The following is a 56,836-nucleotide window of genomic DNA, read 5'->3' as shown; positions in this document are numbered from 1 at the left end:
CACCGCTATCGGGCTTTTCCTGGCCGGTGATCATGCGAAACAACGTCGTCTTGCCGGCACCGTTCGGACCGATGACACCCACGATGCCACCGGGCGGCAGCTTGAAGGTCAGGTTCTCGATCAGCATGGTATCGCCGTAGCCCTTGGTGAGGTTCTCCGCTTCAATAACCACCTGGCCGAGACGCTCGCCGACGGGGATGACGATCTGCGCATCGCCGGGGCGACGGGCGTCGGCCGCAGCGACCAGTTCGTCGTAAGCGCGGATACGGGCCTTGGACTTCGCCTGACGCGCCTTCGGGCTGGAGGCGATCCACTCCTGCTCGCGGCTGATCGCCTTCTGGCGGGAGGCCTCTTCGCGGCCCTCCTGCTGCATGCGCTTCGCCTTCGCCTGCAGGTAGGCCGAATAATTGCCTTCGTACGGGATACCACGGCCACGGTCGAGCTCGAGGATCCAGCCTGTGACGTTGTCGAGGAAGTAGCGGTCGTGGGTAATCATCAGGACGGCGCCCGGATATTCGCGCAGGTGCTTTTCAAGCCAGGCGATGGTCTCGGCGTCGAGGTGGTTGGTCGGTTCGTCGAGCAGCAGCAGATCAGGCTGCGCAAGCAGCAGGCGGCAGAGCGCGACGCGGCGCTTTTCGCCACCCGAGAGCTTTTCGACCGAGGACTCGCCGGGCGGGCAGCGCAGCGCGTCCATCGCCATTTCCACCTGGCTTTCGAGGTCCCAGAGGTTCTGGCTGTCGATGACGTCCTGGAGCTTAGCGCCCTCTTCCGCCGTCTCGTCGGAGTAGTTCATCATCAGCTCGTTGTAGCGGTCGAGGATCGCCTTTTTCGGGGCAACGCCTTCCATGACGTTCTCAAGGACCGTCTTGGAAGCATCGAGCTGTGGTTCCTGCGCGAGGTAACCGAGCGTTGCGCCGTCGGCCAGCCATGCCTCGCCAGTATATTCCTTATCGAGGCCCGCCATGATGCGCAGCACGGTCGACTTACCAGCACCGTTCGGGCCGAGAATACCGATCTTGGCATCCGGATAGAAAGAAAGGTGGATGTTCTCCAGCACCTTCTTGTTGCCGTAAGCCTTGTTGAGGCCGGCCATATGGTAGATGAACTGACGTGCCATTGATAATTCGCTCCGCGGGGGATTTAAGTTTTGCCGCTATGTAGGCGAATTGAGCCAAAGGAGCAACGCGCGAGGGCCAAAAACCGGAGGCTTTTGCAACCGTCGTCGGGATCGGAACCTGGCACGCTGCTCTGTAGTCGCCTTGTATGGCCTAAAGGTCGACGGACCGGACTTGGTTTTTGGTGAGCGGGATCAAAAGCCGGCGGCGTCCACGACGCCCTCATTGCAGCCGAACGACGTCCGCCCTGCCCCTTGGATAAGGTCGCGCAGGCTCGTTTCGCCATTCGATGTCGCGGCTTCCGAAAGACCGATCGTGAGTTCGCTGATGACGCGGTTTCCACCGGCACGCCGGCAGCTCATCTTGACGCGATCTCCGGCGCCAGCGCCAAAGCTTTTGTCAAACACGGCCTTGATCGCCTCCGCCGTCAGCGGCTTGCCGATATTGGTCGCGAACAGATCGCGGACCGCCGAAGCATTGAGCTCGTCGATCAGCCGGACAGACGTGGCGAAATAGTCGTCAGCACTCAGCTTGGTGCAGGTACCGTGTTTGATCCACTCATGCCGCTCCAGGCCGGATTGCGTTCCAGGCATCGCCTTTGCGAGTGCGGTCTTGGTCGCAGCAGACAGCTCCACCGCCGGCAGCTTGTTCCAGTCTCCGTCCTTGTCCGCGGCGCGCAGGTCGCCGGAGACGTCGCAATAATCCTTGCGCATCGGCCATAGCCCGTGCAGCGAGAAATTGGTCGCATCGAACCTGTCCTTGGTCTGGCTGCCGCATTCCGGTTTGCGCTGGTTGGTTTCGCAAAAGGCAGGCTGCCAGCTGGCCGCCAGAACGAAGCGCGTTCTTCCGGCGGCATCCTGGGCTCCCGCAACGCCGGCAGCCGCGATCGCCATCAGGAGTGCAGCCATACGCAGAAATGCATTGTTCATTTTCATCCCCACAAGGAACAATTCATGAACAAGAAATCACGCCGGCTTTATTTTCACAACCCTCAATCCGTAGGATGCGAAAAATCCGGTCGCATAAATATTTGGATGTGTTGCATTTCCCGGGCGATCTGATCTTCTCCCGCCAATGGGAGGATATGATGTTTGCAGATACGCAACGCCTTGAAACGGCGAACGCCTCGCTTGGATTTCATCACGAACCGGCGCAATCCGAGGCACGCGGAATTATCCTTGTCTCCCATGGACTGGCCGAGCATTCCAAGCGTTACGCCCGCTTTGCGGTGGCGATAGCGGCGCGTGGCTACCATGTCTTCGCCTTCGATCACCGTGGGCATGGCGAGACGACCGCGGCCGACGCACCGATCGGGCGTTTTGCGCGCAGGGAAGGCATAAGGCAGGTGATCGATGATGTCGGTTCGGTCCGCGACCACGCCGTGACACAGTATCCCGGTCTACCAGTCATTCTTTTCGGACATTCGATGGGAGGCCTCATTGCGCTTAACGCGGCAGTCACGCATCCGGAGAAATATGACGCCCTCGCCGTCTGGAACTCCAATTTCAACCCCGGCTTATCAGGACGGGCCGCGCAGGCGATCCTGCTCGCCGAACGTGCACTGAAGGGCTCTGATGTTCCGAGCGGCATCCTGCCGAAGCTTACCTTCAGCACCTGGGGCAAATCCATCGCCGGCCGTCGAACCGACTTCGATTGGCTAAGCCGCGATCCTGCCGAAGTCGACAAGTATATCGCGGACCCGCTGTGCGGCTTCGATGCCTCGGTGTCACTCTGGCTCGATATTTTCGAACTCACATTTCGCGCCCCGCAAATGACGCATCTGGAACAACTGCCGAAGCAGACGCCAATCCATCTTGTCGGCGGCGGGCAGGATCCGGCAACAGATGGCGGAAAAGCGGTGATCTGGTTGTCAAACCATTTGAAAGCCCATGGCTTCTCCCGTATCACGACGCAGATATATCAGGACATGCGCCACGAAACGCTGAATGAAATTGGAGCGGACGCGGCCATCGCTGCATTCGCCGATTGGTGCGACGAAGCGATCGCAAGATTCTGAACTGAAGGATTTTGCGATGAGCAATGGTATTTCTTTCCGCCCCGCAGCCGCTTCGGAGGTCTCGACCGGCATTCTGCTGATGTTCCTGTCGGTGCTCGTCTCGCCAATCATCGACATCTTTTCCAAGCTCGCAATAGCTACGATTCCCGCGGCAGAAATCACGGCCGCGCGCTTCGTCGTGCAGGCCCTCTGCATGCTGCCGATCGTCATCTGGCGCGGAAGCTGGAAGACCTTCGCCTGGCGCGCCAACATCTTTCATGCCATACGAGGCGCCATCATAACCATCTCCATGGTCTCCTTTGTTACGACGCTGAGGTACATGCCGGTTGCCGATGCCATCGCGATTTTCTTCGTCGAACCCATCATATTGACGATCCTGAGCAGCATCTTCCTCAAGGAGACAATCGGTTGGCGCCGCTACGCCGCCTGCGGCGTCGGCTTTTTCGGCGCGATGCTGATCATCCAGCCAAGCTTCCAAGAGGTCGGCTACGTCGCGCTTCTGCCTGTCGTCAGCGCCTTCTGCATCGCCATCTTCGCCTTGATGACCCGCGTGCTTTCGCATCGGGAAGATCCGTGGGCGATGCAGCTTCAGATGGGCATCTGGGGCCTGCTGTTCTGCGCCATCCTGCTGGCTTTCGGCAGCGCGACGGGTTCCGACGTCTTTGACGCGGTGATGCCGGATGGCCGTGGCTACCTCTACCTGCTCGGCGTCGGTGTCACGGCGGCCATCGCCGGCATCTTCGGCGTCTATGCCTACCGTGCAGCGCCCGCCTCGACATTGGCGCCACTGCAGTATTTCGAGATCGTGTCGGCCACCGTCTTCGCCTGGCTCGTCTTCGGCGACTTTCCGGATGCGCTCAAGTGGCTCGGCATCTTCATCATCATCGCATCGGGCTTGTACATCATCTGGCGCGAGCGACGCTTTGCATCGAAGCCGGTATCCGATACACCTCAATCGGCCCTGGCGCCCTGATCTGCTCGTGAGAGGAACATGACAGACAATCAGCCCCAAAAGCCGCCGCTGTCCGGCATCCGCGTCATCGAGCTTGCACGCGTGCTTGCAGGTCCATGGGCGGGCCAGATGCTGGCCGATCTCGGCGCCGACGTGATCAAGGTCGAAAACCCAGATGGCGGCGATGACACCCGGCACTGGGGACCACCCTTTGTCGAGGGTGCCGACGGCGAAAACCTCTCCGCCGCCTATTACCACGCTGCCAACCGCGGAAAGCGTTCGATCACCGCCGACCTGAAGCGTGAAGAGGATCAAGAACTGGTCCGCCGCCTTATCGCCACGGCCGATGTCGTCATCGAGAACTTCAAGCTCGGCGGGCTCGTGAAATACGGTCTCGATTACGAAAGCCTGAAGGAAATCAACCCGAGGCTTGTCTATTGCTCGATCACCGGCTTCGGCCAGAACGGTCCCTATGCCAGCCGGGCAGGCTATGACTATATCGTTCAGGGCATGTCCGGCTTCATGTCGATCACCGGCGAGCCGGACGGACAGCCGATGAAAGCAGGCGTTGCGACCGCCGACATCTTTACCGGCATCTACGCGGTCGCAGCCATCGAGGCAGCGCTCATCCACGCGCAGAGGACCGGCGAAGGGCAGCTGGTCGACATGGCGCTGCTCGACGTCCAGTCGGCCGTGCTCGCTAACCAGAACATGAATTATCTCGTGTCCGGCCGTGCCCCGACGCGACTTGGAAACGCGCATCCGAATATTTCGCCCTATGAAGTCGTGCCGGCCGCCGATGGCTATCTGATCCTCGCGGTCGGCAATGACGGCCAGTTCCGACGCCTGTGCGCGATCCTCGGCCTTGAGGGCATTGCCGACGATCCGAGCTTTTCGACGAACCAGGCGCGCGTAGCGAACCGTGACGAGGTTCGCAGGCTGATTTCGACCGAAACGTTGAGATGGCAGAAGGCCGACCTGCTGCGGGCCTGCGAGACGGACGCCGTTCCGGCCGGCGCGATCAATACCATCGAGGAAATGTTTGCGGATCCACAAATCCAGGCGCGTGGGTTGCGGGTAGATCTCGCCGACGCAACGGGTACCGTCATTCCCGGCGTCAGGACGCCGGTCGTGCTCTCGCAGACGCCCTTGCGTTATGAGCGGCCGAGCCCGCGGCTGGGAGAGCATCAGGAGGAGGTTCTGGCGGAGCTCGCCGAACTGGAGGAGAAAAGATCATCATGAGAAGAACCGGCGGGGAACTGATCGTCGAGGCCTTGAAAGCGAATGGGGTGAAACGCCTCTCCTGCGTGCCCGGCGAGAGTTTCCTTGCCGTTCTCGATGCGCTTTATGACAGCGACATCTGCGTGGTGGTCTGCCGTCAGGAGGGTGGCGCGGCCATGATGGCCGATGCCTGGGGCAGGCTCACCGGCGAGCCCGGCATCTGCATGGTAACGCGCGGGCCTGGCGCCACGAACGCCACGGCCGGGCTGCATATCGCCAGGCAGGATTCCATTCCGATGATCCTCTTCATCGGGCAGGTCCAGCGCGACGCCCGCGAGCGAGAGGCTTTTCAGGAGGTCGAGTTCCGCCGCGCCCTCACCGAATTCAGCAAGTGGGTGGGCGAGATCGACGATGCTGCTCGCATTCCCGAGTTCGTCACCCGCGCATTTGCGATCGCCACGTCAGGCCGTCCCGGCCCCGTCGTCTTATCACTGCCCGAGGACATGCTGCGCGACGAAGTGGAGGCGCCCCGCGCCAAGCGCTATTCGCGCGTCGAAGCGCATCCCGGTCGTCGTCAGATTGACGACCTTTACCTGCGACTGCTCAAGGCGGAGCGACCGATGGTCATCGTCGGCGGCACACGCTGGGATGCGGATGCCGTCGCCGATATGAAAACCTTCTCGGAACGCTTCGCCCTGCCCGTCGGATGCTCGTTCCGTCGGCAGATGCTGTTTGATCATCGACACCCCAACTATGCCGGTGATGTCGGCATCGGCATCAACCCTGCACTGGCGAAGGAAATCAAGGAAAGCGACCTGCTGATCCTGCTTGGCGGGCGCATGTCGGAAATGCCCTCCTCCGGCTATACGCTCATCGACATCCCCTATCCGCAACAATCGCTCGTCCACATTCATCCGGATCCCTCAGAACTTGGCCGTGTCTACAGGCCCGACCTCGCAATCTGCGCGAGCCCGAGTGATTTCGTTGCGGATCTTGCTGATCTCGAGGCACCAACCGAACTCAGATGGGCAGAGCGCACCGAACGGATGCACCAGGCCTACATTGCGTGGTCGACACCGCCGCAGAGCGGTCCCGGCCCAGTCCATATGGGGCCGATCATGGAGTGGATCGAGGCAAATACGCGCCCCGATGCAATCTTCACCAATGGCGCCGGAAACTATGCCACCTGGCTGCATCGGTTCCATCGTTTCCGTCAGTTCAACACCCAGGCGGCACCGACATCAGGCTCCATGGGTTACGGCCTGCCGGCCGCGGTTGCTGCCAAGCAGCTCTTTCCCGAACGCGAGGTCATCTGTTTCGCCGGGGACGGCTGCTTCCTGATGCACGGCCAGGAATTTGCGACCGCCATTCGCTATAACCTGCCCATCATCGCCATTGTCATCAACAACGGCATATACGGCACCATCCGCATGCATCAGGAGCGCGAGTATCCCGGTCGCGTCAGCTGCACCGACCTCACGAACCCGGACTTTGCCTCGCTTGCGCGCGCTTACGGTGGCCATGGGGAAACGGTCGAGACGACGGAAAGCTTCGCGGCCGCCTTTGAGCGCGCACGAGCGAGCGGCAAGCCCTCGATCATCGAGGTAAAGCTCGATCCGGAAGCCATTACCCCGACGCGCACGCTTTCCGAAATCGCCCAAACAAAAAGCCGGTGAGCGAACCCACCGGCCTTCGAATTCGCAATGCCGCCGACTTAGTCGAGGGCGGCCGTAACCGTGAACTCGACCTTGTACTTCGGCGCAGCAAGCTTGGCTTCGCTGGTCGCGCGAGCCGGCGTGTTGGCCGGATCGACCCAGGCTTCCCAGGCAGCGTTCATTTCGGCGAAGTAGGACATGTCGGAGAGATAGATCAAGGTCTGCAGGATCTTCGACTTGTTCGAGCCGGCTGCAGCGAGCAGGCGATCGACTTCTGCTAACGCTGACTTGCACTGCTCGGTGACGCTTTCGCCTTCGCCGACCTGGCCAGCGAGGTAAACGGTGTTGCCGTGGACAACTGCACCGCTCATGCGGGCGCCGGCGTCGATACGCTTGATGCTCATGATGTTCTCCTGTTTGCGAAACGAACGACGCCGCTGGAATCGAGCAGCGCCGGATTTGGTTTGCCGATCGGCACTAGGCGCGAATGTGGTGCGTCTTCTGATAGATCGCGGTCGAGCGGGCGCCCGAGCGGCAGTAGCCGAGCATCGGGCGCGGGAATTCATCGAGCGCATCAACCATCCCCGTGATCGCCTCTTCGGTAACACCCATCGGGCCGACCGGCACATGTGCGATATCGAGGCCGAGTTCCTTGGCGCGCGCTGCTACCGGTGCATACGGCGTCTGGTCCGGGCTTTCGTCGTCCGGGCGATGGCAGACGATCGATTTGAAGCCCATGGCCTTGATCTGATCGAGATCCTCGACCGAAATCTGACCGGAAACCGAATACTCGTCGTCGATCTGGCGAATGTCCATCGCTAATCCTCCTGAAATCGTGGGCTGAATGACTACGCCGCCCCATGCCCAGCGTCAACCGCAGATCACTCAAACGAAGGCGAAGCTGAGTGCATAATGTCGGCTCTCTCCGGGCTTCAGCATGACGAACTCGCCCGATGCCTCCAACTGTGAACGCGACACCCAGCGATGGGATACCGGCTCGATTCCAAGGACGTCGGCGGGCGCTTTCTGATTGCGCCAGACCTGCAGGTGCGGCAACGTCTCGGCAAGAACGCGCACCCGGAGAACCTTGCCGCCGATTGCGGCGATCGGGCCAAGGCGCACCTCGGCAAAGCCGCCTTCCGTTGCCGGCGCCTCGAGGCAGAAGATACCACCCGGCTCCTCGCCGAAATTCCACGGAAAGCCACCACCCTCGAGCATCTTGCCTTCGAGGCGCGTGCCGGCATCAAACCATTTGCCGCCGATATTCATGTGGTACATCAGGAAGGTCGGAACGATCTTGTCGCTCGTATTGACGACCTTGTCCGTGAGGCGCGCCTCCCCCGTGTTGCCGTCGATGAACCAGTGGCGTTCGATCCGGACCGACAAGCCCTCGACCGTTACGATATCTATATCCGCCCGGCACTCGGCATTGCCATTGTCGAACTTCGTCCACAGAACCTTGGCTGCGTGCCCGGGCCCGGACCCGTGCAAGGGATAGACCTTTCCGTCCGCCCGCCCCGGAATCGGTTCGCGGTGACGGATATGGTCCGGCCCGCAGGTAAAGAGAAAGCCTTCGACCGAATGCGATATGCGCGCATCGCCGTCGTCGGGGACCGCCTTCTTGGGAGCGATGTCGACGCCATCGACGACACAACCGCCGATATCCATCAGCGACGTTTCATCCAGCATCAGTGTCGGCCCTTTGGCGGCGGCAAATTCGATCATCGTTCAACGTCCTCCCGGTCGCGGCTTGCGCACCGTTATGTCTCGGCAGGGATTTCGTCAATCACGACGGCGCGCCTTGCCGCGTGGAACCGACTAGTCGCTCCAAATGTTTATGACTAAAGGAGAAATCACGGGATTTTTATCTTTTGTTCAGCACGATTTCATAAATTCCACACTAGCGTCAAAATTCGCAGGTGTGTGTCGGCCAAGTCACTGAAGGGTATGAAGACGTGAATCGCTTTGTAATAACGGGATTGTTTGCCGCAACTGCCCTGCTCGCCATCGCGATCGCAGCGCCATCTGCCGATGCCCAGCAGTTTTACAACGGACGCCAAGGCGACGTTGTCTTCGTGGCGCCGAACGGTGACATCCTTGACTATGTCCCGTCGGGCGCGGCTTACGCGCGTGATCGACGCGGCAACCGCGTGCTCGTCGATCCCTATGGCAATGTAATCGCGACCGAGATGCGGGCCCGCGGCTACTACCCGCGCCCGCCGGTGCGCGACGCGTACAACAACGATGTCTATTATGGCGACGATCCCTACGGCGATGGTCGTTACGCTGAGCGGGGCGCGGTGACCGGCTCGATCCCGCGCAACACTCCGGTCGACCGCCAGCCGCTCGAGGACCAACCCTATCCGCAAAGCGGCGACGACTATGCGTCCATCGAGCAGGATCAGCAAACGCCGGAAATGTTGCAGCCGAAGCCGTCTCAGGAGCCGGTGATCACGCTCAAGAACAAGTCGAAGTCCGAGATCGTCGCATTGCAGGTATTCCTCGACCGCGCTGGAGTGTCCCCTGGCGCGATCGATGGCCGCATGGGCGCGAACGTCACCAAGGCGATCTACGCCTATCAGCAGATGACGGGCGAGACGCTCGACCCAAACAACACCGACGCAATTCTCGAGCAGTTGCGCATGAGTGGCGGCCTGCCGCTCGTCAGCTACACCATTACGCCTGCGGATGCCGCGGGGCCGTACGTTGCGGAAATTCCGGAGGACTACGCGCATAAGGCTGCGATGTCATCGCTCGGCTACACCTCCACGACGGAAATGCTCGCCGAGCGCTTCCATATGGACGAAGGCTTCCTGAAGCAAATCAATCCGGGCGTCGATTTCACGGTCCCCGGCACGATCGTAAAGGTCGTCAATCCCGGTGAAGTGAAGACCGGATCGGTCGCACGCATCATCGCCGACAAGGGCCGCAAGCAGGTCTTTGCCTATGACAATGCCGGCAATCTCGTCGCCGCCTACCCCGCCTCGATTGGCTCCACAGATACGCCTTCGCCCTCCGGTACGGTGACCGTCGAGCGCGTCGCCTTCAATCCGGGCTATACCTACAATCCGAAGATCAATTTCCAGCAGGGCGCCAACGACAGGATATTGAACATTCCGCCAGGTCCGAACGGCCCGGTCGGCACGGTGTGGATGGCGCTTTCCAAGCCGACCTACGGTATCCACGGGACGCCGGAACCATCGAAGATTGGCCGCACCCAGAGCCACGGCTGCATCCGCCTGACGAACTGGGATGCAACCGAACTGGCGAAGATGGTCAAGCCAGGCGTGACAGTCGAATTCACCGACTGATCTCTGCTGCCCGTTTCACCCAAAAAAATGCGCCGCAAAGGGCGCATTTTTGTTTTGCAGACAGTTTTTCCGCTAGGCGGCCGAGCGGATCAGCGGGCCAGTGCTGCGCGCAGGCTCCGGAAGCTTCACCGGAACCTTGCCGATGATTTCCTCAGCGAAACAGCGGGCATTCTCCCGTGCCTTGTCGAGGTTGCTCACGCGAGCCGGATCAAGGGAATGCAGCGTGCCGCCGCAGTCAAAGATATCGCGGAAGGCGGAGCGCTCGATGATCGCGGTATCGAGTACCGGCACCTGACGCTCGCTCAGCAGCGACTTGACGATCGAGAGCGCTCGCGTCGTCACCATCGAATTGACGCGCGTCAGCACGACCGAGTGTCCGATACGGATACCCGCCTTCTCATCCAGATATTGCAGCAACTCGAGGACCTGCGCGCCACCACGCGCGTCCATCGCGCATCCCTGGATGGGAATAAGGACATGATCGGAAAGGCCGATCGCCGTCGCAAGCAGCGGGTTGCGCGCACCCGGAAGATCGATGATGAAATAGTCCGTGTTCTGCTTGTTTTCCGATATGTGCAGCGGCAAGGACGCCGACGTGACGAAATCGATCACCGAGATATTCGCCACATGCCCGGATACCTCATGCCACCGCGTGATCCAGTGCTGCGGATCGGCATCGAGGATTGTCACCCGATAGCCCTTCTGGGCAAGCTCGGTGGCGAGAAGAAGTACGGCTGTGGTCTTGCCAGCGCCGCCCTTGGTGTTTGCGAAAGTGATGACTGGCATGTTCGGTCCTCGAAGGGAAGATGTGAGCCTTTCTATGGCTCTGCCGCGCACTCTCGGAAGCATCGTGCGGTTAATGCATCCTTTCTAATTATGGTTAACAACTCCTAAACGTGACACCTGAAATTGCGGCCAGCATTTCTTGCACTCCGGCGAAATCGGACGCCCCTGAACAAAAAAGCCCGGAAAGCCTAGGCTTTCCGGGCCAGTTCAGGTCCGCCGTCTTCTTTAAGTTCAGAAGCAATCCTTAAAGAGTGCCTTGGTATTTTCGAGTGTCATCTTGACCGGATTGCCGCCAGCACTCGGGTCCTCGATCGCCATTGCCGAAAGTTCATCGATTCGATCCGGCTTGATTCCCATCGCAGACAGGCTGTCGGGAACACCGAGCTCGGAGCGAAGCTGCAGGACGTAATTATAGAAGCCGTCGAAGCCGCCCGAGATGCCGAGATAGGCCGCGGCGCGCGCAATCTTCTCCTCAATCGTAGAACGATTGAAACGCAATACCGCTGGCATCACGACGGCATTCGTCATCCCGTGATGGGTGTTGTAGACCGCGCCGATCGGGTGCGACAGCGCGTGAATGGCGCCGAGACCCTTCTGGAAGGCAACCGCGCCCATGGCGGCGGCCGACATCATGTTGGCGCGGGCTTCGAGGTCCGTGCCCTCCTTGTAGGCGCGCGGCAGGAATTCTTTGACAAGGCGCATGCCCTCCAGCGCGATACCGGCAGACATCGGATGATAAAAGGGCGAGGAATAAGCTTCCAGGCAGTGCGCAAAGGCGTCCATGCCGGTGCCAGCGGTGATGATCTTCGGCATACCGACGGTCAGTTCCGGATCGGCGATGACGACGCCCGGCAGGAACTTCGGATGGAAGATGATCTTCTTCACATGCGTTTCGGAATTGGTGATGACGCTGGCACGACCAACTTCCGAGCCTGTGCCGGCCGTCGTCGGGACGGCCACGATCGGAGCTATGCCTTCAACGCTCGCGCGCGTCCACCAGTCACCGATATCCTCGAAGTCCCAGACCGGCCGTGTCTGGCCGGCCATGAACGCGACGCACTTGCCGAGATCGAGGCCCGAGCCGCCACCGAAGGCAACGACGCCGTCATGGCCACCGTCCTTGAACGCCTTAACGCCAGCCTCGAGGTTCTTGTCGTTCGGGTTCGGATCCACATCGGCGAAGATCGCGCGGCCAAGGCCGGCATCTTCGAGAATGTCGAGCGCGGTCTTGGTGATCGCCATGGAAGCCAGGCCGCGATCGGTGATCAGCAGCGGCTTCTTCATCCCGAGGCTCTTGCAGGCGTCCGCCAGTTCCTTGATCCGGCCCCGGCCAAGCTTGAAGGCGGTCGGGTAGCTCCAGTTGGCTGTGATGTTGCTGCTCATGCTGTGACTTTCTTCAGATGGTAGGATTTCGGACGCGTCAGGTTGTGGAAGCCAATGATCGACAGCGAACCCCCTCGACCGGTTTCCTTGACGCCGGTCCAGCATAGAGCCGGATCGAGATAGTCGGCGCGGTTCATGAAGACGGTGCCGGTCTCGATCTCGCGGCCGAGCCGCCCTGCCCGTTCCGGATCCTTCGTCCAGAGCGAAGCCGTTAGGCCGTACTGGCTGTCGTTCATCAGCGTGACGGCTTCGTCATCGCTCTTCACCTTCATGATGCCGACGGCAGGACCAAAGGTCTCCTCGCGCATGAAGGCCATGGAATGATCGACGTTGACGAGGATCTGCGGTGCGAGATAGGCGCCGCCATCGTCCTGTGGGAAGAGCTTGGGGTCAACGAGTGCCTTGGCGCCCTTGGAAACGGCATCGGCGATCTGCTCGCGCACGACCTTGGCGAAGCGCTTGTTGGCCATCGGGCCAAGCGAAGTCTCAGGATCGAGCGGATTGCCGAGCTTGTAGTTCGACACCCAAGCGACCGACTTCTCGACAAAGCTGTCATAAAGCGATTCATGCACATAGATGCGCTCGATACCGCAGCAGCACTGGCCGGAATTATAGGTCGCGCCATCCATCAGCGTATCGACCGCCGCGTCGAGGTCGGCATCTTCCATGACATAGCCCGGATCCTTGCCGCCGAGCTCGAGCCCGAGCCCTGTGAACGTTCCGGCTGCCGCCCGCTCCATCGAGCGGCCGCCGTCGACCGAACCGGTGAAGTTGACGAAGTTGAAGCTGCCCGCAGCAATCAGCGCCGAGGTCGTTTCGTGGTCAAGGAACACGTTCTGGAAGACGTCCTCGGGAACGCCGGCCTCGACGAAAGCCTGCACCAGCCGCTCGCCGACGAGCAACGTCTGCGACGCATGCTTCAGAACAACCGTATTGCCAGCCATCAGCGCCGGCGCGATCGTGTTGATCGCCGTCATGTAGGGATAATTCCAGGGGGCCACGACGAACACAACGCCATGCGCTTCACGTTCGATGCGACGCTCGAACTTGTCGCTTTCCTCGACAACCAGCGGCGCGAGCGCATCGGCGGCGATCGAAGCGACATAGTTGGAGCGCTCGTTGAAGCCCTTGTACTCGCCGCCGTAGCGGATCGGGCGGCCCATCTGCCAGGCAAGTTCCGGCACGACGACGTCGGACATTTCGTTAAGGCGCGCGACGCCCTTCAGCACCAGCTGAACGCGTTCTTCCAACGGCCGCTTCGCCCAGGCCTTCTGTGCCTTGCGCGCCCGCGCCACCGCCTCCTTCGCCGCCTCCAGCGAAAGCGCCGGACGCTCGGCGAAAATCGATCCGTCGATCGGTGAAATGCATTGGATCATTCCCATGATCTTCATCCTATGTTTTCGCGTGCCGAAACCGGCAGCCCCCAACAATCTCCTCAGATATGGAGATCATATGACAGGGCGCCATCCGGCTTTGGCTACGCCTATTATGCTCTTTCGAAACCGCGCGCCACTTCCCAGTCGGTGATGCGACGATCGTATTCTTCCTGCTCCCACTCGGCAGCACGGGTATAGTGGTCGATGACGTCGTCGCCAAAGGCGTTGCGAAGCATCTTCGATTCCGTCATGGCGACTGTTGCCGCGCGCAGCGTACGCGGGATCTCGCGGACGCTGCGCGCTCCATAGGCGTCGCCGACGAACGGCGCCTCGAGCTCCATCTTGTTCTCTATACCATCGATGCCGGCGGCAAGCAGCGCGGCAAAGGCGAGATAGGGATTAAGGTCGGAGCCGCCGACACGGCACTCGATGCGGATCGCTTTGGTGTCGTCGCCGCAGAGGCGATAGCCAGCCGTGCGGTTGTCCTTACTCCAGATTGCCTTCGTCGGCGCAAAGGTGCCCGCCATGAAGCGCTTGTATGAGTTGATGTAAGGCGCGAGGAAGTAGGTGATCTCGCTCGCGTGGGCGAGAAGACCGGCCACGTAGTTGTTCATCAGCGGCGACATGCCGTACTTGCCCCCCTCTTCGTGGAAGAGCGGCGTCTTGCCGTCAGCGCTCCAGAGCGACTGATGGATATGCGACGAACTGCCGGCAGAGGTGTAGCTCCATTTGGCAAGAAAAGTGATCGCCTTGCCCTTCGACCAAGCGATTTCCTTGCAACCGTTCTTAATGATCGAGTGGCGATCGGCCATCGTCAGTGCGTCGGCATAGCGGACATTGATTTCTTCCTGGCCCGCGGACGCCTCGCCCTTGGAGTTTTCGACCGGAATGCCGGCGCCCTGAAGGCCGGTGCGGATTGCCCGCATGACCTCTTCTTCCTTGGTCGTCTGGAAGATGTGGTAGTCCTCGTTATAGGCGCTGGCGAGCTTCAGGTTGCGATAGCCTGACGCGTGAGCGGACTCGTAGGTCTGGTCGAACAGGAAGAATTCGAGCTCCGAGGCCATGAACGCCTTCATGCCCATGTCTTCCAACCGCTTGACCTGTTTCTTCAGGATCGCGCGCGGCGAGTGCGGCACCTCTTCATGCGTGTGGTGGTCGAGGAGATCGCAAAGCACGAGCGCTGTGCCTTCGAGCCACGGAATGCGGCGCAGCGTCGAAAGATCGGGCTTCATCGTGTAGTCGCCATACCCCTTTTCCCAGCTCGTCGCCTTGTAGCCGGAGACGGTTTCCATCTCCATGTCGGTGGCAACGAGATAGTTGCAGCTATGGGTTTCCTTCCATGCGCTTTCGAGGAAGTATTCAGCCTGAAAACGCTTGCCCATCAAGCGGCCCTGCATGTCCACCTGGCACGCCAGAACTGTATCGATGCGCCCGTCGGCAACATCCTGCTTTAGATCGTCGAGGGTATAGATGCTCATATTGAATCCGCCTGACCTTGAACTGAAATCGGGGCAACGAAAGAGCATACCGTGAAACGGGCCTGCCGCCTCTGATGCGTTTTCGTTGAGCCGGGAAGCGGGGCCGCCATCGCGGCCCCGCGGTTGGAGAGGGAAGTCGAAAGCTCAGGCTTCGCCAACGGCCTTCTCGGCAGCCGCGATCTCTGCCTGACGACGCGCAACCTCGTCACCGATCGGCGGGCCCTTGAAGCGGCGGCTTTCGAAGCCGAACCAGACGATACCGGTGAGGACTAGGAAGCCGACAGTGATGTAAAGCGCCCATTGGTTCGGCGGCTGAATGCCGAGGACGAAGATCAGCATCATCGCCAGGATCGACAGAACTGCAAACAGCTTGAACATGCCTTCGCCGAGGTTCCATGGTCCCATCTTGTCCCACTTCGACGTGCCCCACGCGAAGAGACCGAGGGTGATCGGGATCGCGAAGGAGAAGAACAGGAAGATGACCGTGCACGAGACGACGATCGTATAGACCGGGGTCTCGCCGATCGAAACAAGCGACGAGCCCCAGACGAACAGAACAGAGAGGATCGAACCCGTCCAGATGGCGGCAACCGGCGTGCGGTGCTTCGGGCTGACCTTGGCAAGAGCCTTGGATGCCGGCAGACCGCCGTCACGCGAGAAGGCGAAGATCATGCGGGAGACCGAGGTCACTGTCGCCAGACCGCACAGCCACTGGCTGACGAAGATGGCGAGGTAGAGCAGATCCTTGACGGCAGGATTGACCTGACTGTCCATGGCCCAGAAGAACACGTTCCAGCCCTGTTTGGCCGCATCGTCCATGTTCGGGAGCATCAGCACGAATGCGCAAAGCATGATGTAGCCGAAGAGCGCCGACCAAAGAACGGAGGCGACCATGCCGCGCGGAACGGAATGGGCGGCCTTGACCGTTTCTTCCGAGGTATGCGCCGAAGCGTCATAGCCGGTGATCGTGTAGATCGGCAGGAGGAGGCCGAGCAGAAACACCCAGACGCCCGAGGTCGACGGCCAGACGTTGCCGCCGGCTTCGCCGGAATAGTTGGCGAAAGTGAAGAGACGGGCAATGTCGTAGGACGGCGCTGCCAGCAGGCAAACTGCAGCAAGGGCGATTGCCGTTGCGAAGATCAGATAGCCCGAGAAATCCGTGAGCTTCGCCGTCAGCCCGATCCCCATGTGGTTCACCAGCGCCTGGGCACCGGTAATGATCACCAGGAACAGGATGCGAACGGCGGTGGTATCGGTCAGCCCGAAATAGCTGGTGCCGAACGAGCCCATAAAGAAGTAGTAGGTACCGACGTTGATTGCGCCGAGAACCGTGACAAGACCGAGCAGGTTGAACCAGGCGGTCAGCCAGCCGGTGAAACGGTTGCCGAGGATCGAGCCCCAGTGATAGAGGCCGCCTGCAGTCGGATAGGCCGAGCTGATCTGCGCCATCGCGACGGCGAACACCAACGAAACGAAGCACCCGAGCGGCCAACCGATGCCGATAGCCGCGCCGCCAGCACCCGCCGTGGCTTGAGCCAGCGAGTTGATGCCGCCGGAAAGAATGCAGATGATAGAGAATGAGACCGCAAAGTTCGAAAACGAGCTCATCCGCCGTTCCAGCTCCTGGGCGTAGCCCATGGAGTGCAGGATGTGCATATCCTGCTTTTTGTCGTGATCCGTGTAGTCGGACATGACTTCCCCCTGTTTAGCGATCAGCCGCGGGATTGCGGGTGATCATCCAGTGCCAAAGTGCCCGCGACGTTTTCGCCTTCGGGCTGATCGCAGTTAGACTGCTCCCTGGGGTCTTTTTCTTCGTTGTCAGGCGTCCAGGCTTTGCTGGAGAAGCCCCGTCAGATAGTCGGCCACGACCCCTTGACCGTCTTCGTCTGAGATGAGGTCGTTGCGGACCTCGATCATTACATTGCGGAGCCCGTTGGACAGCCCATGCAGGATCAGCGTGTGGGTCACGCCATCCGCAGGGCCATAGGGCTCGTTGCGTTCGATTTTGTAGAGAGGCGAGCCGGTCGATGCGGCGTTCAAAACGCTGTCGGCAAAGCGGCTGTCTTCGTCGTGTAGGATACCAATTTCCACGGTGCGCGTCTTCCCGTGGTACACCGGAGTGAAGCTATGGACTGTCGCAATCACCGTCTCCTGCCCCCTCGCCTTGCGATCGCGAATCAGTGCGCGAATGGCGTCGTGGAAAGGAATATACAATGCTTCGGTGCGCATGAGGCGTTCTTCCGCGCTGAGATTGGCATTGCCCGGAATATCGTAGATTTCGCTTCTCGAGGGCATCGCCCCCGGAGACTCCGGCGGCCTGTTGCAATCATAGATCAATCGCGAAAATCGCTGGTGAATGAGCGTGGCATCGAGCCCTTGTGAAATCCCGCGGGCAACTGCCAATGCGCCTGGATCCCATGCGATATGACTTTCCAAGGCCTCGCCGGAGAGACCGAGCGTTCCGTAGCGTTCAGGCAGGAGGCGGGATGCATGTTCGCAGATCACCAGCAACGGGCTCTTGCCGTTCGGCCGCTCGACCGAAACGCACCCCCCTTCCGTTTCGCTTAGGACCTTGAACTGAGCAGGCACCACAGCCGCATCCCGATCATTAATAAAGAATGTATAAGAAAAGAATTCTTCAGGTTCCAACGACTGTCAAGCGCATCCTGAAAATTTCTTTTCATGACAGTGGTTGACATGGATTGTGACAGCGTTGTTAACTTTCGGTGGGAAAGTGGCACAAGACCAATCCCGGGGAGCATGATCGCGTGACCGCTGCGTCGAAGACAGTTTCGGACGTAATCCATTCGCATTTTGGCATGCTTACGCGGGCCGAAAAGCAATTGGCTGAGAGCCTGTTGGACAACTACCCCGTCTCCGGACTGGGGAGCATCACGACGATTGCAGAGAATGCCGGCGTATCGACGCCGACAGTCGTGCGCATGGTCCAGAAGCTGGGCTTCAAGGGCTATCCCGACTTCCAAGCGCACCTTCATCAAGAGGTCGAGGCGACGATCTCGAACCCTATCACCAAGCATGACCGGTGGGCCTCCAATGCGCCGGGAACGCACATTCTCAACCGCTTTGCCGACGCAATCATGGGCAACCTGCGGCAGACGCTGAGCGGCCTGGATACCGCCACCTTCGACAGCGTTGCCTCCCTGCTGTCCGATCGCAAGCGCAGCCTCTACTTCGTCGGCGGACGCATTACCGGCGCGCTGGCCGAGTACTTCTTCACCCACATGCAGGTCATTCGACCGAACACCGCGCTGCTGTCATCGAACTCCAGCAGCTGGCCGCAATACGTGCTCAATATGAGTCCCGGCGACCTTTTGGTCATCTTCGACATCCGCCGCTACGAGCAGGAGATGGTCAGCCTCGCGACCGCCGCTCGCAAAAGCGGCGCCGAGATCGTCGTCTTTACCGACCAATGGGGCTCTCCGGCTGCCAAACTCGCGCGCCACAGCTTCCGCGTGCAGATCGAGGCCCCATCGGCCTGGGACTCGTCTGTCGTCACTCTCTTCATCGTCGAAGCTCTCATCGAAGCCGTTCAGAGCTCGACTTGGGACCAAACGAAAGAACGCATGAAAACCCTGGAGGGTCTGTTCGAGCAAACCAGACTTTTCCGCAAACTCAGCTAGGAGGGACAATAAGACAGATAGATGACGTGAGACGATCGAGCCAACAGCGCGTCGCAAGTGAAACATCGCCGCCAACTGCCTGCTATACAAAGAAAAAAGAACGTCACCAAACTGTCACGAAAGCTTCACGTAACGTCAGTAACAGCATCGTCGGACACTGAAAACCCGAAGGAGAACAACAGTGATCTCTAATATTTCAAAAATGCTTTCGCTTTCTACTGCGATTGTCGTTGCTTCTACTGCAATCGCAGCTGCTGAGCCTAGCGCTGAACTCATCGCTGCCGCCAAGAAGGAAGGCACGCTGACGACGATCGCGCTTCCGCACGACTGGTGCGGCTACGGCGACGTCATTGCCGGCTTCAAGGCCAAGTATGGCCTCGAGGTCAACGAACTGAACCCGGACGCAGGCTCGGGCGATGAAATCGAAGCAGTCAAGGCCAACAAGGGCAACACAGGCCCGCAGGCTCCTGACGTCATCGACGTCGGCCTCTCCTTCGGCCCCTCGGCAAAGGCAGAAGGCCTGATCCAGCCCTACAAGGTTTCGACCTGGGATTCCATTCCGGACAGCGCCAAAGATGCCGATGGCTTCTGGTATGGCGACTACTACGGCGTTCTCTCCTTCCTCGTGAACAAGGACCTCGTCAAGGAGTCTCCGGCCGACTGGGCTGATCTGAAGAAGAGCGACTACGCCAACGCTGTTGCTCTCGCCGGCGATCCGCGCAGCGCAAACCAAGCCGTACAGGGCGTATTTGCTTCCGGTCTTTCGGCTGCAGGCGGTGATGCAGCAAAAGCAGGCGACGAAGGCCTGAAGTTCTTTGCCGAACTCAACAAGAGTGGCAACTTCGTTCCGGTCGTCGGCAAGGCCGCGCCGTTCGCTCAGGGCTCGACCCCGATCATCGTTGCCTGGGACTACAATGCCCTTTCGTGGGGTGAAAGCCTGAAGGGCAACCCTCCGTTTGAAGTCGTCGTTCCGAAGACGGGCGTTGTTGCCGGCGTTTACGTTCAGGCCATCTCGGCCTTCGCTCCGCATCCGAACGCTGCAAAGCTCTGGATGGAATACCTTTACTCCGACGAAGGTCAGCTCGGATGGCTGAAGGGCTATTGCCACCCGATACGCTTCAACGATCTGGCAAAGAACAACAAGATCCCGAAGGACCTTCTTGACAAGCTCCCGCCAGCCGCTGCGTATGAGAAGGCAATCTTCCCGACGCTCGAACAGCAGGCAGCAGCCAAGGAAACCATCACTAAGAACTGGGATTCGGTGGTCGGCGCCAACGTCAAGTAACGCATGAAACTGCCTCTCCGCTGTCGGGCGGAGAGGCGCCCCAGTCAGTTGCCCAATAAGGCTGTAACGTCTATGAGCAGTGTTTCAACCTCCGTCGCCAGCACCACGCCCCTGATAAACCGCGACAGGGTGATAGACTGGCTCGGCATCGCGCCGTTCATGATCTTCGCGCTGATGTTCTTGATCATCCCGACGGTTTATCTCGTAGCGGGCGCTTTCCTTACACCCGAGGGCGACCTGACCCTCAAGAATATTGTCGACCTGTTCACGCCGTCGATCCTCAGCGCTTACTGGATCAGTATCAAAGTGTCCGTAGCATCGGCCCTCGGTGGCGCAGTGATCGGCTTCTTTCTCGCCTGGGCTGTCGTGCTCGGCGGCCTGCCGAACTGGGTTCGTTCGGGCCTCCTGACCTTCTCCGGCGTTGCCTCCAATTTCGCGGGCGTGCCGCTTGCCTTCGCCTTCCTCGCCACGCTCGGGCGCACCGGTCTTGTAACCGTTTTGATGCGCGACTGGTTTGGCTTCAATCTCTATTCCACCGGCTTTAACCTGCTGAGCTTCTTCGGGCTGACGATCACCTATATGTACTTCCAGATCCCGCTGATGGTGCTGATCCTGACGCCGGCGCTCGACGGCATGAAGAAGGAGTGGAAGGAAGCAGCATTGATCCTTGGCGCGACCAATGGCCAGTACTGGCGCATGGTCGCCTTCCCGATCCTCTGGCCGAGCCTGATGGGCACGACACTGCTTCTCTTTGCGAACGCCTTCGGCGCCATCGCCACGGCCTACGCCCTGACCGGCAGCTCGCTTAACATCGTGCCGATCTTGCTCTACGCACAGATCCGCGGCGACGTGCTTCACAACGCCAACCTCGGCTACGCCCTTGCCCTCGGCATGATCGTCATTACCGGTCTGTCCAACCTCCTCTACATCCTGCTGCGCATGCGCGCCGAACGGTGGCAAAAATGAAGACTTCACGCCTAGGAGCCTGGATCGCCATTGCGATCGGTGCGGTCTACTTTGTCCTGCCGCTCATCGCCACCATTGAATTCTCGCTGCGTATGCGCCGCGGCGCCTACAGTTTCGACGCCTATGCTTCGGTTTTTTCCGATGCGCAGTTCCGCGAAACTTTCGGTTATTCGATGCTGATGGCGCTGTTGACGATCGTCTTCGGCATGCTGCTCGTGGTGCCGACGGCCTATTGGGTGCGCCTGCGCTTGCCGCAGATCCGCCCAATCGTCGAGTTCATCACGCTGCTGCCGCTGGTTATCCCGGCAATCGTGATCGTCTTTGGCTATCTTAGAATGTACAACTCTTCCTCGATCCTGCCGCTGACGGGCTCGACGACGGGCACGAACATCCTGCTTGTCCTCTCCTACATGACGCTATCGCTGCCCTACATGTACCGCGCCGTTGACACCGCCATGCGCGCCATCGACGTCCGCACGCTGACGGAAGCGGCCGAAAGCCTCGGCGCCAGCTGGACGACAATCATGTTCAAATGCATTTTCCCGAACGTCATGAGCGGGGTGCTCTCGGGCGCATTCATCACGCTTGCGATCGTCATGGGCGAATTCACCATGGCCGCGCTCCTCAATCGTCCGGCTTTCGGCCCATACCTGCAGCTGGTCGGCGCCAATCGCGCCTACGAGCCGTCGGCGTTGGCCGTCATCGCCTTCTCGATCACCTGGCTCAGCATGGGCCTGCTGCAACTCGTCTCCCGCTTCCACAAAGCCGCCCCGGCTAAGTCGTAAGGTACCTGGTTTTCATGGCTTTTCTCGAACTCGCAAACCTTAAGAAATCCTTCGGCAACACGCAGGTCGTGCATGACTTCAACATGCGGATCGAGAAGGGGGAATTCATCTCTTTCCTTGGCCCGTCGGGTTGCGGCAAGACGACCGTTCTGCGCATGATCGCAGGCTTCGAAACGCCCTCCGCCGGTCGCATCGCCATCGGCGGCAAGGAACAAAACAATCTGAAGCCCAACAAGCGCAACATCGGCATGGTCTTCCAGGCCTATGCGCTGTTTCCCAACATGACCGTTCACGACAACGTCGCCTTCGGCCTAAAGGTCTCCGGCGCGCAGCCCGCCGAGATTGATGCTCGCGTCAAGGAAATGCTCGGGCTCATCAAGCTCGACCATCTTGCCGACCGCTATCCCTATCAGCTCTCCGGCGGCCAGCAGCAGCGCGTGGCGCTTGCCCGCGCGCTTGCGGTCCGCCCACAGGTTCTATTGCTCGATGAGCCGCTGTCAGCCCTCGACGCCAAGATCCGCGTGTCGTTGCGCGAGGAAATCCGCGCCATCCAGCAGAAGCTCGGCATCACCACCGTCTTCGTGACGCATGACCAGGAGGAAGCCCTGTCGATCTCCGACCGCATCGTCGTCATGAACGCCGGCCGCGCCGACCAGATCGGAACGCCGTTTGAGATCTACAACACGCCGGCAACGCGCTTCGTCGCCTCCTTCGTCGGTACGCTCAACATAATCGAAGCGAAGGTCGTCGACCCGGCCGCCAACCGTATCCAGATCGGCGACCAGGGCGTGACCTTGAAGCAATCGGTCGCCGCCTTCAAAGCCGGTGACACCGTCTCGCTTGCGCTGCGCCCAGAGGCCGGCTCACTGGCTGAGGGAACGCCGTGCGATACGAAGCTGACCGGCCAGGTCGTGTCCGCCCACTTCCTCGGCTCGGTCATCCGCACGCGCATGAACGTCGGCGGCAACGTCATTTCCTTCGACATGTTCAACAGCCCAGGCGTTGCTCCTCCGGCAGCCGGCGAAACGGTGACGCTTCGCTTCATGGCGGCCGACCTCCTCGTCATCCGCGACTGACCGCCGGGCAGCGCCGCCCTCATGTTTTGCGGCTTTGCCACACTCGCTTCCGCATTTCCGGCGCTGCATTTTGCAGCACCGGAAACTGCTTGAAATAGCGACCTTGATGCGCAACGTCAGCTGGAACGTTTTCGTTCAGCAAAGTCGGCATCATATCCTCTGCCATGACCGCACCGGCATGGCCTCAAACCGGATGTTTCAATGATTACCTGCTATCTGCGTTACACGATCGACCCGTACAAGATCGCCGAATTCGAGGAATATGCTCGACTCTGGATCCCGATCGTCAATCGAATGGGCGGCACGCATCACGGTTATTTCCTGCCGTCCGAGGGCGCCAACAACATTGCTATCGCGCTGTTTTCGTTCCCGAGCTTCGCGGCCTACGAAGATTACCGTACCCGCATGGCAGCCGACCCGGAATGCCAGGCCGCCTTCGATCTCGATAAAAGTAACCGAAGCATCATCAGCTACGAGCGCAGTTTCATGCGGCCCGTCCTTGACTGATCGGTAGAAACGAAAGACCCCGCTCAATTGACGGGGCCTTTGGTTCGTGGCGGGTCTAGCGGATCGCCTTGTCATTTGCATCGAAGCGATGCATGTGGGCCGTATCCGGCGTCGCATAGACGATCTCATCGGGCTCGTACTTGTGCTCGCCAAAGAGCCGCGCGGTGATGAGACCGCATTGCTCGGATTCCAGATAGATGATCGTGTCCGCCCCGAGATGCTCGACATGGACGACCTTCGCCCGCCAGGTGCCCTGCTCGCGCGAAAGGCTCAGATGCTCCGGGCGGACGCCAACGGTCTTTGCATCGGCATCGGCGACCTTGTCGCCCGCAATGAAGTTCATCATCGGCGAACCGATGAAGCCCGCGACGAAGACGTTTGCGGGGCGGTTGTAGAGCTCCATCGGCGAGCCGACCTGCTCGACCGCACCGGCATTCAACACCACGATCTTGTCGGCAAGTGTCATCGCCTCGACCTGGTCGTGGGTCACGTAGATCATCGTTGCCTTGAGGCTGCGGTGCAGGCGCGCGATCTCGAGACGCGTCTGGACACGCAAGGCGGCATCGAGGTTCGACAGCGGCTCGTCGAAAAGGAAGAGCGCCGGCTCTCGGACGATCGCGCGGCCAATGGCGACACGCTGGCGCTGACCACCGGAAAGCTCCGCCGGGCGCCGGGCGAGATACGGTTCGAGCGACAGCATCGACGATGCCTTGCTCACCCGCTTGTCGACCTCGTCCTTCGGCGTGCCGGCCTGCTTGAGACCGAGGCCCATGTTGTCCTTGACCGTCAGGTGCGGATAGAGCGCATAGGACTGGAACACCATCGCGATGCCGCGCTTGGCGGGAGGCGTCAGCGTCTCATCCTTGCCATTGATGAGAACGGCGCCCGAGGTGACGTCCTCCAATCCGGCAATGCTGCGCAGAAGCGTCGATTTTCCGCAACCCGAAGGTCCAACGAAAATAACGAACTCGCCGTCCTTGACCTCCAGGTCGATGCCCTTCAGCACTTCGTGCGTGCCGTAAGTCTTGCGGATGGATTTGAGTTGAAGCGATCCCACTCGTCGTATTCCTTATCGTTTGGCCGGCTCTTGGAGCTTGACGGCTTGGCCGGTACGCACGCTTTCGTCGGCGGCGAGGCAGATGCGCAACGAAGCGACGGCGTCTGCCATGTGGCGGTTGAGGTCGATGTCCGCGCGAATAGCCTTCAGCATAAAGGCCTGCTCGCGGTCGCAGAGTTCCTGATGGCCAGGTTCTCCCGCCATCTTCATATCCTCGTCCGGCCTGAGGAACTTGCCATCAGGTCCGGTCCCCGCCGTGTGCAGACGAATGACCGAGGTCTTGGTGTGAGCGTCGATGTCGTCAGACTTGGCGTTCGGGTCCATCACGATCGACACAGATCCCTTCGGCGACATGATGTCCTTCACGAAGAACGCCGTTTCCGAGATCATCGGGCCCCAGCCGGCTTCATACCAGCCGACTGAACCATCCTCGAACAGCACCTGCAGCTGGCCGTAGTTGTACATATCGGGCGCGATTTCGTCCGAAAGGCGCAGTCCCATGCCGCGCACCTCGACCGGCTTGGCGTCGGTGATCTGGCACATGACATCGACATAATGCACGCCGCAATCGACGATTGGCGACGTCGTCTGCATCAGCGATTTGTGGGTTTCCCAAGTGGGGCCGCTGGACTGCTGGTTGAGATTCATGCGGAAGACATACGGCCCGCCGAGCTTGCGCGCTTCCTCGATCAGCCGCATCCAGGACGGGTGGTGACGGAGGATGTAGCCGATCACCAGCTTGCGCCCAGCCTTCTTTGCCGCCGCGACCACACGTTCCGCATCGGCGACCGTTGTCGCCAGCGGCTTCTCGACGAAGACGTCGCAACCCGCCTCAAAGGCAGCGACCGAATAATCGGCATGCGTGTCGGAGTAAGTGCACACGGCGCAAAGATCAGGCTTCAACTCGGTGAGCGCCATCTTGAAATCCGAATGGATCTTGTAGCCCCTCAGTTCCTCCGGCAGATCAGGCGTCGAGCGGTTGACCAGCCCCGCAATCTCGAAGCCGGGATTGCTGTGATAGGCCAGCGCATGGCTGCGTCCCATGTTGCCGAGGCCGGCGACCAGAACGCGGATTGGCGTGTCGGATGCACTCACTTGACCGCTCCCGATGTAATGCCGCGGATCAACTGCCGCGAGAAGATGACATAGAGGACGAGGATCGGCAGGATCGCCAGCGACAGCGCGGCAAGCACGGCGTTCCAATTGGTCACGAACTGCCCGATAAAGATCTGCGAGCCGAGAGTAACGGTCTTGGTTGCTTCGGATGGCGCCAGGATAAGCGGGAACCAGAGGTCGTTCCAGATCGGGATCATCGTGAAGACGGCAACCGTTGCCATGGCCGGGCGTACCAACGGCAGCACCAGCCGGAAGAAAATCGAATATTCCGAGAGCCCGTCGATGCGACCGGCATTCTTCAGGTCATCGGAAACCGTCCGCATGAATTCCGACAGGATGAAGATCGCCAGCGGAATGCCCTGAGCCGTGTAGACGAGGATCAGCGCCGTCAGCGTGTTGACGAGGCCAGCGGCGACCATGCCTTGGAGAATGGCGACTGTGCCGAGGCGAATCGGGATCATGATGCCGATCGCCATGTAGAGACCAGTCAGCGTGTTGCCCCTGAACTTGTATTCCGAGAGCGCGAAGGCCGCCATTGCACCGAACAACAGCACGAAGAAGATCGAAACGACGGTGACGATGAAGCTGTTCTGGAAGTAGGTGGCGAAGTCACCCTGCCCCAGCACGGTCTGATAACCGACAAGGCTGAAGGTCGAGGGCGTAGGCACCTGCATCGGCGAACGGAAGATCGCGTTGCGGTCCTTGAACGAGTTGATGATCGTTAAGAACACCGGGAAGATGGCAACAAGCGTATAGCCGATGAGCGCCAGGTGGACGAGGCCGGTGCGGATGGGGGATGTGCGTGCTCTATTGGACATGACACACTCCTCAGAACTGGTACCGGCGCATGCGCCGCTGGATAGCAAAGAGATAGAACGACACGCCGGCGAGGATGATCAGGAACATGACCGTCGCGATCGTGGCGCCCATTGAGCGGTCGCCGAGCTGGAGCTGGAAACCGAAGAAGGTGCGGTAGAGCAGCGTGCCGAGAATATCGGTCGACATGTCGGGGCCAGCAAGTGCGCCTTGTACCGTGTAGATCAGGTCAAAGGCATTGAAGTTGCCGACGAAAGTCAGGATCGAAATGATGCCGATGGCCGGCAGGATGAGCGGCAGCTTGATCTTCCAGAACTGTGCCCAGCCGGTGATGCCGTCGCACTCGGCGGCCTCGATCACCTCTTCCGGGATGCTGAGCAGCGCAGCGTAGATCAGCATCATCGGAATGCCGATATATTGCCAATTGGATATCAGCGACACAGCGATCAGCGCCGGTCCGGACTGCCCGAGCCATGGGGCGAAAAGCGACTTCATGCCAACGAGGCTCATCAGCCACGGAGCAACGCCCCAGATCGGCGACAGGATGAGTTTCCAGATGAAACCGACGATCACAAAGGAAAGCAACGTCGGCAGGAACATCGCCGTGCGGTAGAACGCCACGAAGCGAAGCCGCGGCGTCGACAGCAGCGCGGCCAGCGCGATGCCGATCGGGTTCTGCACACACATGTGAATGAGGAAGAAGATGAAGTTGTTGACCAGCGCATTCCAGAAGTCGTGTGCCCAGCGCGCATCGCCGAGCAACACCTTGTAGTTCGCGAGCCCGACGAAGGCAGGCGCGCCGTCGACGGTGTTGTAGAACGAAAGCCTCAGCGTTTCGATCAGCGGCAGGATCATGATCGCCGAATAGACGGCGAATGCCGGGAAAAGAAAGACGCCGATGTGCCAGCGCACCGGGCGACTGATGGGAACGACATCGATAGCGGATTCGGCTTCGCTCATGGCTTTTGCCTGTTCTTCTTGGCTGCACCTGTGGTGCAGCGCGTCTGACACGGCGGGCAGAACGCCCGTCCTCTAGTCGTCTCCCCGTCGCTTCCGGTTTCGAAGGCGGCGGGGAGAGGAACAGCGGATACGAAATTGGCTTGGAGCCGGAGTGAGGGACAACCGAGGCCGTCCCTCGTATTCAATCACTTGCCTGGCTTGTACCAGTCGTCGAGGCCCTTCTGGAGCTTCTCGGCTGCCACCTGCGGCGTATCCGTGCCGTTGACGACGTTCGCCGACTCAATCCAGGTCTCGTTTTCCAGATTCGGCGTGCCGCGCCCCAGGATCTGATAGGTCGAGCGGATTGTTGACTTGTACGGGCCGCGCCAGGAAACGAACTCCTGAGCCAGCGGATCGCTCATCTTGACCGGGTTCGAATTCAGGCTGAAGAACCCCGGCAGCGAGTTCGCGTAGATGTCGGCGAATTCGCTGGAAGCAACCCAGCTCAGGAACTTCTTGGCTTCTTCGGCATGCGTGCTCTTGGCATTCAGGGCGACGCCGATATCCGGATGATCGGAGATATAGCCCTGGTCGCCGGCCTTCGGAACCGGCGGCGGGAAGGCACCCATCTTGAACTGCGCCTGGCTGTTGAACAGCGCGATTTCCCAGGAACCGGCCGGGTAGATAGCGGCACGACCCAGCGTGAAGAGGTTCTGGCTGTCAGAGTAGGTCTGCGCTTCGAAGCCGTCGCCGAGGTAAGGCTTCCATTTGGCGAGCTCCTCGTAGGGCTTGACCCAGCCGGCATCCGTCAGCTTCTGCTTGCCCTCGATCAACGCCAAACGACCTTCTTCACCCTTCCAGTAGTTCGGGCCGATGTTCTGGTAGCCCATGGTTGCGGCTTCCCAGAGGTCCTTCGTGCCCATGGCGAGCGGGATGTAGGTGCCGTCTGCCTTGATCTTCTCAAGCGCGGCAAAGAATTCGTCTTCCGTCTTCGGAACGGAGATGCCGAGCTTGTCGAACGCATCCTTGTTGTAGATGAAGCCGTGGATGACCGAGGCCATCGGCACGCAGAAAGTGGACTTGCCGTCGTCGGTCGACCAGGCAGCCTTTGCGACCGGCGTGAAGTTCTCCATGCCAGCCAGGCTGGTCAGATCGACGAGTTGCTTCTTCTTGAACAGTTCGAGCGATGTATCGAACGGACGGCAGGTGATGATGTCACCGGCCGAGCCGGCGTCGAGCTTGGCATTCAGCGAAGCGTTGTACTCGGTCGGCGCGGTCGGCGAGAAGACGATCTTGATACCCGGGTTCTTGGCTTCGAATGCCGGGATGATCTTTTCCTGCCAGATCTGCAGGTCGTCGTTACGCCAGCTTTCGACCGTCAGCGTGACGTCGGCGGCATGAGCAAAGCCCATGGATGTCAGCAGGCTCGAGGCCAGCAGGAAGCCTTTCAGTGCGGTGTTCTTCATTTCCCTCTCCTGTTTTGAGCGCCGATGAGGCGCTGTTTTTGACCTGAAACGAGCGATTGCGTGCATGAGATGGCACCCACCGCCCCCCTGAGGGCCGTCAGTAACTGCCGGCCCGAAAGCTCAAATCGGCTCGGCGGGCAAAGCACCCGTCGACCAGATAGCGCACCCGACCGAAAAAGGCCCGGCACAGCGACGAAAGGGAAAACTGATGGCGAAAAGCGACTTGAGAGCGACTGAGCCGCTACAGCCGGATCCACATTCCATCGAGTTGCCCGGCTTATCTTTATCCTGCCGGTTTATCGCTGCCCGATGCGCTGTTCCCTTTGATGGAATTAAGTCCAAAAAAATACCAATTGTCCAGCCAATTTTAACGTTTCAACGACAGAAAAACGCCATTAAAAATTTTATTATTTAAAATCAACATGATAACAAGGTGAATTTTTACGTCGCTTTGGGCTTGGTAAATGGTATTTTTTTGGTATTGTAATAAAAACAAGGGGAATGAGCGGATTTTTGGTGGTTCAATGACAGAACTTACGATCGGCATTGATGGCGGCGGCTCCAGCTGCCGAGCCGCAGTCACGGATGCGACAGGACGTATCCTAGGCCGTGGCACGGCCGGCCCATCGAACATTCTGTCCGACCTCGATAACTCGCTGCTCAACATCGTTGCGTCGGCGAGAAACGCATTGAGCGACGCCGGCCTCTCGCCTGAAACCGTTTCCAGCGTCGCGGCTGTCATTGGCGTGGCCGGCGCAAATGTGGGCGACTATGCCGCGCGCATCGAGCGTGCCTTGCCCTTTGCCAGACGTCGTGTCGTCACCGATGCGACGACGGCACTCCAAGGAGCGCTCGGCGATTGCGACGGCGTGATTGGCGCCTTCGGCACTGGCTCTGTCTACAATGCCCGCCGCGACGGAAAGCTTTACGGCATCGGCGGATGGGGATTCGTTGTCGGTGACCAGGCAAGCGGCGCCCGCCTCGGTCGCGACCTGCTGGAACAGTCTCTGCTTGCCCATGACGGTGTGCGCCCCTCCTCGCCGGTCACCCAGACGGTCATGGCCGAGTATGGCGACGATCCCGAGCGCGTCGTCGAGTTTGCCCATGCCTCCCGTCCCAATGACTTCGCCCGCTATGCGCCCGTCGTCTTCGAGGCTGCCGCGAAAGGCGATCCGGTTGCGATGTCGATCGTGCAGAACGCGGCCGCCTCGATCGGCGAGAGCCTGGATGCCCTGCTTTGGCCGGAATGCCACGCCATCTGCCTGCTCGGCGGCCTGGCCAAGGCTTATCGTCCGTGGATTGCAGAGCGCCACACCGCCCTGCTGCAAGAGCCGAAGGGCGATGTCCTGCAGGGCGCCATCGAGCTCGCAGTGAAGTTCCTGCGCGAGGAAGGAAGAGGCGCGGCATGACGGATGATTTTGCAAGCCTGCTTTCCCCCGAGCGCCTTCAGGCCGGCGGCACTGGCCCGCTTTACGTCAAACTGCGGCGCACGCTGGAAGATGCCATCCGCACGGGCACGCTCAGCCACGGCGATGCCCTGCCGCCCGAGCGCGACATCGCCGAATTTGCGACGGTCAGCCGGGTCACGGTGCGCAAGGCGATCGATGAACTCGTCGCCGACGGCCTGCTTGTCCGCCGTCACGGCTCCGGCACCTTCGTGACCAAGCCGGTATCGAAGGTCGAACAGCGCCTCTCGCAACTTACCTCCTTTACCGAGGATATGGCTCGGCGTGGAATGACCTCGCGCTCCGAATGGCTGCACAAGGGCATTCATACGCCCTCGCCGGATGAAATGATGATTCTCGGCCTCGCGACCGATGTCAGGGTCTCGCGCCTCAGCCGTCTGCGCATCGCCGACGACCAGCCGCTGGCAATTGAAAACGCCAGCGTTTCCGGCGAATTCCTGCCGGATCCTTTCGTTGTGACAACGTCGCTTTATGCAGAACTCGAGCGTCGCCAGGTCCGCCCTGTGCGTGCCGTTCAGAGGATTTCGGCGACCAACATGAAAGAGGCCGACGCGCACCTGCTCGGCGTCCCCGTCGGCGCAGCAGGACTTTCGATCGAACGCATCTCCTATCTGGGCTCCGGGCGCGCAGTCGAATTCACCCGCTCGCTCTACCGCGGTGATGCCTATGATTTCGTCGCCGAACTCACAATCGGTGCGCCGTGAGGCCTGGTCGCATTGAATGGACGGCGATGCGCCTTTATTGATTGCACTCATGACATCTCGCATCAGGATCCTCGACACCATCTCCGACCCCGGAAATCCGGCAAAGCCGAACGACGACAGCTTCGGGCACAACGAGGCTTGCGCCTTCGTCATCGACGGTGCGACGGGCCTCGGCGATCGCCAATATATGGATGAGGCAGGCAGCGACGCCGCGTGGATCGCCCGGCATTTCGCCCGCGGTTTTCAAGATCAGATCACCCGCGACACCGACATCTCGGAGGTTACCCGCAGCCTGTCGCAGGCAGCCCGTACGGCATTTCTCCGCCACAACGAGAATGCGCCGCGCTACGCCTGGCCGTTGACCGCCTTTGCGATGCTGCATCAAACACGCGACGGCTTCCATTTCGTCGGCCTCGGCGACTCCTGTCTCTTTCTGCTGCGGGAAGATGGCTCAGCCACGATGTGCATGGCGATCCCGGGCGCCTATGAATATGAGCAGAACCAAGCGCGAAAGCACATTGCGCGAACGGGCGGCATCACGAAGGAAGGTGGCGCGCTCGGCAACTCCGAGACCCTCACCTTGTTGCGCCAGTACCGCGAGCGGCAGAATACGCCGGAGAGCGGCGTCTGGACCCTCGGCCTCGTACCGGAGGCAGCTGACCACCTGGTCTTAGAGCCGCTTGATATTAAAGGCAGGGCGCACGCTATCGTCTGCAGCGACGGTTTTTCGGACCTCGCGGTCCTTTACGCGGCCTATGATTCGGCAACCTTAGTGCGCACCGCACGCGAGAAGGGTCTGCGGCCGATGCTTGATGAGTTGAGGCGCTTCGAACGCGAGATTGATCCCGAGGGGTTGCGTTATCCACGCTACAAACAAAGTGACGACACGACGGCGCTGCTTGTCGAGTTAACGCCCGACACGTAAGGCGATTTTCGATTCAGATTCAGTTCGTTGCGACCAGAACCTAATCAATCTATCCGACACTTGAATCAAATGCTGAAGACGCAGCCGATCAGGCCGCGTCTTCGATTTCTTCGTCACGCTTGCGCGGCACATAGTTGAGAACCGGGCCGAGCCAACGCTCGACCTCAGCAACGTCCATGCCCTTGCGGGTGGCGTAGTCCTCGACCTGATCCCGCTCCACCTTGGCAACGCCGAAGTAGTAGGCGTCGGGGTGACCGATGTAGATGCCGGAAACGGAAGAGCCCGGCCACATTGCGTAGCTTTCAGTCAGCGTCACCCCAGCCGCCTTCTCGGCATCGAGCAAGCCGAACAGCGTCTTCTTCTCGGTATGGTCAGGCTGCGCCGGATAGCCCGGCGCCGGACGGATACCGGCGTATTCCTCGGTAATGAGCTGCTCGTTACTCAGATGCTCGTCCTTGGCGTAGCCCCAGTATTCGCGGCGAACCTGCTCGTGCATGCGCTCGGCAAAGGCTTCTGCAAAGCGATCGGCCAGCGCCTTTACGAGGATCGACGAATAATCGTCGTTGGCCCGTTCAAAGCGTTCCGCAATCGCGACCTCCTCGATACCAGCCGTGACGACGAAGCCGCCGACATAGTCCTGAACGCCGCTTTCAACAGGCGCAACGAAGTCCGACAGTGCGACGTTCGGCCGGCCATCACGCTTCGACAGTTGCTGGCGCAGCGTGAAAAAGGTGGCAAGCTCATCCTTGCGGCTATCGTCCTTGAACAGACGGATATCATCGCCGACCGCGTTCGCCGGCCAGAAGCCGATGACCGCACGCGGATGGAACCACTTCTCGTCGATGATTTTCGCCAGCATCGCCTGCGCATCGGTCCACAGCTGGCGAGCCGCCTCGCCCTGCTTCTCGTCTTCCAGAATTGCCGGGAAGCGGCCACGCAGTTCCCAGGTCTGAAAGAATGGCGTCCAGTCGATGTACTTGGCGATCTCCGCGAGATCGTAGCCGTCGAACACCTTGGTGCCGAGGAAGCTCGGCTTGGTCGGCTTGTAAGCCGTCCAATCGACCTGCTGCACGTTTTCGCGGGCTCGTGCCAGCGGCAGACGCACCTTCTCGGCCTCGCTGCGCGCATGCGCAGCGGCCACCTTCGCATATTCGGCGCGAATATTGGCCACGTAGCCGTCCCGGCCCTCGGGCGACAGCAGCGAGGAGACGACGCCGACCGCACGGCTGGCATCCGTCACGTAGACCGCCTGGCCCTTGTTGTAGCCAGGATGGATCTTGACCGCCGTGTGGACGCGGCTCGTCGTTGCACCGCCGATCAATAGCGGCAGGTCCAGTCCCTGACGCTCCATTTCAGCGGCGACATGCACCATCTCGTCGAGCGACGGCGTGATCAGGCCGGAGAGACCGATGACGTCGACCTTCTCGGCAACGGCCGTTTCGAGGATCTTCGTTGCCGGTACCATGACGCCGAGATCGATGATCTCGTAATTGTTGCAGGCGAGCACGACACCGACGATGTTCTTGCCGATATCGTGGACGTCACCCTTCACGGTCGCCATGAGAATCTTGCCGGCAGCCTTACGGTCGTCGCCGCCGTTCCGGCGCTTCTCTTCCTCCATGTAGGGAAGAAGCACGGCAACCGCCTGCTTCATCACGCGGGCAGATTTGACGACCTGCGGCAGGAACATCTTGCCAGAGCCAAAGAGATCGCCGACCACGTTCATGCCGGCCATAAGCGGGCCTTCGATGACGTGCAGCGGCCGCTCGGCCTGCTGGCGGGCTTCCTCGGTGTCGGCCTCGATATATTCGGTGATGCCGTTGACCAGCGCATGCTCCAGCCGCTTCGCGACGGGCCATTCGCGCCAGGAAAGATCCTGTGCCTTTGCTTCTCTCGTGCCAGCGCCACGGAAGCGTTCGGCCACTTCCAACAGCCGCTCGGTCGCGTCGGCGCGGCGGTTCAGCACCACGTCTTCGCAGGCTTCGCGCAGTTCCGGATCGATCTGGTCGTAAACGGCAAGCTGCCCGGCGTTGACGATCCCCATGTCCATGCCCGCCTGGATGGCGTGGTATAGGAACACCGCATGCATCGCCTCGCGCACCGGCTCGTTGCCGCGAAACGAGAAGGACAGGTTCGAGACACCGCCTGAGATGTGCACCAGCGGCATCGTCTTGCGGATCGTCCGGGTCGCCTCGATAAAGTCGACGCCGTAGTTGTTGTGCTCTTCGATACCCGTCGCGACCGCAAAGACGTTCGGGTCGAAAATGATGTCTTCAGGCGGGAAGCCTGCCTTTTCGGTCAAGAGCTTGTAGGCGCGAGCGCAGATCTCGACCTTGCGCTCGTAGCTGTCTGCCTGCCCCGTCTCATCGAAGGCCATGACCACGACGGCCGCGCCATAAGCGTGCAGCAACTTTGCCTGGGCGAGGAAGTTCTCTTCGCCTTCCTTGAGCGAGATCGAGTTGACGATCGGCTTGCCCTGAACGCGCTTCAAACCGGATTCGATGATCGAAAACTTCGACGAGTCGATCATGACAGGCACGCGAGCAATATCGGGCTCAGCCGCGATCAAGTTCAGGAACTCGACCATCGCCCTTTCGGAATCGATCAGCCCCTCGTCCATGTTGATGTCGATGATCTGCGCGCCGTTTTCCACCTGGTCGCGCGCCACATCGAGTGCTGCCGTGTAGTCGGCATTGGTGATCAGCTTGCGGAACCTCGCGGAACCCGTGACGTTGGTGCGCTCGCCGACGTTGACGAAGGGAATGTCCTTGGTCAACTCGAAGGGCTCGAGGCCCGACAGCGACATAAAGGGGCGATGCTCGGGGATCGGACGCGGCTTGTACTTGGCGACGACTTCGGCAATCGCCTGGATATGTTCCGGCGTCGAACCGCAGCAGCCGCCAACGATGTTGACGAGGCCTTCGCGCGCAAAGCTCTCGATCTGCGCCGCCATCAATTCCGGCGTCTCGTCATACTGGCCGAACTCGTTCGGCAGGCCGGCATTCGGATAGGCGCAGATGAAGGTGTCGGCAACGCCTGACAGCTCCTGCAGGTGCGGACGCATGGCGTTGGCGCCGAGCGCGCAGTTGAGGCCGATCGTGAAGGGATTGGCGTGACGCACCGAATTCCAGAAGGCGGACGGCGTCTGGCCGGACAGGGTCCGGCCGGAAAGATCGGTGATGGTGCCCGAGATCATCACCGGCAGGCGGATGCCCTTCGCCTCGAAGCGCTCCTCGCAGGCAAAGATTGCGGCCTTGGCGTTCAGCGTGTCGAAAATAGTCTCGATCAGGATGATGTCGGCGCCGCCGTCGATCAGGCCGTCGATCTGCTCGCCATAGGCGATGCGCAGATCGTCGAAGCTGACGGCGCGGAAGCCAGGATTGTTGACGTCGGGCGAAATCGAGGCGGTGCGGTTCGTCGGGCCGATGGCACCGGCGACGAAGCGGCGGCGGCCATCCTCGCGTGCGGCGCGGACCGCCGCACGGCGCACGATCTCGGCGCCTTCCTTGTTGAGGGCGTAAACCTCGCCTTCCATCGCATAATCGGCCTGTGCAATGCGTGTCGACGAGAACGTATTGGTCTCGAGAATATCGGCGCCAGCCTTGGCGTACTTGTAATGGATCTCTTCGATCGCATCCGGCTGCGTCAGGATCAGAAGATCGTTGTTGCCCTTCTGGTGGCAGACACAGCCAATGAAGCGGTCGCCGCGGAAATGGTCTTCATCGAAGCCCAGCCCCTGGATCTGCGTGCCCATGGCACCGTCAAGAACAAGGATGCGTTCGCTGGCGGCTTTCCTAAGCGCTGCGAACACTTCACTACCGTCGCGCTTTGCCCCTTCGGAACCAAACAGAGTATCAAACACGGGCGGACTCCTTGACGTCGTTACAGGCCAATTGACCAAATCACATAAAGATATCTTTATGTCAATATATGCCTCTCATGTGGCGCCTTTGCGGCGCTGGGCAGATGACAGACTCGGGCGGCCCCTATATAGGCGGTTGCGAAGGCTTTGTGCACGAAATCGGAGGAGTATCATGGCACCTGCAATCGGAGACGCCGCGCTCGGAAACTGGACCACCCGCGCATACCACCGCAACTGGCTTCTTGCACAGGCAAACGGCCTCTTCGATTTCTTCCAGCACAACTCCGTCAACCCGAAGGGCGGCTTTTTCGATCTCGACGACACCGGCAAGCCGCTCAATGCCGTCGGCCAGGTCCGCCCGATCCATATAGCCTCCCGGGCCGTTCACTGCTTTGCGATCGGCACCCTCCTCGGTCGTCCCGGTGCCGCCGACGTCGTGGATCACGGTGTGCAGTACCTCTGGAAGCATCACCGCGACACCAAGAACGGTGGCTACTTCTGGTCACTCGACGACAACGGCCCCGTTGATTCAAACAAGCAGGGCTACGGCCATGCCTTCGTCCTGCTCGCAGCCTCCTCTGCCAAGACGGTTGGCCATCCACTTGCCGACGGCATGCTTGCCGACATCACTGACGTCCTGAACACCAAGTTCTGGGAAGCCAAGCACGGCGCCATTGCCGAGGAGTTCACTGCCGACTGGCAACCGCTCGACGGCGGCAACTACCGCGGCCAGAACTCCAACATGCACCTCACCGAAGCGCTGATGGCTGCTTTCGAGGCAACTGGCAACCGCGATTATCTGGCCAAGGCCGAAAGCATTGCCGACCTCGTCATCCGTCGCGCTGCCGGTTCTGTCGGCTGGCGCGTCGCCGAGCACTTCAGCACCGATTGGGGCCTCGACAAGGATTACTATCATCCGAACGAAATGTTCCGCCCTGCAGGTACCACGCCTGGCCATTGGCTGGAATGGGCCCGTCTCATTCTTCAGCTCTGGGTGCTCGGCGACAAGAAGCATGACTGGATGCCGGATGCGGCCAAGAGCCTGTTCTCGCAGTCGATCGCCCTCGGTTGGGACGACAATAAGGGCGGCTTCTTCTATACGCTCGACTGGCAAGACAAGCCCGCCAAACGCAACAAACTGTGGTGGCCTGCTTGCGAAGGTGCCGGCGCTGCGCATTTCCTGAACGAACATCTGCCGAGTGACTATCACGAGGAGCACTACCGCAGGATCTGGAACGTGATTGAGCGCTCCTTCATCGATCACAAGAATGGCGGCTGGCATGAGGAGCTAACGGAAGACCTAGTGCCTGCCCATGCGATCTTCCCTGGCAAGGGCGACATCTACCACGCTCTGCAGGCCTGCCTGATCCCCCTCTTCCCGGCAACCGGCAGCCTGACCAAGGTCATCCCCGAAGCGGGCGGCAAGATCTGATTTGAAGCGAGCGCCACCTCATGGCGCTCGACTATCATTTCAAGTGATATCGCGTCGTGCCGTGACTTGAGCGGAGGGTTCGACGCGACGCACCGGCGCAAACGACGACGCGCGTGGAATGGCTGTGCGATAGACAAACAAATCGGTAGGAGGTTTGGTTTATGAGGCGGATTCCAACGACCAATTGGGCGGCAAGCCTTCCCTATGGCTTTCGAGACTGCCTCTACCCGTCTTCTATGGATGCGGTTTGCGAAATCGTGGCGCGAGCGCCAAAGATAAAGGCCGTGGGCTCAGGCCATTCGTTCAATGCAATCGCCGATGGCGAAGTTGCCCTGTCGCTTGCAGAGCTACCGATCAACCCTGTCATCGAAGGCGATGGAACACAGGTTTCCATAGGCGGCCATTGCACCTACGGAGAGCTTGCGCTTTTCCTCCATCGCCATCATCTCGCCGTTCATAATCTAGCCTCGTTGCCGCATATTTCGATTGCCGGAGCAATTGCCACGGCAACGCATGGGTCAGGCAACCGGAACGGCAATCTGGCAACTGCGGTGTCCGGGCTCGAAATTGTTTCAGGCGACGGCCGCCTCGTAAAGGTGGCACGCGGGGATGCCGATTTCCCGGGAATGGTGGTGCATCTGGGCGCGCTTGGCGTCGTTACGCGCGTAACGCTTGACGTCCAGCCGGAGTTTCAGGTCGCGCAGTGCGTCTACGAAGGATTGGCCTGGGACAAGCTGTTGGCCAACCTCGATGAGATCATGGCCGCAGGCTACAGCGTGAGCGTGTTCACGCAATGGGGTCAACAAACGGGATCGATTTGGGTCAAGAGAACAGCATCCGCCAATGAATGGCCCGCCGCCATTCATGGCGCAGCACGAGCGATGGTCAACAGGCATCCCATAAGCGGATTGGATGCGCAAAATTCAACGGAACAGTTGGGGCAGTATGGCCGATGGTCCGACAGGCTCCCGCACTTCAAGATGGGGTTCACGCCCAGCAGTGGTGAGGAGATACAGTCCGAGTTCCACCTTCCACGGGTATACGGAACGGCCGCCATCGACGCGTTGCTGTCAATCCGTGAGAGGTTTGCGCATCTGGTGCAAGCAGCGGAATTGCGAACAGTCGCAGCGGATGAGTTGTGGCTCAGTCCTCAGTATCGCCGCGACACCCTGTCGATCCACTTTACCTGGGTTCGGGACCAGGAGGCCGTGAACGCTGCTGTGGAGCACATTGAGCAGACCCTGTCGCGTTTCATGGCCCTGCCGCACTGGGGTAAGGTCTTCACCCGGCGTCACATCGGGGCCAAATATGAAAAGCTTCCCGAGTTTGTCCGCCTTCGAGACAGGATGGATCCGGAACGGACGTTGTCTAACCTATGGTTGGAAGATGCTATATTCGGCTCGAGTGGAAACTGAGCTCCTGCCGCGAACGAGGTTGTCTACGTCGGCTCGCTCGAAACTGCCGTCCTCCCCATCCAAGAAAATCGCTCGTAGCGTAAACCTGGTGTGTCAAAACACACCAGGCGAAATCGCAGTCATGCCAGGCGAAGTGCTTCGATGTCCTTCGCCAGCATCAGTGCCAGCGCCTCGACGGCAAGATTGTGGTCGTCCCGTTGCGGCAGGCCAGATACGGTGACAGCGCCGATACAACCAGTACCCTTCACATTGATCGGGAAGCTGCCGCCGTGCGGCGCATAATCGGCATCGGCGAGACCATTGTCGGCAACCGTCTTGCCCTTCTGCTTGAGATCGAGACCGATCGCATAGCTGCTCCTGAAATAGCGCAGCACCAGATTGCGTTTGCGCCGCACCCATTGAACGTTGTCAGGCGTGACGCCGGGGAGAGCGGCATAGAAGACCGGCATTGAATGCAGCGTGACATCGATCGCGATACCGAGACCACGCTCGGTTCCAAGCTCCTGCAGGAGCTTACCGAGCTGCCATGCGGTCGTGAGATCGAAGGTGTCGAAACTCAACACCTCTTCCTGTTTTGCGATTCGGTTGAGGTCTTCGTCGGGCATGGTCACGGGTGCTTCCTCTCCTGCAATGCTTTTTCCTGAACAAATGCAAGCGGAATGGAAAAGTAAAGCGGAATCGTGGCGATGCCCGAGCGCTTATAGCTTCGGCGTCAGCATCTCGAAGCGGTCGCGGATCGTCGCGCAGGTATCACCGCCAAGACGCGCAATGGCATCGACTTCGGCAGGATCGACGCGCAGCCGGTCGGGGTCAACGACGCCGTCGCGATAGTGCGCATTGACGATTTCACCCATGATGATCTGCCGCGACTTCCCGAGCTCCAGCGTGACGTGGCGCCTGCATTCGAAGGCTGCCGGGGCTTCCGCGATCCATGGCGAGGCTACCTTCTGGCCAGGCATCGCCGTCAGTCCCGCCTCCTTCAATTCGTCGACACCACGCGGATATTTCGACCCGCAGACATGCATCGCTTCGGCGATGGCAAACGACACGATGTTGACCGTGAAGACCTCGGTCATGCGGATGTTGTGGCCGGTGTCCTTGAAGGACATATCCGGATTGTTCTCGACACCGAGCGCCAGGATCGGCGGATCGGCGGACAGGCAGTTGAAGAAGCTGAAGGGTGCCGCATTGATGCGGCCATGCTCGTCCACTGTCGTCACCAGCGCGATCGGCCGTGGAATGATCGTACCGATCATCAGCTTGTAGCGCTCGCGCTCGGTGAGCATCTCGAAATCGAAAGAGACCGACATGGATCAGCCTGCCGCCCTTATCGGCGCAAAAGCGCCCATCGCGCCTGTATAGGGTTTGGCCAAAGGAGATGCATACGAACCGCGCTTGCTGGTCGACAAGCCGAGCGACACCAGCGCTTCCGCCTGCTTGACCGCCGCGGCGACCCCGTCGACAACAGGCACGCCGTAAATGTCCTGCAGCTCGCGCGCCAGATCGGTCATGCCTGCGCAGCCGAGCACAATCGCTTCCGCGCCATCTTCGGAAAGCGCTCGTTCGATCTCCGCCCGCAGCTTGCCGATAGCACCCGACGCAGGGTCATCGAGCTCGAGGACGGGGATATCCGAGGCCCGCACCTTCGCACGTCCGCCCATGCCGTAGCGCCGCACCAGATTGTCGATCAGGACCCGCGAGCGCTCCAGCGTCGTCACCACAGTAAACCGCTGCGCCAGGAATCCGGCCGTGGCGACCGCGGATTCGCAAAGCCCGAGAACCGGCACATCGGCAAAGGTCCGGGCAGCATCCAAGCCCGTATCGTCGAAACAGGCGACGACGGCGGCATCATAGCCGTCGGCCCTCCGCTCCTTCAGTTCAGCGAGAAGCCCGGGGATTGCCAGCGCACCGTCATAATGCCCCTCGATCGAGACCGGCCCCATGCGAGAGGTCGCGACGATGATATCGGTGCCGGCGGCCGCGACCGCGCGGGCGGCAACGGCCGCCTTCTCGGTCATGGATGTCGTCGTATTGGGATTGACCAAAAGAATGCGCATAGGGTCAGCTTGTCTTTGCCTGGCGCCGGCGCAGCATGAGCATGATGCCGAGCGCGACGAGAATGATGGTAAAGGAAAACAGCGTCGTCACAGTGCCCAGCGCATAGAGCACCGGCGTCGTGACGTTGGTGGTCATGCCGTAGATTTCGAGCGGCAGCGTGTTGTAGCTGCCCGATGTCATGAGCGTACGAGCGAATTCGTCATAAGAGAGCGTGAAGCCGAAAAGGCCGACGCCGATCAGGCTCGGCGCAATCATCGGCAGCACGACATGACGGAAGGTCTGCCAGGAAGTCGCCCCGAGATCGCGCGCCGCCTCTTCATAGGCTGGCGAGAAGCGGTTGAAGACGGCAAACATGATGAGCACGCCAAACGGCAGCGTCCATGTCAGATGCGCGCCGAAGGCGGAGGAGTACCAGGCCGGCTTCAGCCCGCCCTGCTGAAAGACCACGCCGATCCCAAGCGAAATGATGATCGATGGCACCACGAGACTTGCGACAGTCGCATAGAAAAGCACGGTCGATCCGCGGAAGCGGCGGCGAAACGCCAGCCCCGCCAGCAGCGAGACGACGACGGTGACGACCATCACCATCAGACCCAGCGTGAACGATCGGCGGAACGAGGCTCCGAAATCGCCCACCGCCTGCTTCTCGAAAAGGTTGTAGAACCAGTGAACGGAAATGCCGTTCAGCGGGAACGTCAGGCCGCCGTCTGGCCCCTGGAAGGAAAGGATCAGGATCGCCGACAGTGGCCCATACAGGAACAGCACGAAAACGAGGAAAAAGGCCGCGAGCACATAGAATTCGAAGGTCCGCTTCTCGTGGTTCATCTCACAGCTCCTTGCGGATATCGACGACGCGCAGGATCGCGGCGACCATCAGGAGGACGACGACCAGCAGCACGACGGCATTTGCGGCAGCCGCCGGGTACTGCAGCAACGACATCTGGTTCTTCATCATCAGCGCCACCGAAGCGCTCTGCCCGCCGGACATGACCTGCACGGTCGAGAAATCGGCCATCACGAGGGTCACGACGAAGATCGAGCCGATCGCCATGCCGGGCTTTGCCAATGGAACGACCACATTCCAGAGGATTTGCCAGCCGCTGGCGCCAGCATCGCGCGCCGCCTCGAACAGCGAACGGTCGATGCGCATCAGCGTGTTGAAGATCGGTGTTACCATAAACAGCGTGTAGAGGTGCACCATCGCAAGCACGACGGCGAAATCGGAATAGAGCAGCCATTCGATCGGCTGCGGCACGATGCCCATTTGCACCAGCGCCGAGTTGACCAGCCCGTTGCGACCGAGCACCGGAATCCAGGAGATCATACGAATGATGTTCGACGTCATGAACGGCACGGTGCAGACGAGAAACAGGATCATCTGCGTGGTCGTCCGGCGGACATGGAAGGCGAGGAAATAGGCGACCCAGAAGCCGATGAAGAGCGTCAAGCCCCAGACGGTCACCGTGAATTTCAGGGTGTTGAGATAGGTTTTCCAAGTGACCCATGAACCGAGCGTGTCGGTGTAGTTCATGGTCAGAAAGGCCGGATAGAGCCCCGCAAAATCGTAATCCCAGAAACTGACAACCGCGATCATGGCGATCGGCAGGATGAAGAAGAAGCCGAGAATGAGGATCAGCGGCGTCGCCTGCAGATAAGAAGCTGCCCATGCCGGACGTCCGATTCTTCGACGGCTTATCTGTTCCGATTGTTGCTCGGCCTGCGAAGACGCGATCGTCGCCATGTTCCGGTCTCTCCGTTATTGACGCCCTCCCCCCAAAGGAACTGGGGAGAGGGCCTTGCAGAAGCGGTTGGCCTTAGGCGGCGATGAACTCGTTCCAGCGGCGAACCATGTAGCGGTCTTCGTCCATGACGGAGTTCCAGCACGCGACGTGACCCATGCGCTCTTCGAACGAACCACCGTCGCGAACGGCGCCGGCCTTCTCCATGACCTTGCCTTCCGGCGAGAGAATATCGCCTTGCGCCGGCTTGCCTTCGATCCAGTAACCCCATTCATCGGCGGTCATGAACTTCTTGGCCGTCTCCATGCAGGCCGAGTAGTAGCCCTGGCGGTTGAGATAACCACCGACCCAGCCGGAGGTGTACCAGTTGATGTACTCGTAAGCGGCGTCGAGCTGCGCGCCCTTGAGGTGCGAAGCGAGGCCGAGACCGCCACCCCACGAACGATAGCCTTCCTTGAGCGGCTGATACTTGCAGGCGATGCCCTTGGAGCGGACGGCGGCAACAGCCGGCGACCACATGGACTGGATGACGACTTCGCCTGATGCCATCAGGTTGACCGACTCGTCGAAGCTCTTCCAGAAGGCACGGAACTGGCCGTCCTGCTTGGCCTTGATCAGGAACTCGATCGTCTTGTCGATCTCTTCCTTGGTCATGTTGCCCTTGTCGGCATACTTGATGTTGCCGAGCGCTTCCATGATCATCGCGGCATCCATGATGCCGATCGACGGGATGTTGAGGATGGAGGTCTTGCCCTTGAACTTCGGATCCATGATATCGGCCCAGGTGGTGATATCGCGGCCGACGAGGTCAGGGCGAATGCCAAGCGTATCGGCATTGTAGATCGTCGGCATCATCGTGAAGAGTTCGGTCTCGCCCTTGGCGAAGGTCTTGGCATCCGCGCTCTCGACGTAGCCGACCGTGTGCGGCGCCGTGCCCTGAGCGATGACGCTGTCCGGCTTCAGCTTGCCGGTCTTAAACAGCGGAACGACCTTGTCGTAGTACTTCAGCTTCTTGACGTCCATCGGCTGGATGACGCCAGTCGGATAGACCTTCTTCAGGATCCAGTATTCGATGTCGGCGATGTCGTAGCTGTCGGGCTGGGTCACGGCGCGCTGGGCAGCAGCATCGGAGTCGGTCGCGGTCATCTCGAGCGTGATGCCGAGGTCCTTCTTGCACTGCTCGGCAATGGCGTTGATGTTCGAAACGCCGGTGCCGAACTGGCGAAGCGTGATGTTCGACTGCGCCCAGATGGTCGGAAAGCCTGTGATCAGGCCGGAGCCCGCGGCCGCACCGATGGCGGCGGCGCCGGTCTTCAATAGGCTGCGGCGGGAAATCCCCGCGGCCGCCCTGGTCGTCTTCTTTTCGGTTGTCATGTCAGTTCCCCTTCTTTTTGCTGGTGAGGTTCATGCACGGCCAAGGAGGACCGCGTCCTCCAGAGCCCAACTCAGAGACACGGCATCGCCGACCGATACGGGTTTGGCGAAATAATCGCCGTCATTCGCGATGACCGTGAAGTCGTCACTGCCCGCGCCGACGACGGTGATCTTCACCGACGCGCCGCGATACTCGATATTGGAGACGAGGCCGTTGAAGCCGAGCGTCTTGTCGGCGGCCGTGTCGAGGCGCACGCGATCGGTGCGGATGCCGATGTCGACACCCTCGCCGATCTGCCTACCGTTGCCACGCACCGCAAAGGTCTGCCCCTCCCGCACCTCAAGCGTCGTGACGCCATCCTGCGAGGAGACGACGCGACCGGACAGGACGTTATGATCGCCCATGAAGCGTGCGACGAAAGCTGTGGCAGGCTCCTCAAACACCTTGCGCGGGGTTGCCGCCTGCTCGATCTTGCCGTCGTTCATGATGACGATGATATCGGCTAGCGCCATCGCCTCTTCCTGGCTGTGCGTGACGTGGACGAAGGTAATGCCGAGCGTCTTTTGCAGCTTCTTCAGTTCTGCCCGCATACGGATCTTCAGAAACGGATCGAGCGCCGACAGCGGCTCGTCGAGAAGCAGCGCTTCGGGATCGGTGATCAGCGCACGCGCCAGCGCCACACGCTGCTGCTGGCCACCGGATAGCTGCGCAGGCCTCCGCGTCGCATAGGCGTCCATCTGCATTAGCTTCAGCATCTCGAGCGCCTTGGCGCGACGCTCTTCCTTCTCGACGCCCTTCATCTTCAGGCTGAAAGCGACGTTGTCGACGAGGTCTAGATGCGGAAACAGCGCATAGGACTGGAACATCATCGCCGTGCCACGCCTGGCTGGCGGGAAATCCGTGACGACCGTGTTGCCAAGCCTGACATCGCCGGAGGAAATGCTTTCGTGCCCGGCAATCATACGCAGCGTCGACGTCTTGCCGCAGCCGGAAGGCCCGAGAAAGCAGCAGTAGGAACCGGCCGGAATCTTCAGGCTAATGGAATGGACTGCCGTGGTGGCGCCATACACCTTGGAAACGGATACGATATCGATCTCTGCGGCTTTCGACATTGGTCGTCCTCTGTTTGAGAAAGACAATGCATCCGCCGTGCCAGTTTCTATTGCAGCCCATCCAGCGTCGGCAAATCAAGGACTTGCTACCAAGATTGCGGCGCATTTCAAAATTCAGGCAATGCACCGATATGCACACAAAATAGGCTATCGTTCGCAATTCGTGCAAATGATCGTATACAATTTAGCCGTCACTTTGCGCGCAAATTCCATTTAACTTTTATGGGAAACGCAGATATCATTTCCCGGTCAAAAGGTATCCGAGTTCATGAAGCCCACCGCGACCGCCCTGCAGACCGCAGAGGATTCAGCCGATACAGGCGCACAACAGATCCGCGACGCGATCCGCGACGCGATCGTGGAGCGGCGCCTGTCGCCGGGCACCAAATTGTCGGAGAGCGATGTCGGCAATCTGTTCAACGTCAGCCGGACGCTTGCTCGCGCCGCCTTGCAGGCGCTTTCCTATGAAGGCCTGGTCAGCGTTGAAAAGAATCGTGGGGCGTTCGTCGCCTACCCCTCGCCTCATGAAGCACGCCAGATCTTTGCCGCCCGCCGCCTGGTCGAGCCCGGGATCTTGCGCGAGGCGGCCGCCAGAATTACGCCTTCGCAGATCCAGCACCTGAAGCAATTGCTGCTCGAGGAAGGCCGACTGATCAGCGAGCGGGGCCAGACAGCACGGCGGGCCGAGATCAAAGCTTCCGGCGACTTTCACCTGACGCTTGCCTCAATATCCGGCAACGCCATCATGCAGCGTTTTATGGATGAACTGGTTGCCCGCTCGTCGCTGGTGATCGCCCTTTACGGCCAGTCGACGATATCGAGCTGCGGCCATTCCGAGCATGGCGACATCGTCGCCGCGATTGAGCGAAACGATCTCGACGAGGCGTGCAGTCTGATGCTGCACCACATCGCGCACATCGAAGCAGACCTCGATCTGCGCGAACGCAAGAGCGTCGGCCTCAGGGAAGCTTTCGAACTATAGCAATTTTCGTTTGGGAAGTGGGATTGCGGCCTATGACCGCAATCCACCAATTCAACTGCCGGAACGGCGCTCGGCGGTCTGTTCCGCAACGGCGACGATATCAGGCGTGCCGTTTGCAAGCAGGCGCTTGCGGACGAGTACGCCCATGACGCGGGCGGCGGTGGAAAAGCTCATCTGGTCGAGCGGTCCTTCGCCCTCCCATGGCTTGGTAAGCCGTTCAGTGACGGCTCCGACGACGTTCATCGGAACGATATCGTCGCACAGACGCATCGCTTCGAAGACCCGGCTGATGGGTACAACGCGTCCTTCGAAAGTGACGATTGGTTCTGTAAGTTCCGTATCCCACTCTTCGAAGGCATAGAGGGCTTCGCGGAAGAGTTCCTGAAGGGTGAACGGGGCGTGTCCATTATGAAGCGGCGGCAAGGCATTCGTCATGTCTGTCTCCTCTTTAGGGCTAGTGCCATTCCTCCTCTTCGGCCGGCAGCAACGCGGGAACAGAACTCAGAATTCCCCCTGCGAACCGAAAACACGATCAATGTTATAGTGTAATATATGCGTGATAAAGCGTTTTATCGGCTTGAAGGTTCCACCGCGCCCGGCAAAAACAAACAGGCCATTGATATTGCAGAGAATATCAATGGCCTATTCGCTATCAAATTAACGGCAGTCACGCTGCCTTGCGATCACTGCGCGATCGAAAACGTCACGTTGACGGTAATGTTGTAGCTGGTTTCACCGCCCTGGATGGGCACCGCCGAGTCGGCCGACTCCTTCATCATCGCAGCCCGTGCGACGGGAACCGGCTGTGGACGCGGCGACGTTTCACTGATCTCGATCACCCGCCCGAGCTTGACATCGGCCGCCGCGGCCAGCGTCTTCGCCTTCTCGATGGCGTTGGCGACCGCATCCTTGCGCGCCTCCTCCATCGCCGTCTCCGGCTTGTCGTTCGTGAACTGAATGTCGCCCCCCTGATTGACGCCGAGCGTGACGGCTTCGTCAAGAATTGCGCCGAGCTTGGACAGGTCGCGGACGCGCACGCTCAACGAGTTGGACACCTGGTAGCCCACCAACTGCGGGGTCTGAGGTTGACCGTCGTTGGACTGTGGATAGCTGAATTGCGGCTGCACCGAAAAGCCTGAAGTCTGCAGGTCCCGCTCCGCGATGCCGGCCTTCTTCAGAGCGGCAAGGACGTCGCTCATCGACTTGTTGTTTTCGTTGAGCGCTTCACGTGCGGTCTTTGCCTGTTTCACGACGGAAAGGCTGAGGACCGCCATATCGGGCGCGACGCTTGCCTGCCCCTCACCGCTAACGGAAATCACGGCCTCGCGCGGCTGCGAATCAGCGGCCAGCGCCGGCAGCGCCATGGCAGCTGCGGCCGGAAGGCCAAGCAGAAGGCTGAAGGCGATTGTTCTGGTGTTCGGCAACACGGTGTTTCACTCCCTGATTGTGAAGTCTCGATTGACGTCTTGCCGATTGATTGTGAAGCTATTGCGGCAGTCCCTTGTGAGCGCTGAAGAATTGCGTTAGAGCGAAAAACGTTCCGGGGAACCATTGCGCCGGACACGGCAGCCATACTGTCTCCGGGCCTGTAGCTCAATGGTTAGAGCCGGCGGCTCATAACCGCTTGGTTGGGGGTTCGAGTCCCTCCGGGCCCACCAATCGCCGTAAGTTATTGATTTTAAACGAGAATTTTCAGGGCGCTTTTCCACCGTACTCGGCGAAATACTCCGCTACGTACACATTTCGAGCCGGATTGAGAGGCGCGGAATGTATCTATGGAAACGAGAAAACGGATTCACATATCAGCAAAGAATTCCCGTTAGCGTCGAATCTCAATTTGGGAAATCACCCATCCGCGTGAATTTGGGGCCACTTCCTGTCGCTGCGGCACGGAAACGGGCGATTATTTTGTCGGGTGCGGCCATGAGAATGATGGACGATCCGACCATGACCAGAGAAACCCTTTCTCATAGCCTCAAAGCTTTGAATGCTGAGCTCGACGAGCTGCACCGACGCCATTTTCCGCTTGGTCTAAGGGTTAGCAGCCGACTTCAACAGGCCAAAGAATTCGAATCTGAAGGCGACCATGAAGCCGCCCAGATATACCGCCGTCAAGCGAAGGAACTGGCAACACAAAAGGCTTCGCTGCAAGATTTCAAACAAAGACTTCAGACAATTGCGGATGCGCTTTCAAAAGATTCCGTGGCATGGGAGGCGGAGCGCGACACTTTCCAGTCTGTCGTTCGGACCCTCGGTTCTTTGGGCGCACAGGTTCAATCGCCCCAAATTCAACCTATCCAGCAGCCCCAAGCGCAACCACTCGAACATCGGGATGAAAGAACTGTAACTGCTTCCACCAAACTGAGCGTAGCAGGTCGCGTCATCCTCGATGCTCGAAAAGATGCGCTGGACAAGGGAAACAAGGACAAGGTGCACTATGAGGAGCGGCTTGAAAACACGTTCTCGGCATTCCTGAATGTGGTCGGCGATCATCCTCTCAGCTACTATTTGCCTGTACATTTGCAAGATTTTGCGACGGCTATGGCAAAGGTTCCCACAAATCGGACGAAGTACCCCATTTTCGCCGGGCTGAATCTCAAGCAGATGGGCGCAAAGAATGACAAATTGCCTGACGAAAAGCGGATAAAAAGCCTGTCTCAGACGACGGTCAAAGAGCACGTGGCCCAAATCAAACTTATTTGGGAAAAAGCGACGGCTGGTGTCTCAGGAATTCGTGACATCCGGTCATTCAAGGTGACAATGCCTGCCGCTGCAACGCCTGCAATTGATCGGGAAGGTCTGCCTCCGACGTCCCTAAATATATGGCTAGCAGATAGCGCCACTTCTAAGATGATGCGAAAGCCGCACAAAGCTTGGTTGCCTCTTGTTGGTTTTCTGACAGGGATGCGGCTTTCTGAAATCGTCTATTTGCAATCATCTGACATTGTAACCATTGAAGGGAACGAGGTTTTTGACTTACGGCTTCCACTGATCTTCAATGGAAAGCCGGTCGACCGGCCCCTCAAGACGAAAACGTCTGTCCGCATTGTTGCAATCCATCCATTGCTTCGTGATTGCGGTTTCATTGATTTCGCAAAGAAACAGCGTGGCCGGGGAGGGTTTGTTTTCCCGCATTATCATGGAGCTAAAGACCCTGCTGATGCTGCCCAGAAACAGATGGGGAATTGGATGGTGGCGCTCGGGATTCACGAGACCCAGCGGCAAGTGTTCCATTCACTGCGCCACAACGCGAAAAGCTGGTTTCAAATTAACGTTGGTGACCGCATCGCCGACCGGCAATGCGGTCACGCTGCATCGTCCGTGGGAGCGAAGTACGGATTCAAAGCGTTGGAGCCGGAAGAGGTCCAGATGATAATGTCTATCCCGGCCCCGCGTGGCGTCGATTTTTCGCCATTCATCAAATGGCGAACTCAAGCTGAATAACCGCTATTCCAGCTTCTCACGCTCCACCAGTGCAACGTATCCAACAAATTCACCAGCCTCTGAAAGCTTGTCGGCGTCATCGGCGGCGAATTCGCCGTTGGCCTCGTAGATGTCGAAATACCAGCGGCGGTTAGCTTCAACGGCGTTGCGCCGGTCGTATTCGGACACGTCAAAATAGTCGTATTTGCGCCCGCCTATCTCACCGACCTTTTCGACTGAGGCTTGAACGGTTTCGGCAGAAACCCACACGTTTCCGCTGTGCTGGCAAATAAAATGAATCATAGTTTTCCTCTGCTTTCGCGTTGAGTTTAGATAACGGCACGCAATCGACAATCGACTGCGCTGGTATGAGCCGCATCACTGCGTTTGCAGAGAAAGCGTCGGTCCGTGGCTCCCCGGGCCGACAAAACATATTTAAGAGCCGTCCAAAGCACGTCAAGGCAGCATCCTGTCAAATGCTCGGATACCGTCTCGCTGGATTTCCTTTTTCAGTTCCGCCGCCGCTCCGGGCAGTCGCGACCGACGTACAAGGCGCTTTTCGGCGCATCCGTGGCGCTGGATGTAAATCGATGCGAAATAGCAAATTAAACCGCCTGTCGCATGCTGATGGTGGACTTCTTCAATGATGATATTAACCGTCAGCCCTTGGATTTTCGTGATCGTCTGGCGCATTGAAGTGTCTGCTTTCCATCTGAATTCATTGATAAATTTATAGCAGAAATCAACATTCTTGAGAATCCTCAGGGCGGATTTGATGTCGCTGATGGGATAGCGTTCGTTAATCAGAATGATTGGATTCTAATGATTTTTTGAAGGGAGTTTTTACCTATTGCGGCGGCAGGCAGGGGTTGACGGAGGAAGGGGCGGCATAGGCTCTTGTCCCGCCTTGGCCAGAATGGGCATGGCGGTGCCCGCAGGGCATAAAGAGCCGCCCCTGCTTCCGTCACCGAGCGAAAAGGTTCCATGTCTATTTTTTCCCGGTCCGCAACGCGGATCGGATCGAGACACGCGGCTCGATCCGAAGGACAAGAAAAAATCGACATGGAAAAGAGCGAGGCTACCCCTGCCGGTTTTTTGACGATCTGGCGCTATTTCTCGCTCTGAGATGAGCCGTTTTTGCAGAGTAGGAATATTATTTTCGCTGGCACTTGTAGAAATATCATTTCCTTCTATGTGGTCTCCGGATTCCGAAACGTGCTTTTCTGTTGGAGGCATCATTCCGAGCGATATGAGGTAATATTTTCCTCTTTGGAACAAAATACAAAGTGCATCTTGTATTTTACACTTCCTATATGAAAAAATATTCCGACTGTATCTTGTGCCTTCTCTTCAAGTGCGCCATCTTGTTTGCAGGATGGCCGATCAGCTTTCGTTTTTGTTGCCCTGAAGGGGATTGGAATTAAGTTTTCGGACTTTTTTCGTTGGAATTTGATCGGCCTTTCTGCGGCGAACATGACGTTCATAAGTCCGCACCGGCCATTACCTGCCTCGGCAACTAATGGCCGGAACAAGGATTACCCAGCCTCACCGGGTTGAGGTTTCCTCTCGAAGATTGTCCGGGCCTTTGGCCCCGATGCCACGCTCAATCATCACGAGATGATTTCGCTCCCTTGCATTTCTGCAAGCTTTTGGAGGGCGCTTTCCTGCGCCCTTCGACCACCCCCCGAAAACTACCGGTTTGCGAAGCTTCCGCTTGCGGAAGGCTGCGGAGCTTTGCCTGTTAAAAAGGACATGAAAATGCATCATCAGATCGCCACGAAGGTCGAAGAAATCTCAACCGGTACACCGCCAAACGAGATTAAGGGCTCAACGACGGTGCGCGCCGCAGTCGCTCTTATCACCGGCCGGAAGCTCCATCGGGATGACTTCGACGAGGATCAGTTGTGGGACATGCTTGACGACGTTCAGAAGAGGGTTGTCGTTCATTACCGGCCGCTGTCGAAATTTGCGCAATGGTTCGATGAAGAACAGGAGCGTCAGGTCGAGAGATACGCCCAGGCCTCCCCGGCCGCGAGAAAGCTCTTTCAGCGTATCCAAGAAGCGAAGATCGTCACACAGGTGATCGAATTGGAACTTAAACAGCCGTTGGCGGAGGCCTTGGCACTATTTTGCAAGCGTGCCTTCATCGAACGCGTCAAGCCTTTTGCCGAAGAGAAAGAGGGGGACTCGGAGGCGTGGATGATGCTTCACGCGCTCGAAGAATTGCGTCTCGCTCTAAAGGTTGCGGGGTTTTCGCCGCGATGAACTACCATTCTAAAGTTGGCCAGTGGGAAGCCGGTCAGGGAGCACGTATTGATTGTGTGCTGGCTGTAGTTGAATACGATCAAAAAACAACTGCTTACATCATCGACTGCGGTGACGAAGAGCAATTCATCTCGTGGGTTTCGGAAAACCACGATGATGTGCGGTCCGAGGACGAGGACGGGAAATGGACCGAAACAGAAGATGAGCATTTGCTACGGATCGGATGCAGCATCGTCTTTCGCGATTTTGCGGCCTTGGTCGGTTGACGCCGACCGTTTTTCCTCTGACCATTAAAAACACCGCGTCATAGGGCTGGAACCCTCAGCGGTGTTTTTGATCACTGTTTAATAAAGATGAACGATTTCATGTTTGTTGTAAAGCTCCCATTGACAATTAAGTGAGCGCCGGGCTGGCACATAGCCCAGCCCAAAACACACAGACAGACGATTTTCCAAAAAGAAATGTTGACATTAATCCGGAGTCACAAGGTTCCGGTCGTGGCAGGTCAAAAGACCTCGCCGTCTTTAAACTTTTTGACGATCCTGCGAGCGCGCCCGTCATCGATCCTTTTGAGGATGGCGAACGGGCCGTTCGCGTCGCCGTTTCGAAGGCTCTCGATGCCGCCAAGGCAAGGCCGCAGGCCGCGCAGCAGCCCGCCGGAGGGGCGGGCCTTGGGAGTGGAGGAGCTACGGTTCCGCAGAGCGAAGCGAACGGGAACGAAGGGCCTCCACTCCCTCTTTTTCCTGTATCTGAAGCCCCCTCATTTAAGGGGTCGTCATCGGTCAGCCGTTATGCTCTTCTCTCCAAAATCCAGAAGCTTTGCAGACCAAAAGACCGAGATGAGCGCGGGCCTTCCGTCTGCGGTTGCGGCAGACCTGGAGAAGGTGCGACACACGTCAACATTCATCTGCGCTATGGCGAGCAGACCGGCGAAGTCCGCGCTGGAGTCAGTGGAGTCTACCGTTGCAAAAGTGCTTGGCTCTGCCCTACCTGCGCACCAGCCAAGGCTTTGGAACGGGCTGAGAAGGTTCAGGAAGCGGCTGAGGCTACTTTCCGGCGCGGCGGAACGTCTGCGCTGGTTGTGCTGACAGCTTCGCACAGTAAGGACCAGTCGCTGAAACACGTTAAGAACCTTGTTCACACGGCATCCAGCAAAGCGCGTAAGACTCGCGCTTGGTGCAAGGCTGTTGAGAAATTCGCCATCCTCGGCGTCATCTGCGGTCAAGAAGTCACGTATAGCCTCGAAAACGGCTGGCACTACCATCAGCATCTTTCCGTGCTGGTGGACGGCCCGACGCATGAGGAAAAGGCGCTCGTGACGCCGCCCACGGACCCCGTTTCATCTGATCGGATTGGACCGCTCAGCTATGATGAATTGCTCTTTCCTTTCCTCTCCGCTGTACCTGCCGCTGAAATATCATCGCGTTTCATCGGTCCTGTGAGACCCGGGACGCCGTATCTTCGATTGGTCCGAAGAGCCATTGGCAAAGCATCCGGTGATCGGATCGGACCTCCGACAAAGAAACAGGTTTTCATCGAGCTTGCGCGTATCCGTGCGCAGGCGGCTGGCGATTTTTTGGCCGAGGCGTACAAAGAGAAAATTCGTGGCGCTGGCGGCAAGGTCAGTGACCAGCATGGCTGCAAGGTTCGTGTCGCTCATGATGCGGAGGACGCCAGTAACTACACCGCCAAGGGGTCGATGGCGTGGGAAGTCTCTGGCGCATGTAAGGACGAAACCAAGGCCGAAACATCGTTGACGCCTTGGGACATTGCCCGCGCCGCATCCGATGGCGACAAGTTTATGTATGCGCGCTGGAAAGAGTACGAGAAGGTTATGCCAAAAACGCGCTCTTGCGTGCGTAGCGCTGCACTTTGTGAAAAGCTCGGCATTGAGCCGGATGTCGAGGAAGACGAAGACGGCGAACAGGTTTTCCATGAAAACGACGATGTTGTCGGTCGTGTTGAAGCGCCGGTTTGGTCGCGCTGGATGAGCCAAGGCCTTGCCTCGACGTTCCTCGCACGTGTCGAATACGGCGGCGAAGAAGGTTTTGACGACGCGGTAACAGCCACGGAAGCCGATTCGGTGAAAGTCGAACGGTGGTGGGAGGCCAAAAAGGCGGAAAAGGACGAAAAGCAGGCTGATCGTAAAGGTGAGCGCCTGCTGCGGGAAGCGGCGAACGACGTGCGGAAGCATCTGAACGAGGCTGGGGCGCGAAGACAAATCGCGGATGTCGTGGAACGGGTGGCTCGTGACAATCCAGACGGTCCGCGACTGTCAGAGGCCGACGTGCTGGCGAGGAGCCGCTGCACGGTCGAACCGGACGAAAATGATCGCATCTTTGCTGAGCTTTTCGGGATGTCCGAAACCGATTGGCTCGCCGCAGCGTGATGGCCTCCCCGACCATGAAGGGGGCAGTCGGCAGACCCTCAACGGCGTTGTCGCCATGAAGTGGTCCGGCTGACAGCCTCCTCGAAGAGCCGACGTGCACCTTGGTGTTAGTAGTCGGTCACTACCAATTTGATTCCGGTACCAAAAATCGCTTTGCGCCCATTGTTTTCGCACTCAGAATCTCAGGAGTAATTTCCTATTTGAGAGCGAAGCGATGAAGAAATTTCAGACACACCAAATAATTGATCGGATCATTGAACTGGACAGTCGGCACGTCGGAGTCGCCAGTTCTCTGCTCGCAACCATGATTGATGATGACCCTGAACTTGCTCGGACTTGGCTTGATCTGGCCGCCGACGCGTCGAAAGACGGTATCGATCCGCGAGGTTTGCTCATATTGCCGGAGGATGTGTTTCATGCCCTGCACTCGCACATCCGATATGGTTATGTGATCGAATGGCTCGCTAAATGGTCAGTCGAGTCTTTTCATCTCAAAAACGAGCTTGCGGAACGTCTGCCAGGCAGATGGGGTGAGGCGGATACTGTTCTGGCAACAGAGCATAGTCGCCGCATAGGCTGAGGTAGCTAATGGGCTACCAGTTCGTGCATCTTGAGAGCTTTTCACGCAAGCCTGACGCGAAAGGGCGCGGCACGGATTTCATTTTCGCTGAAGCCAGCCGCAGACCCGACGCCTCCGTTCATGTCGAGAATCCCGCGCCGCCGGTCGTCGTCTTTGGCGTCGGCGTAGAGGCCGTGCAGGAAATCCATGACACTGCCGCAGCCGAGGCGACGATTGCCGTAAAAGGCGGTTACGTTCGGAAGCTCGCAAAAGACAAAAAGACTCTCCACACGGTCGTCGCTTCGTATCCCGCGACAATGGCTGAAATCCGTGACGATCCAGTGAAACGAAAAGAAGCCGAAGAGTGGGAAAGACGAACAATAAATTGGCTTCGTTCACAATACGGCGACGATCTTAAATCCGTCGTCAGACATGAGGATGAGGAATATTTTCATATCCACGCATATGTCGTGCCGACTAGCGACCCCTCCCTGTCCGCTCTAAAATTCCACCCGGGCGTCACTGCGAAGCGTGCCGTAATGGACAGCGGCAAGGATGGCGAGGATAGAAGGACTCTCTCGAAACGAGCAGATGGAGCATACAAGCAAGCAATGCGGGCATGGCAGGACAGCTATCATGAGGCTGTTGCGATCCCTTGCGGATTGACGCGTCTCGGCCCACAGCGCCGCCGTTTGACAAGGGATGAATGGCAACGGGAGAAGGTCCAAGCCAAGGCATTGCAAACGGTCGTCCAGCGAGCGCGCAAGGTTAAGGCGGATGGCGAGAGTTTCGTGACGCGAACGAAAACGGAAACCGCAAAGATCGTTGCCGACGCAGCCAGCGCGCGGGAGGCCGCACAGAAGGCGACTGCCGCCGCCCTGGCTGCTCAGGATCGCGCCAGAAAAGACCAGGAGCGAGCCCAAACAGCGATGGCCAATGCCGAACGATATTCCGGTTGGGCCGGTCGCTTGCGGGCAGTCTGGGATCGTCTGCGGAAGTCTTCCCTTGTCGAGAAGGTTCGTGGGGAATTCTCCAGCGAAATCGACCGCTGGCGAGATGCCGCGCGATCAGCCGAGCGCAAGCAATTGGAAGCCGAGCGGCAGAAATTCGAAGCCGAGCAGAAAGCGCGTGTTGCGCAAGATGCGGCGATGAGAGCCGGAATCGAGAGTGATCGCTTTCGGTCGATGCTTTCGCCCGCTGCCGAACATGCTGCTCCAGAACCATCACCGAGTCCGAAACTGGTGCTTAAACCCGATTTCAAGAAAAAGGAAAAAACGTAATGCTTAAAGCTATCGCAATTGCCACGATCCTGATTGCGTCCAACGCCATGGCTGGCCAAATCGTCTGGCGGTCACCGGTGGCTGGCGTCTTGCCTCATATCTCCGATTCCTCGCCAACGCAGCCCGAACTAGAGCCTGTACTCGGTATTCACTATGGCGCGATTCGGGTCGCTAGAGGATCGGTCGTCAACGTCCGTCCAGTTGGCAATACCACCGGGTATGTATTCGCTTCAAAAGGCCCACTGCCGGTCGGCCTGACACTCGATCCAGCGACAGGAAGAATCGTTGGTGTCGCAGTGGTTGCAGGAAATTACGATCTCGCCATTCGGGCAGAAAAGGACGGCCTCTCCGGAGATTTGGTGCTGTCAATCACCATCTCCTAACCGGTCTCTGGCTAAGACCGGGGGTGCGGGGGCGGACGGCTGGAGCCGTCCCCGCACTCACATCCACGTTCATCGATTTCGTTTGCTGGCGACGTGCAAATACAGAATACCGCCCTTTTTTGAAACCTTCGGCCATCCCCGCCCCAGGCATTTCCCGCATCGCTCTTTCGCCACCCGCTCCATGTCTGCGGGCGTAAATGGGGTGGCCTGTTCATCTGCGTAATCCCACGCGCTCAAGGCTTGCTGCTGGATAATCCGTGGCATTACGCAAAGGCGGCATCGGCCTTCGGCTTTCGCAACGGCGAAATGCGTGATCGTCTCGTCTTCGATAAGGTCATGGTCGGGTGCCAGTGCAGCCATTATGCGGCACCATTCATCGACTGCACCAGCATCCCGATCTCGGCGGCGGGTACCGGCGTAAATGGGATTTTAGGCTGCGTCGTCTCTGCCGTGGACATCAGGTAAATCGCGCCGCTCGCCGCCGTGATGTGGATGTCCGCCTTCTCGTAACGGAAGACC

At 59.2% G+C, this 56,836-nt stretch carries 55 protein-coding genes and 1 tRNA gene (1 of these 56 cut by a window edge); 25 read left to right on the top strand and 31 right to left on the bottom strand.

All coding sequences use genetic code 11. From position 1 onward, the window contains the following. Positions 1-1,117, bottom strand: partial view of an energy-dependent translational throttle protein EttA gene (ettA, locus tag K9B32_RS00280; RefSeq protein ID WP_224559947.1) — the 5' portion only. The gene continues 533 nt to the left of window position 1, outside the view; only the first 1,117 of its 1,650 coding nucleotides appear in the window; it begins with the start codon at positions 1,115-1,117; the stop codon falls past the left edge of the window. A 192-nt stretch (positions 1,118-1,309) separates the two neighbouring features. Continuing rightward, on the bottom strand, positions 1,310-2,044 hold the full coding sequence (locus K9B32_RS00275; RefSeq protein WP_224559946.1) for a ribonuclease T2 family protein: 735 nt from the start codon (positions 2,042-2,044) through the stop codon (positions 1,310-1,312). A 158-nt stretch (positions 2,045-2,202) separates the two neighbouring features. Here K9B32_RS00275 and K9B32_RS00270 point away from each other — a divergent pair, with 158 nt between their 5' ends. Genes K9B32_RS00270 through K9B32_RS00255 form a run of 4 tightly spaced genes read left to right on the top strand, consistent with a single transcriptional unit; the run spans position 2,203 to position 6,981 of the window. Continuing rightward, positions 2,203-3,132: an alpha/beta hydrolase gene (locus K9B32_RS00270; RefSeq protein ID WP_224559945.1), complete on the top strand. Its 930-nt coding sequence runs from the start codon at positions 2,203-2,205 to the stop codon at positions 3,130-3,132. A gap of 16 nt (positions 3,133-3,148) precedes the next feature. Continuing rightward, the gene (locus tag K9B32_RS00265) at positions 3,149-4,105 is read left to right on the top strand and encodes a DMT family transporter (protein ID WP_224559944.1); all 957 of its coding nucleotides are present in this window, start codon (positions 3,149-3,151) and stop codon (positions 4,103-4,105) included. 18 nt (positions 4,106-4,123) lie between these two features. Beyond that, on the top strand, positions 4,124-5,326 hold the full coding sequence (locus K9B32_RS00260) for a CaiB/BaiF CoA transferase family protein (protein ID WP_224559943.1): 1,203 nt from the start codon (positions 4,124-4,126) through the stop codon (positions 5,324-5,326). Next, on the top strand, positions 5,323-6,981 hold the full coding sequence (locus K9B32_RS00255; RefSeq protein WP_224559942.1) for a thiamine pyrophosphate-binding protein: 1,659 nt from the start codon (positions 5,323-5,325) through the stop codon (positions 6,979-6,981). The genes K9B32_RS00260 and K9B32_RS00255 overlap by 4 nt, the downstream gene beginning before the upstream one ends. Positions 6,982-7,019: 38 nt before the next feature. On the opposite strand, the gene K9B32_RS00250 is transcribed toward K9B32_RS00255, so the two are convergent. The 3 genes from K9B32_RS00250 to K9B32_RS00240 all read right to left on the bottom strand — a co-directional run bounded on the left by K9B32_RS00250 (position 7,020) and on the right by K9B32_RS00240 (position 8,685). After that, complete coding sequence (locus K9B32_RS00250) at positions 7,020-7,364, bottom strand: RidA family protein (RefSeq protein WP_007802370.1); 345 nt, start codon at positions 7,362-7,364, stop codon at positions 7,020-7,022. A 73-nt stretch (positions 7,365-7,437) separates the two neighbouring features. Next, complete coding sequence (locus K9B32_RS00245) at positions 7,438-7,776, bottom strand: TIGR01244 family sulfur transferase (protein ID WP_224559941.1); 339 nt, start codon at positions 7,774-7,776, stop codon at positions 7,438-7,440. A 69-nt stretch (positions 7,777-7,845) separates the two neighbouring features. Then, positions 7,846-8,685, bottom strand: coding sequence for a DUF4432 family protein (locus K9B32_RS00240; protein ID WP_224559940.1), 840 nt, complete (start codon positions 8,683-8,685; stop codon positions 7,846-7,848). A 230-nt stretch (positions 8,686-8,915) separates the two neighbouring features. Between K9B32_RS00240 and K9B32_RS00235 the strand changes: the two genes are divergently transcribed. Beyond that, positions 8,916-10,271 carry a L,D-transpeptidase family protein gene (locus tag K9B32_RS00235; protein ID WP_224559939.1) on the top strand — a complete coding sequence of 452 codons (1,356 nt, stop codon included), beginning with the start codon at positions 8,916-8,918 and terminating at the stop codon, positions 10,269-10,271. Between the two features lie 72 nt (positions 10,272-10,343). On the opposite strand, the gene K9B32_RS00230 is transcribed toward K9B32_RS00235, so the two are convergent. From K9B32_RS00230 to K9B32_RS00205, 6 genes are all read right to left on the bottom strand, one after another. Further along, positions 10,344-11,057, bottom strand: a complete 714-nt coding sequence (locus tag K9B32_RS00230; RefSeq protein ID WP_224559938.1) for a ParA family protein — start codon at positions 11,055-11,057, stop codon at positions 10,344-10,346. Between the two features lie 231 nt (positions 11,058-11,288). Next, complete coding sequence (locus K9B32_RS00225; RefSeq protein ID WP_224559937.1) at positions 11,289-12,440, bottom strand: iron-containing alcohol dehydrogenase; 1,152 nt, start codon at positions 12,438-12,440, stop codon at positions 11,289-11,291. Continuing rightward, on the bottom strand, positions 12,437-13,822 hold the full coding sequence (locus tag K9B32_RS00220) for an aldehyde dehydrogenase family protein (protein ID WP_224559936.1): 1,386 nt from the start codon (positions 13,820-13,822) through the stop codon (positions 12,437-12,439). Before K9B32_RS00220 ends, K9B32_RS00225 begins: the two co-directional genes overlap by 4 nt. A gap of 104 nt (positions 13,823-13,926) precedes the next feature. Continuing rightward, a complete protein-coding gene (locus tag K9B32_RS00215) occupies positions 13,927-15,294 on the bottom strand; it encodes a glutamine synthetase family protein (protein WP_224559935.1) in 1,368 nt (455 codons plus the stop codon). A 144-nt stretch (positions 15,295-15,438) separates the two neighbouring features. Beyond that, positions 15,439-16,986, bottom strand: coding sequence for an amino acid permease (locus K9B32_RS00210; protein WP_224559934.1), 1,548 nt, complete (start codon positions 16,984-16,986; stop codon positions 15,439-15,441). A gap of 126 nt (positions 16,987-17,112) precedes the next feature. Further along, positions 17,113-17,886, bottom strand: coding sequence for an N-formylglutamate amidohydrolase (locus tag K9B32_RS00205; RefSeq protein WP_224559933.1), 774 nt, complete (start codon positions 17,884-17,886; stop codon positions 17,113-17,115). A 176-nt stretch (positions 17,887-18,062) separates the two neighbouring features. Between K9B32_RS00205 and K9B32_RS00200 the strand changes: the two genes are divergently transcribed. The 5 genes from K9B32_RS00200 (at position 18,063) to K9B32_RS00180 (ending at position 23,047) form a co-directional block, all read left to right on the top strand. Next, complete coding sequence (locus tag K9B32_RS00200) at positions 18,063-18,935, top strand: MurR/RpiR family transcriptional regulator (protein ID WP_224559932.1); 873 nt, start codon at positions 18,063-18,065, stop codon at positions 18,933-18,935. A gap of 181 nt (positions 18,936-19,116) precedes the next feature. After that, complete coding sequence (locus K9B32_RS00195; RefSeq protein ID WP_224559931.1) at positions 19,117-20,220, top strand: ABC transporter substrate-binding protein; 1,104 nt, start codon at positions 19,117-19,119, stop codon at positions 20,218-20,220. Positions 20,221-20,292: 72 nt separating this feature from the next. After that, complete coding sequence (locus K9B32_RS00190; RefSeq protein WP_224559930.1) at positions 20,293-21,186, top strand: ABC transporter permease; 894 nt, start codon at positions 20,293-20,295, stop codon at positions 21,184-21,186. Continuing rightward, complete coding sequence (locus tag K9B32_RS00185; protein ID WP_224559929.1) at positions 21,183-21,971, top strand: ABC transporter permease; 789 nt, start codon at positions 21,183-21,185, stop codon at positions 21,969-21,971. Before K9B32_RS00190 ends, K9B32_RS00185 begins: the two co-directional genes overlap by 4 nt. Positions 21,972-21,985: 14 nt before the next feature. Next, positions 21,986-23,047 (top strand): ABC transporter ATP-binding protein, encoded by a 1,062-nt coding sequence (locus K9B32_RS00180; protein WP_224559928.1) that lies wholly within the window; start codon positions 21,986-21,988, stop codon positions 23,045-23,047. Between the two features lie 19 nt (positions 23,048-23,066). On the opposite strand, the gene K9B32_RS00175 is transcribed toward K9B32_RS00180, so the two are convergent. Continuing rightward, on the bottom strand, positions 23,067-23,213 hold the full coding sequence (locus tag K9B32_RS00175; protein ID WP_224559927.1) for a hypothetical protein: 147 nt from the start codon (positions 23,211-23,213) through the stop codon (positions 23,067-23,069). Positions 23,214-23,248: 35 nt separating this feature from the next. On the opposite strand from K9B32_RS00175, the gene K9B32_RS00170 reads away from it, so the two are divergent. After that, entirely contained in the window at positions 23,249-23,554 is a 306-nt protein-coding gene (locus tag K9B32_RS00170; RefSeq protein WP_224559926.1) for an NIPSNAP family protein, read from the top strand. Positions 23,555-23,609: 55 nt separating this feature from the next. On the opposite strand, the gene K9B32_RS00165 is transcribed toward K9B32_RS00170, so the two are convergent. The 5 genes from K9B32_RS00165 to K9B32_RS00145 all read right to left on the bottom strand — a co-directional run bounded on the left by K9B32_RS00165 (position 23,610) and on the right by K9B32_RS00145 (position 28,948). Further along, a complete protein-coding gene (locus K9B32_RS00165) occupies positions 23,610-24,611 on the bottom strand; it encodes an ABC transporter ATP-binding protein (protein ID WP_224559925.1) in 1,002 nt (333 codons plus the stop codon). Positions 24,612-24,623: 12 nt separating this feature from the next. Next, positions 24,624-25,706: a Gfo/Idh/MocA family protein gene (locus K9B32_RS00160; RefSeq protein WP_224559924.1), complete on the bottom strand. Its 1,083-nt coding sequence runs from the start codon at positions 25,704-25,706 to the stop codon at positions 24,624-24,626. Continuing rightward, complete coding sequence (locus K9B32_RS00155; protein WP_007802408.1) at positions 25,703-26,545, bottom strand: carbohydrate ABC transporter permease; 843 nt, start codon at positions 26,543-26,545, stop codon at positions 25,703-25,705. The genes K9B32_RS00160 and K9B32_RS00155 overlap by 4 nt, the downstream gene beginning before the upstream one ends. Before the next feature lie 10 nt (positions 26,546-26,555). Further along, complete coding sequence (locus K9B32_RS00150; RefSeq protein ID WP_224559923.1) at positions 26,556-27,503, bottom strand: carbohydrate ABC transporter permease; 948 nt, start codon at positions 27,501-27,503, stop codon at positions 26,556-26,558. A gap of 185 nt (positions 27,504-27,688) precedes the next feature. After that, complete coding sequence (locus K9B32_RS00145) at positions 27,689-28,948, bottom strand: ABC transporter substrate-binding protein (RefSeq protein WP_224559922.1); 1,260 nt, start codon at positions 28,946-28,948, stop codon at positions 27,689-27,691. A gap of 524 nt (positions 28,949-29,472) precedes the next feature. Here K9B32_RS00145 and K9B32_RS00140 point away from each other — a divergent pair. The 3 genes from K9B32_RS00140 to K9B32_RS00130 are packed head-to-tail and all read left to right on the top strand — an operon-like array spanning position 29,473 to position 32,043. Further along, entirely contained in the window at positions 29,473-30,357 is an 885-nt protein-coding gene (locus tag K9B32_RS00140) for an N-acetylglucosamine kinase (RefSeq protein ID WP_224559921.1), read from the top strand. Further along, complete coding sequence (locus K9B32_RS00135; protein WP_007802416.1) at positions 30,354-31,118, top strand: GntR family transcriptional regulator; 765 nt, start codon at positions 30,354-30,356, stop codon at positions 31,116-31,118. Before K9B32_RS00140 ends, K9B32_RS00135 begins: the two co-directional genes overlap by 4 nt. Before the next feature lie 49 nt (positions 31,119-31,167). Continuing rightward, positions 31,168-32,043, top strand: coding sequence for a protein phosphatase 2C domain-containing protein (locus tag K9B32_RS00130; RefSeq protein ID WP_224559920.1), 876 nt, complete (start codon positions 31,168-31,170; stop codon positions 32,041-32,043). Positions 32,044-32,131: 88 nt separating this feature from the next. Here K9B32_RS00130 and metH read toward each other — a convergent pair whose 3' ends face one another. Next, a complete protein-coding gene (gene metH, locus K9B32_RS00125) occupies positions 32,132-35,905 on the bottom strand; it encodes a methionine synthase (protein ID WP_224559919.1) in 3,774 nt (1,257 codons plus the stop codon). 172 nt (positions 35,906-36,077) lie between these two features. Between metH and K9B32_RS00120 the strand changes: the two genes are divergently transcribed. Beyond that, the gene (locus K9B32_RS00120) at positions 36,078-37,337 is read left to right on the top strand and encodes an AGE family epimerase/isomerase (protein WP_224559918.1); all 1,260 of its coding nucleotides are present in this window, start codon (positions 36,078-36,080) and stop codon (positions 37,335-37,337) included. Positions 37,338-37,498: 161 nt separating this feature from the next. Then, positions 37,499-38,752 (top strand): D-arabinono-1,4-lactone oxidase, encoded by a 1,254-nt coding sequence (locus K9B32_RS00115; RefSeq protein WP_224559917.1) that lies wholly within the window; start codon positions 37,499-37,501, stop codon positions 38,750-38,752. Positions 38,753-38,871: 119 nt separating this feature from the next. On the opposite strand, the gene K9B32_RS00110 is transcribed toward K9B32_RS00115, so the two are convergent. From K9B32_RS00110 to K9B32_RS00080, 7 genes are all read right to left on the bottom strand, one after another. Next, positions 38,872-39,357, bottom strand: a complete 486-nt coding sequence (locus K9B32_RS00110; RefSeq protein WP_263490465.1) for a heme-degrading domain-containing protein — start codon at positions 39,355-39,357, stop codon at positions 38,872-38,874. A gap of 93 nt (positions 39,358-39,450) precedes the next feature. Next, positions 39,451-40,062, bottom strand: a complete 612-nt coding sequence (locus K9B32_RS00105; RefSeq protein WP_224559915.1) for a flavin reductase family protein — start codon at positions 40,060-40,062, stop codon at positions 39,451-39,453. Positions 40,063-40,065: 3 nt separating this feature from the next. Then, positions 40,066-40,809 carry an aspartate/glutamate racemase family protein gene (locus K9B32_RS00100; RefSeq protein WP_224559914.1) on the bottom strand — a complete coding sequence of 248 codons (744 nt, stop codon included), beginning with the start codon at positions 40,807-40,809 and terminating at the stop codon, positions 40,066-40,068. A 4-nt stretch (positions 40,810-40,813) separates the two neighbouring features. Beyond that, positions 40,814-41,635, bottom strand: coding sequence for an ABC transporter permease (locus K9B32_RS00095; protein WP_224559913.1), 822 nt, complete (start codon positions 41,633-41,635; stop codon positions 40,814-40,816). Between the two features lies 1 nt (position 41,636). After that, positions 41,637-42,551 carry an ABC transporter permease gene (locus K9B32_RS00090; RefSeq protein ID WP_224559912.1) on the bottom strand — a complete coding sequence of 305 codons (915 nt, stop codon included), beginning with the start codon at positions 42,549-42,551 and terminating at the stop codon, positions 41,637-41,639. A 73-nt stretch (positions 42,552-42,624) separates the two neighbouring features. Beyond that, entirely contained in the window at positions 42,625-43,923 is a 1,299-nt protein-coding gene (locus K9B32_RS00085) for a PotD/PotF family extracellular solute-binding protein (protein WP_224559911.1), read from the bottom strand. Between the two features lie 30 nt (positions 43,924-43,953). Then, positions 43,954-45,036, bottom strand: coding sequence for an ABC transporter ATP-binding protein (locus tag K9B32_RS00080; protein ID WP_224559910.1), 1,083 nt, complete (start codon positions 45,034-45,036; stop codon positions 43,954-43,956). A 268-nt stretch (positions 45,037-45,304) separates the two neighbouring features. Between K9B32_RS00080 and K9B32_RS00075 the strand changes: the two genes are divergently transcribed. Next, positions 45,305-46,018, top strand: a complete 714-nt coding sequence (locus K9B32_RS00075; protein WP_224559909.1) for a GntR family transcriptional regulator — start codon at positions 45,305-45,307, stop codon at positions 46,016-46,018. Positions 46,019-46,069: 51 nt separating this feature from the next. On the opposite strand, the gene K9B32_RS00070 is transcribed toward K9B32_RS00075, so the two are convergent. Together K9B32_RS00070 and K9B32_RS00065 are read right to left on the bottom strand one after the other, a co-directional pair. After that, complete coding sequence (locus K9B32_RS00070; protein WP_224559908.1) at positions 46,070-46,453, bottom strand: hypothetical protein; 384 nt, start codon at positions 46,451-46,453, stop codon at positions 46,070-46,072. Between the two features lie 248 nt (positions 46,454-46,701). After that, positions 46,702-47,382, bottom strand: coding sequence for an SIMPL domain-containing protein (locus K9B32_RS00065; protein WP_224559907.1), 681 nt, complete (start codon positions 47,380-47,382; stop codon positions 46,702-46,704). A gap of 218 nt (positions 47,383-47,600) precedes the next feature. Here K9B32_RS00065 and K9B32_RS00060 point away from each other — a divergent pair. Next, positions 47,601-47,676: transfer RNA gene (locus tag K9B32_RS00060), tRNA-Ile, on the top strand. 109 nt (positions 47,677-47,785) lie between these two features. After that, complete coding sequence (locus tag K9B32_RS00055) at positions 47,786-49,462, top strand: hypothetical protein (RefSeq protein ID WP_224559906.1); 1,677 nt, start codon at positions 47,786-47,788, stop codon at positions 49,460-49,462. A 3-nt stretch (positions 49,463-49,465) separates the two neighbouring features. On the opposite strand, the gene K9B32_RS00050 is transcribed toward K9B32_RS00055, so the two are convergent. Together K9B32_RS00050 and K9B32_RS00045 are read right to left on the bottom strand one after the other, a co-directional pair. Next, positions 49,466-49,744, bottom strand: a complete 279-nt coding sequence (locus tag K9B32_RS00050) for a hypothetical protein (protein WP_224559905.1) — start codon at positions 49,742-49,744, stop codon at positions 49,466-49,468. A gap of 153 nt (positions 49,745-49,897) precedes the next feature. Next, entirely contained in the window at positions 49,898-50,134 is a 237-nt protein-coding gene (locus K9B32_RS00045) for a hypothetical protein (protein WP_224559904.1), read from the bottom strand. A gap of 1,143 nt (positions 50,135-51,277) precedes the next feature. Here K9B32_RS00045 and K9B32_RS00040 point away from each other — a divergent pair. The 4 genes from K9B32_RS00040 to K9B32_RS00025 all read left to right on the top strand — a co-directional run bounded on the left by K9B32_RS00040 (position 51,278) and on the right by K9B32_RS00025 (position 54,675). Then, positions 51,278-51,706, top strand: coding sequence for a hypothetical protein (locus tag K9B32_RS00040; RefSeq protein ID WP_224559903.1), 429 nt, complete (start codon positions 51,278-51,280; stop codon positions 51,704-51,706). Continuing rightward, complete coding sequence (locus tag K9B32_RS00035; RefSeq protein ID WP_224559902.1) at positions 51,703-51,972, top strand: hypothetical protein; 270 nt, start codon at positions 51,703-51,705, stop codon at positions 51,970-51,972. The genes K9B32_RS00040 and K9B32_RS00035 overlap by 4 nt, the downstream gene beginning before the upstream one ends. Positions 51,973-52,103: 131 nt before the next feature. Continuing rightward, positions 52,104-54,095: a hypothetical protein gene (locus K9B32_RS00030; protein WP_224559901.1), complete on the top strand. Its 1,992-nt coding sequence runs from the start codon at positions 52,104-52,106 to the stop codon at positions 54,093-54,095. A 214-nt stretch (positions 54,096-54,309) separates the two neighbouring features. Beyond that, positions 54,310-54,675, top strand: coding sequence for a hypothetical protein (locus tag K9B32_RS00025; RefSeq protein WP_224559900.1), 366 nt, complete (start codon positions 54,310-54,312; stop codon positions 54,673-54,675). 41 nt (positions 54,676-54,716) lie between these two features. Here the strand turns inward: K9B32_RS00025 and K9B32_RS00020 are convergent, their stop codons facing one another. After that, on the bottom strand, positions 54,717-54,944 hold the full coding sequence (locus K9B32_RS00020) for a hypothetical protein (protein WP_224559899.1): 228 nt from the start codon (positions 54,942-54,944) through the stop codon (positions 54,717-54,719). A 27-nt stretch (positions 54,945-54,971) separates the two neighbouring features. On the opposite strand from K9B32_RS00020, the gene K9B32_RS00015 reads away from it, so the two are divergent. Both K9B32_RS00015 and K9B32_RS00010 read left to right on the top strand, forming a co-directional pair. After that, positions 54,972-55,934: a plasmid recombination protein gene (locus K9B32_RS00015; RefSeq protein WP_224559898.1), complete on the top strand. Its 963-nt coding sequence runs from the start codon at positions 54,972-54,974 to the stop codon at positions 55,932-55,934. Then, positions 55,934-56,317 (top strand): Ig domain-containing protein, encoded by a 384-nt coding sequence (locus K9B32_RS00010; protein WP_224559897.1) that lies wholly within the window; start codon positions 55,934-55,936, stop codon positions 56,315-56,317. Before K9B32_RS00015 ends, K9B32_RS00010 begins: the two co-directional genes overlap by 1 nt. Positions 56,318-56,386: 69 nt before the next feature. On the opposite strand, the gene K9B32_RS00005 is transcribed toward K9B32_RS00010, so the two are convergent. Beyond that, positions 56,387-56,677, bottom strand: coding sequence for a hypothetical protein (locus K9B32_RS00005; protein WP_224559896.1), 291 nt, complete (start codon positions 56,675-56,677; stop codon positions 56,387-56,389). Between the last annotated feature and the right edge of the window lie 159 nt (positions 56,678-56,836).

This window comes from Rhizobium sp. 3T7 (assembly GCF_020166565.1).
In the GTDB taxonomy this organism is placed as follows: domain Bacteria; phylum Pseudomonadota; class Alphaproteobacteria; order Rhizobiales; family Rhizobiaceae; genus Rhizobium.
The sequence above is the reverse complement of the archived record's forward strand: the minus strand, read 5'-3'. Positions and strand labels throughout refer to the sequence as shown.

Coding starts and splice junctions, on each gene's coding strand:
- K9B32_RS00275 (WP_224559946.1), bottom strand. CDS start 2,044: ATGAACAATGCATTTCTGCGTATGGCTGCACTCCTGATGGCGATCGCG.
- K9B32_RS00270 (WP_224559945.1), top strand. CDS start 2,203: ATGTTTGCAGATACGCAACGCCTTGAAACGGCGAACGCCTCGCTTGGA.
- K9B32_RS00265 (WP_224559944.1), top strand. CDS start 3,149: ATGAGCAATGGTATTTCTTTCCGCCCCGCAGCCGCTTCGGAGGTCTCG.
- K9B32_RS00260 (WP_224559943.1), top strand. CDS start 4,124: ATGACAGACAATCAGCCCCAAAAGCCGCCGCTGTCCGGCATCCGCGTC.
- K9B32_RS00255 (WP_224559942.1), top strand. CDS start 5,323: ATGAGAAGAACCGGCGGGGAACTGATCGTCGAGGCCTTGAAAGCGAAT.
- K9B32_RS00250 (WP_007802370.1), bottom strand. CDS start 7,364: ATGAGCATCAAGCGTATCGACGCCGGCGCCCGCATGAGCGGTGCAGTT.
- K9B32_RS00245 (WP_224559941.1), bottom strand. CDS start 7,776: ATGGACATTCGCCAGATCGACGACGAGTATTCGGTTTCCGGTCAGATT.
- K9B32_RS00240 (WP_224559940.1), bottom strand. CDS start 8,685: ATGATCGAATTTGCCGCCGCCAAAGGGCCGACACTGATGCTGGATGAA.
- K9B32_RS00230 (WP_224559938.1), bottom strand. CDS start 11,057: ATGCCAGTCATCACTTTCGCAAACACCAAGGGCGGCGCTGGCAAGACC.
- K9B32_RS00225 (WP_224559937.1), bottom strand. CDS start 12,440: ATGAGCAGCAACATCACAGCCAACTGGAGCTACCCGACCGCCTTCAAG.
- K9B32_RS00220 (WP_224559936.1), bottom strand. CDS start 13,822: ATGGGAATGATCCAATGCATTTCACCGATCGACGGATCGATTTTCGCC.
- K9B32_RS00215 (WP_224559935.1), bottom strand. CDS start 15,294: ATGAGCATCTATACCCTCGACGATCTAAAGCAGGATGTTGCCGACGGG.
- K9B32_RS00210 (WP_224559934.1), bottom strand. CDS start 16,986: ATGTCCGACTACACGGATCACGACAAAAAGCAGGATATGCACATCCTG.
- K9B32_RS00190 (WP_224559930.1), top strand. CDS start 20,293: ATGAGCAGTGTTTCAACCTCCGTCGCCAGCACCACGCCCCTGATAAAC.
- K9B32_RS00185 (WP_224559929.1), top strand. CDS start 21,183: ATGAAGACTTCACGCCTAGGAGCCTGGATCGCCATTGCGATCGGTGCG.
- K9B32_RS00180 (WP_224559928.1), top strand. CDS start 21,986: ATGGCTTTTCTCGAACTCGCAAACCTTAAGAAATCCTTCGGCAACACG.
- K9B32_RS00175 (WP_224559927.1), bottom strand. CDS start 23,213: ATGGCAGAGGATATGATGCCGACTTTGCTGAACGAAAACGTTCCAGCT.
- K9B32_RS00170 (WP_224559926.1), top strand. CDS start 23,249: ATGATTACCTGCTATCTGCGTTACACGATCGACCCGTACAAGATCGCC.
- K9B32_RS00155 (WP_007802408.1), bottom strand. CDS start 26,545: ATGTCCAATAGAGCACGCACATCCCCCATCCGCACCGGCCTCGTCCAC.
- K9B32_RS00150 (WP_224559923.1), bottom strand. CDS start 27,503: ATGAGCGAAGCCGAATCCGCTATCGATGTCGTTCCCATCAGTCGCCCG.
- K9B32_RS00145 (WP_224559922.1), bottom strand. CDS start 28,948: ATGAAGAACACCGCACTGAAAGGCTTCCTGCTGGCCTCGAGCCTGCTG.
- K9B32_RS00140 (WP_224559921.1), top strand. CDS start 29,473: ATGACAGAACTTACGATCGGCATTGATGGCGGCGGCTCCAGCTGCCGA.
- K9B32_RS00135 (WP_007802416.1), top strand. CDS start 30,354: ATGACGGATGATTTTGCAAGCCTGCTTTCCCCCGAGCGCCTTCAGGCC.
- K9B32_RS00130 (WP_224559920.1), top strand. CDS start 31,168: ATGACATCTCGCATCAGGATCCTCGACACCATCTCCGACCCCGGAAAT.
- K9B32_RS00120 (WP_224559918.1), top strand. CDS start 36,078: ATGGCACCTGCAATCGGAGACGCCGCGCTCGGAAACTGGACCACCCGC.
- K9B32_RS00115 (WP_224559917.1), top strand. CDS start 37,499: ATGAGGCGGATTCCAACGACCAATTGGGCGGCAAGCCTTCCCTATGGC.
- K9B32_RS00110 (WP_263490465.1), bottom strand. CDS start 39,357: ATGCCCGACGAAGACCTCAACCGAATCGCAAAACAGGAAGAGGTGTTG.
- K9B32_RS00105 (WP_224559915.1), bottom strand. CDS start 40,062: ATGTCGGTCTCTTTCGATTTCGAGATGCTCACCGAGCGCGAGCGCTAC.
- K9B32_RS00100 (WP_224559914.1), bottom strand. CDS start 40,809: ATGCGCATTCTTTTGGTCAATCCCAATACGACGACATCCATGACCGAG.
- K9B32_RS00095 (WP_224559913.1), bottom strand. CDS start 41,635: ATGAACCACGAGAAGCGGACCTTCGAATTCTATGTGCTCGCGGCCTTT.
- K9B32_RS00090 (WP_224559912.1), bottom strand. CDS start 42,551: ATGGCGACGATCGCGTCTTCGCAGGCCGAGCAACAATCGGAACAGATA.
- K9B32_RS00085 (WP_224559911.1), bottom strand. CDS start 43,923: ATGACAACCGAAAAGAAGACGACCAGGGCGGCCGCGGGGATTTCCCGC.
- K9B32_RS00080 (WP_224559910.1), bottom strand. CDS start 45,036: ATGTCGAAAGCCGCAGAGATCGATATCGTATCCGTTTCCAAGGTGTAT.
- K9B32_RS00075 (WP_224559909.1), top strand. CDS start 45,305: ATGAAGCCCACCGCGACCGCCCTGCAGACCGCAGAGGATTCAGCCGAT.
- K9B32_RS00070 (WP_224559908.1), bottom strand. CDS start 46,453: ATGACGAATGCCTTGCCGCCGCTTCATAATGGACACGCCCCGTTCACC.
- K9B32_RS00065 (WP_224559907.1), bottom strand. CDS start 47,382: ATGGCGCTGCCGGCGCTGGCCGCTGATTCGCAGCCGCGCGAGGCCGTG.
- K9B32_RS00055 (WP_224559906.1), top strand. CDS start 47,786: ATGTATCTATGGAAACGAGAAAACGGATTCACATATCAGCAAAGAATT.
- K9B32_RS00050 (WP_224559905.1), bottom strand. CDS start 49,744: ATGATTCATTTTATTTGCCAGCACAGCGGAAACGTGTGGGTTTCTGCC.
- K9B32_RS00045 (WP_224559904.1), bottom strand. CDS start 50,134: ATGCGCCAGACGATCACGAAAATCCAAGGGCTGACGGTTAATATCATC.
- K9B32_RS00035 (WP_224559902.1), top strand. CDS start 51,703: ATGAACTACCATTCTAAAGTTGGCCAGTGGGAAGCCGGTCAGGGAGCA.
- K9B32_RS00025 (WP_224559900.1), top strand. CDS start 54,310: ATGAAGAAATTTCAGACACACCAAATAATTGATCGGATCATTGAACTG.
- K9B32_RS00015 (WP_224559898.1), top strand. CDS start 54,972: ATGGCTGAAATCCGTGACGATCCAGTGAAACGAAAAGAAGCCGAAGAG.
- K9B32_RS00010 (WP_224559897.1), top strand. CDS start 55,934: ATGCTTAAAGCTATCGCAATTGCCACGATCCTGATTGCGTCCAACGCC.
- K9B32_RS00005 (WP_224559896.1), bottom strand. CDS start 56,677: ATGGCTGCACTGGCACCCGACCATGACCTTATCGAAGACGAGACGATC.